At 59.5% G+C, this 57,208-nt stretch carries 52 protein-coding genes and 2 pseudogenes (1 of these 54 cut by a window edge); 20 read left to right on the forward strand and 34 right to left on the reverse strand.

The window, feature by feature from the left end:
* The 5 genes and pseudogenes from J3D46_RS24170 to J3D46_RS24180 form a co-directional block, all read left to right on the forward strand.
* Window positions 1-354, forward strand: a pseudogene (locus J3D46_RS24170) (ornithine cyclodeaminase); the annotation flags it as partial.
* 8 nt (window positions 355-362) lie between these two features.
* Window positions 363-698 carry an arginine deiminase-related protein gene (locus J3D46_RS25185; protein WP_374110859.1) on the forward strand — a complete coding sequence of 112 codons (336 nt, stop codon included), beginning with the start codon at window positions 363-365 and terminating at the stop codon, window positions 696-698.
* Window positions 619-834: an arginine deiminase-related protein gene (locus tag J3D46_RS25190; protein WP_374110860.1), complete on the forward strand. Its 216-nt coding sequence runs from the start codon at window positions 619-621 to the stop codon at window positions 832-834. Before J3D46_RS25185 ends, J3D46_RS25190 begins: the two co-directional genes overlap by 80 nt.
* A 279-nt stretch (window positions 835-1,113) precedes the next feature.
* Window positions 1,114-2,544 (forward strand): amidohydrolase, encoded by a 1,431-nt coding sequence (locus J3D46_RS24175; RefSeq protein ID WP_374110861.1) that lies wholly within the window; start codon window positions 1,114-1,116, stop codon window positions 2,542-2,544.
* On the forward strand, window positions 2,513-2,905 hold the full coding sequence (locus J3D46_RS24180; protein WP_253469761.1) for a hypothetical protein: 393 nt from the start codon (window positions 2,513-2,515) through the stop codon (window positions 2,903-2,905). Before J3D46_RS24175 ends, J3D46_RS24180 begins: the two co-directional genes overlap by 32 nt.
* Window positions 2,906-3,154: 249 nt before the next feature.
* Here the strand turns inward: J3D46_RS24180 and J3D46_RS24185 are convergent, their stop codons facing one another.
* The 5 genes from J3D46_RS24185 to J3D46_RS24205 form a co-directional block, all read right to left on the reverse strand.
* Window positions 3,155-3,337 carry a GNAT family N-acetyltransferase gene (locus J3D46_RS24185; protein ID WP_253469764.1) on the reverse strand — a complete coding sequence of 61 codons (183 nt, stop codon included), beginning with the start codon at window positions 3,335-3,337 and terminating at the stop codon, window positions 3,155-3,157.
* Window positions 3,338-3,721: 384 nt separating this feature from the next.
* Window positions 3,722-3,946: a hypothetical protein gene (locus tag J3D46_RS24190; protein WP_253469767.1), complete on the reverse strand. Its 225-nt coding sequence runs from the start codon at window positions 3,944-3,946 to the stop codon at window positions 3,722-3,724.
* Window positions 3,919-4,062 carry a hypothetical protein gene (locus J3D46_RS24195; RefSeq protein WP_253470012.1) on the reverse strand — a complete coding sequence of 48 codons (144 nt, stop codon included), beginning with the start codon at window positions 4,060-4,062 and terminating at the stop codon, window positions 3,919-3,921. The genes J3D46_RS24190 and J3D46_RS24195 overlap by 28 nt, the downstream gene beginning before the upstream one ends.
* A 76-nt stretch (window positions 4,063-4,138) precedes the next feature.
* Entirely contained in the window at window positions 4,139-4,444 is a 306-nt protein-coding gene (locus J3D46_RS24200) for a hypothetical protein (protein WP_253469770.1), read from the reverse strand.
* Between the two features lie 25 nt (window positions 4,445-4,469).
* A complete protein-coding gene (locus J3D46_RS24205; protein WP_253469773.1) occupies window positions 4,470-4,664 on the reverse strand; it encodes a hypothetical protein in 195 nt (64 codons plus the stop codon).
* 279 nt (window positions 4,665-4,943) lie between these two features.
* Between J3D46_RS24205 and J3D46_RS24210 the strand changes: the two are divergent.
* Window positions 4,944-5,385, forward strand: a pseudogene (locus J3D46_RS24210) (hypothetical protein); the annotation flags it as partial.
* On the opposite strand, the gene J3D46_RS24215 reads toward J3D46_RS24210, so the two are convergent.
* Genes J3D46_RS24215 through J3D46_RS24240 form a run of 7 tightly spaced genes read right to left on the reverse strand, consistent with a single transcriptional unit; the run spans window position 5,367 to window position 12,461 of the window.
* Window positions 5,367-7,484, reverse strand: coding sequence for an ABC transporter ATP-binding protein (locus J3D46_RS24215; RefSeq protein WP_253469776.1), 2,118 nt, complete (start codon window positions 7,482-7,484; stop codon window positions 5,367-5,369). The pseudogene J3D46_RS24210 and the gene J3D46_RS24215 overlap by 19 nt on opposite strands.
* Complete coding sequence (locus J3D46_RS25195) at window positions 7,481-8,407, reverse strand: ABC transporter permease (RefSeq protein ID WP_374110862.1); 927 nt, start codon at window positions 8,405-8,407, stop codon at window positions 7,481-7,483. The genes J3D46_RS24215 and J3D46_RS25195 overlap by 4 nt, the downstream gene beginning before the upstream one ends.
* Window positions 8,404-9,360, reverse strand: a complete 957-nt coding sequence (locus tag J3D46_RS24220; RefSeq protein WP_308292043.1) for an ABC transporter permease — start codon at window positions 9,358-9,360, stop codon at window positions 8,404-8,406. The genes J3D46_RS25195 and J3D46_RS24220 overlap by 4 nt, the downstream gene beginning before the upstream one ends.
* Entirely contained in the window at window positions 9,360-10,970 is a 1,611-nt protein-coding gene (locus J3D46_RS24225; RefSeq protein WP_253469783.1) for an ABC transporter substrate-binding protein, read from the reverse strand. Before J3D46_RS24225 ends, J3D46_RS24220 begins: the two co-directional genes overlap by 1 nt.
* Window positions 10,967-11,875, reverse strand: a complete 909-nt coding sequence (locus J3D46_RS24230; RefSeq protein ID WP_253469786.1) for an SDR family NAD(P)-dependent oxidoreductase — start codon at window positions 11,873-11,875, stop codon at window positions 10,967-10,969. The genes J3D46_RS24225 and J3D46_RS24230 overlap by 4 nt, the downstream gene beginning before the upstream one ends.
* A 50-nt stretch (window positions 11,876-11,925) precedes the next feature.
* The gene (locus J3D46_RS24235; RefSeq protein ID WP_253469789.1) at window positions 11,926-12,087 is read right to left on the reverse strand and encodes a hypothetical protein; all 162 of its coding nucleotides are present in this window, start codon (window positions 12,085-12,087) and stop codon (window positions 11,926-11,928) included.
* Entirely contained in the window at window positions 12,084-12,461 is a 378-nt protein-coding gene (locus J3D46_RS24240) for a hypothetical protein (protein ID WP_253469792.1), read from the reverse strand. The genes J3D46_RS24235 and J3D46_RS24240 overlap by 4 nt, the downstream gene beginning before the upstream one ends.
* A gap of 156 nt (window positions 12,462-12,617) precedes the next feature.
* Here J3D46_RS24240 and J3D46_RS24245 point away from each other — a divergent pair, with 156 nt between their 5' ends.
* Together J3D46_RS24245 and J3D46_RS24250 are read left to right on the forward strand one after the other, a co-directional pair.
* Window positions 12,618-14,075, forward strand: a complete 1,458-nt coding sequence (locus J3D46_RS24245) for a GntR family transcriptional regulator (RefSeq protein WP_253469794.1) — start codon at window positions 12,618-12,620, stop codon at window positions 14,073-14,075.
* Between the two features lie 196 nt (window positions 14,076-14,271).
* Window positions 14,272-15,369 carry an ATP-binding protein gene (locus tag J3D46_RS24250; protein WP_253469797.1) on the forward strand — a complete coding sequence of 366 codons (1,098 nt, stop codon included), beginning with the start codon at window positions 14,272-14,274 and terminating at the stop codon, window positions 15,367-15,369.
* Window positions 15,370-16,969: 1,600 nt separating this feature from the next.
* Here J3D46_RS24250 and J3D46_RS24255 read toward each other — a convergent pair.
* The 12 genes from J3D46_RS24255 to J3D46_RS24310 all read right to left on the reverse strand — a co-directional run bounded on the left by J3D46_RS24255 (window position 16,970) and on the right by J3D46_RS24310 (window position 31,044).
* Entirely contained in the window at window positions 16,970-18,220 is a 1,251-nt protein-coding gene (locus tag J3D46_RS24255; RefSeq protein WP_253469800.1) for an RNA-binding domain-containing protein, read from the reverse strand.
* Between the two features lie 204 nt (window positions 18,221-18,424).
* On the reverse strand, window positions 18,425-19,948 hold the full coding sequence (locus J3D46_RS24260; RefSeq protein ID WP_253469803.1) for a hypothetical protein: 1,524 nt from the start codon (window positions 19,946-19,948) through the stop codon (window positions 18,425-18,427).
* Entirely contained in the window at window positions 19,881-20,270 is a 390-nt protein-coding gene (locus tag J3D46_RS24265; protein ID WP_253469806.1) for a DUF4913 domain-containing protein, read from the reverse strand. The genes J3D46_RS24260 and J3D46_RS24265 overlap by 68 nt, the downstream gene beginning before the upstream one ends.
* Window positions 20,267-21,958, reverse strand: a complete 1,692-nt coding sequence (locus J3D46_RS24270; protein ID WP_253469809.1) for a type IV secretory system conjugative DNA transfer family protein — start codon at window positions 21,956-21,958, stop codon at window positions 20,267-20,269. The genes J3D46_RS24265 and J3D46_RS24270 overlap by 4 nt, the downstream gene beginning before the upstream one ends.
* Window positions 21,955-23,595 carry an ATP-binding protein gene (locus J3D46_RS24275; protein ID WP_253469812.1) on the reverse strand — a complete coding sequence of 547 codons (1,641 nt, stop codon included), beginning with the start codon at window positions 23,593-23,595 and terminating at the stop codon, window positions 21,955-21,957. Before J3D46_RS24275 ends, J3D46_RS24270 begins: the two co-directional genes overlap by 4 nt.
* On the reverse strand, window positions 23,592-25,154 hold the full coding sequence (locus J3D46_RS24280; RefSeq protein ID WP_253469817.1) for a hypothetical protein: 1,563 nt from the start codon (window positions 25,152-25,154) through the stop codon (window positions 23,592-23,594). Before J3D46_RS24280 ends, J3D46_RS24275 begins: the two co-directional genes overlap by 4 nt.
* A 28-nt stretch (window positions 25,155-25,182) precedes the next feature.
* On the reverse strand, window positions 25,183-27,084 hold the full coding sequence (locus J3D46_RS24285; protein ID WP_253469820.1) for a hypothetical protein: 1,902 nt from the start codon (window positions 27,082-27,084) through the stop codon (window positions 25,183-25,185).
* Entirely contained in the window at window positions 27,065-27,847 is a 783-nt protein-coding gene (locus J3D46_RS24290) for a hypothetical protein (protein ID WP_253469823.1), read from the reverse strand. The genes J3D46_RS24285 and J3D46_RS24290 overlap by 20 nt, the downstream gene beginning before the upstream one ends.
* Window positions 27,848-27,850: 3 nt before the next feature.
* A complete protein-coding gene (locus tag J3D46_RS24295; protein ID WP_253469826.1) occupies window positions 27,851-28,195 on the reverse strand; it encodes a hypothetical protein in 345 nt (114 codons plus the stop codon).
* Between the two features lie 13 nt (window positions 28,196-28,208).
* Window positions 28,209-29,396, reverse strand: coding sequence for an AAA family ATPase (locus J3D46_RS24300; RefSeq protein ID WP_253469829.1), 1,188 nt, complete (start codon window positions 29,394-29,396; stop codon window positions 28,209-28,211).
* Window positions 29,397-29,437: 41 nt separating this feature from the next.
* The gene (locus tag J3D46_RS24305; RefSeq protein WP_253469495.1) at window positions 29,438-29,971 is read right to left on the reverse strand and encodes a hypothetical protein; all 534 of its coding nucleotides are present in this window, start codon (window positions 29,969-29,971) and stop codon (window positions 29,438-29,440) included.
* Window positions 29,971-31,044: a M23 family metallopeptidase gene (locus J3D46_RS24310; protein ID WP_253469492.1), complete on the reverse strand. Its 1,074-nt coding sequence runs from the start codon at window positions 31,042-31,044 to the stop codon at window positions 29,971-29,973. Before J3D46_RS24310 ends, J3D46_RS24305 begins: the two co-directional genes overlap by 1 nt.
* A 367-nt stretch (window positions 31,045-31,411) precedes the next feature.
* On the opposite strand from J3D46_RS24310, the gene J3D46_RS24315 reads away from it, so the two are divergent.
* Both J3D46_RS24315 and J3D46_RS24320 read left to right on the forward strand, forming a co-directional pair.
* Window positions 31,412-31,747 carry a helix-turn-helix domain-containing protein gene (locus J3D46_RS24315; protein ID WP_144651045.1) on the forward strand — a complete coding sequence of 112 codons (336 nt, stop codon included), beginning with the start codon at window positions 31,412-31,414 and terminating at the stop codon, window positions 31,745-31,747.
* 186 nt (window positions 31,748-31,933) lie between these two features.
* Entirely contained in the window at window positions 31,934-33,079 is a 1,146-nt protein-coding gene (locus tag J3D46_RS24320; protein WP_253469489.1) for a S9 family peptidase, read from the forward strand.
* On the opposite strand, the gene J3D46_RS24325 is transcribed toward J3D46_RS24320, so the two are convergent.
* From J3D46_RS24325 to J3D46_RS24335, 3 genes are read right to left on the reverse strand one after another with little or no spacing between them, the layout of a single operon-like run.
* Window positions 33,080-33,994, reverse strand: a complete 915-nt coding sequence (locus J3D46_RS24325; protein WP_253469832.1) for a hypothetical protein — start codon at window positions 33,992-33,994, stop codon at window positions 33,080-33,082. It lies immediately after the preceding gene.
* A 6-nt stretch (window positions 33,995-34,000) separates the two neighbouring features.
* A complete protein-coding gene (locus tag J3D46_RS24330; protein WP_253469483.1) occupies window positions 34,001-34,447 on the reverse strand; it encodes a hypothetical protein in 447 nt (148 codons plus the stop codon).
* The gene (locus J3D46_RS24335) at window positions 34,444-34,893 is read right to left on the reverse strand and encodes a hypothetical protein (protein ID WP_253469834.1); all 450 of its coding nucleotides are present in this window, start codon (window positions 34,891-34,893) and stop codon (window positions 34,444-34,446) included. The genes J3D46_RS24330 and J3D46_RS24335 overlap by 4 nt, the downstream gene beginning before the upstream one ends.
* A gap of 625 nt (window positions 34,894-35,518) precedes the next feature.
* Between J3D46_RS24335 and J3D46_RS24340 the strand changes: the two genes are divergently transcribed.
* From J3D46_RS24340 to J3D46_RS24355, 4 genes are all read left to right on the forward strand, one after another.
* Entirely contained in the window at window positions 35,519-35,752 is a 234-nt protein-coding gene (locus tag J3D46_RS24340) for a hypothetical protein (RefSeq protein WP_018779737.1), read from the forward strand.
* 222 nt (window positions 35,753-35,974) lie between these two features.
* Complete coding sequence (locus J3D46_RS24345) at window positions 35,975-37,777, forward strand: MarR family transcriptional regulator (protein ID WP_253469837.1); 1,803 nt, start codon at window positions 35,975-35,977, stop codon at window positions 37,775-37,777.
* Between the two features lie 1,099 nt (window positions 37,778-38,876).
* The gene (locus J3D46_RS24350; protein WP_253470000.1) at window positions 38,877-39,647 is read left to right on the forward strand and encodes a ParA family protein; all 771 of its coding nucleotides are present in this window, start codon (window positions 38,877-38,879) and stop codon (window positions 39,645-39,647) included.
* An 803-nt stretch (window positions 39,648-40,450) separates the two neighbouring features.
* Window positions 40,451-40,687, forward strand: coding sequence for a hypothetical protein (locus J3D46_RS24355; protein WP_253469841.1), 237 nt, complete (start codon window positions 40,451-40,453; stop codon window positions 40,685-40,687).
* A 70-nt stretch (window positions 40,688-40,757) separates the two neighbouring features.
* Here the strand turns inward: J3D46_RS24355 and J3D46_RS24360 are convergent, their stop codons facing one another.
* From J3D46_RS24360 to J3D46_RS24375, 4 genes are all read right to left on the reverse strand, one after another.
* Complete coding sequence (locus tag J3D46_RS24360) at window positions 40,758-41,447, reverse strand: hypothetical protein (protein WP_308292044.1); 690 nt, start codon at window positions 41,445-41,447, stop codon at window positions 40,758-40,760.
* Window positions 41,448-42,095: 648 nt separating this feature from the next.
* Window positions 42,096-43,295 carry an IS110 family transposase gene (locus J3D46_RS24365; protein ID WP_253469844.1) on the reverse strand — a complete coding sequence of 400 codons (1,200 nt, stop codon included), beginning with the start codon at window positions 43,293-43,295 and terminating at the stop codon, window positions 42,096-42,098.
* A gap of 365 nt (window positions 43,296-43,660) precedes the next feature.
* On the reverse strand, window positions 43,661-45,316 hold the full coding sequence (locus tag J3D46_RS24370) for a hypothetical protein (protein ID WP_253469847.1): 1,656 nt from the start codon (window positions 45,314-45,316) through the stop codon (window positions 43,661-43,663).
* Between the two features lie 110 nt (window positions 45,317-45,426).
* On the reverse strand, window positions 45,427-46,188 hold the full coding sequence (locus J3D46_RS24375; protein ID WP_253469850.1) for a YfbU family protein: 762 nt from the start codon (window positions 46,186-46,188) through the stop codon (window positions 45,427-45,429).
* 357 nt (window positions 46,189-46,545) lie between these two features.
* On the opposite strand from J3D46_RS24375, the gene J3D46_RS24380 reads away from it, so the two are divergent.
* Entirely contained in the window at window positions 46,546-47,124 is a 579-nt protein-coding gene (locus J3D46_RS24380; RefSeq protein ID WP_253469853.1) for a recombinase family protein, read from the forward strand.
* A 259-nt stretch (window positions 47,125-47,383) separates the two neighbouring features.
* Here J3D46_RS24380 and J3D46_RS24385 read toward each other — a convergent pair whose 3' ends face one another.
* Complete coding sequence (locus J3D46_RS24385) at window positions 47,384-48,571, reverse strand: hypothetical protein (protein WP_253469855.1); 1,188 nt, start codon at window positions 48,569-48,571, stop codon at window positions 47,384-47,386.
* A 134-nt stretch (window positions 48,572-48,705) separates the two neighbouring features.
* On the opposite strand from J3D46_RS24385, the gene J3D46_RS24390 reads away from it, so the two are divergent.
* A complete protein-coding gene (locus J3D46_RS24390) occupies window positions 48,706-49,875 on the forward strand; it encodes an ATP-binding protein (RefSeq protein WP_253470006.1) in 1,170 nt (389 codons plus the stop codon).
* Window positions 49,876-50,213: 338 nt separating this feature from the next.
* Window positions 50,214-50,894, forward strand: a complete 681-nt coding sequence (locus J3D46_RS24395) for a hypothetical protein (protein WP_253469858.1) — start codon at window positions 50,214-50,216, stop codon at window positions 50,892-50,894.
* Window positions 50,895-51,340: 446 nt separating this feature from the next.
* On the opposite strand, the gene J3D46_RS24400 is transcribed toward J3D46_RS24395, so the two are convergent.
* A complete protein-coding gene (locus tag J3D46_RS24400) occupies window positions 51,341-52,441 on the reverse strand; it encodes an SRPBCC family protein (protein WP_231339893.1) in 1,101 nt (366 codons plus the stop codon).
* A 148-nt stretch (window positions 52,442-52,589) separates the two neighbouring features.
* Here J3D46_RS24400 and J3D46_RS24405 point away from each other — a divergent pair, with 148 nt between their 5' ends.
* From J3D46_RS24405 to J3D46_RS24415, 3 genes are all read left to right on the forward strand, one after another.
* Window positions 52,590-53,225 (forward strand): TetR/AcrR family transcriptional regulator, encoded by a 636-nt coding sequence (locus tag J3D46_RS24405; RefSeq protein ID WP_231339892.1) that lies wholly within the window; start codon window positions 52,590-52,592, stop codon window positions 53,223-53,225.
* Window positions 53,226-53,552: 327 nt separating this feature from the next.
* Window positions 53,553-54,722 (forward strand): ATP-binding protein, encoded by a 1,170-nt coding sequence (locus J3D46_RS24410; RefSeq protein ID WP_014923382.1) that lies wholly within the window; start codon window positions 53,553-53,555, stop codon window positions 54,720-54,722.
* The gene (locus J3D46_RS24415) at window positions 54,715-55,761 is read left to right on the forward strand and encodes a hypothetical protein (RefSeq protein ID WP_231339891.1); all 1,047 of its coding nucleotides are present in this window, start codon (window positions 54,715-54,717) and stop codon (window positions 55,759-55,761) included. The genes J3D46_RS24410 and J3D46_RS24415 overlap by 8 nt, the downstream gene beginning before the upstream one ends.
* Before the next feature lie 61 nt (window positions 55,762-55,822).
* On the opposite strand, the gene J3D46_RS24420 is transcribed toward J3D46_RS24415, so the two are convergent.
* Window positions 55,823-57,208, reverse strand: partial view of a DUF4082 domain-containing protein gene (locus tag J3D46_RS24420; RefSeq protein ID WP_231339890.1) — the final stretch only. The gene runs 3,522 nt beyond the window's last position; the window shows 1,386 of its 4,908 coding nt (coding positions 3,523-4,908); the start codon falls outside the window, past its right edge — the gene reads right to left on this strand; the stop codon is at window positions 55,823-55,825.

The raw sequence follows: 57,208 nt of genomic DNA on the forward strand, positions 1-57,208 counted from the left end.
GACTGCCCTGGAAAGACCGAACTTGACGCTGAGATTCTCAGCAGGGGAGACGTCTTCGTGGAGTATCCTCCGCAGACTCGTATCGAAGGGGAGATTCAGCAGATGCCAGACGACTTCCCCGTCACTGAGTTTTGGCAGGTCTTGACTGGTGCTGCAGCAGGTCGCACCTCAGCAGGTCAGATCACCATCTTTGATTCCGTTGGATTCGCGATCGAAGACTTCTCCGCTCTGCGCTATGTACGCGACTCCGTCGACGGGACCGACTTTTTCGAGGACATCGATTTGGTCGCGAACCCTGATGATCCCAAAGATCTCTTCGGGCTGGTTGGAGTCCTCTCCCCGCTCGGATCTTGACTACGACCATGTCTTTTCAAGCGCCTGGCGCGGTAGTACTCGTCCGTCCGCACCGTTTCGTGCCGAACCATCAGACGGCAGTGGACAACGCCTTCCAGTCCACTGGAACTGAACGCGACGCCGGAGTCCTAGCCGCTACCGCACACCAAGCAGTCACATCCCTAGCCCTGTCGTTGGAGAAGTCTGGCATCACAGTGCACTTATTCGATGATTACGAGCACACCAGACCAGACAGTGTATTCCCGAACAACTGGGTCTCCACCCATGCTGCGGCGCGCACTGGCAAGCCTGACACCTTCCCAGAAAACCACCATCAAAGACAGTTGCAAGATTCTCGCCGTTGAAGTGCCGACAATCGAACTCGCCGGCGGCTCGGTACGATGCATGATCGCTGGAATTCACCTGAGCCTCAGACCCAGGACATCCGTCGCCGACGGGATCTCATCCGCTGCAAGCAGCCCAGCGAAAGCAACGGCCTAACACCCGCCGGGATCAGTCGTCCCGACTTCTTCCACCCCGCAGAGCCAGGCTCAACATGATCCTCCTTCGTAAATTCTGACCACTCATTCGCCTGCCACGGGCAGGTACCCTAAGATGCAAAACTAAGAAACGAGACAATCTGTGAACACGGAAGCACCTTCCAACGGGACTCCCGACGATCGTCTACTCCCTAAGACGAATTCACCCTCACCCCTGCAATCCCCACGCCCATCAGTCTTGGCATCAGTTCGATTGCCCGGGCAACAACACATATTTAATGTGCACCTCAACAGAGGTATCGTCGCTCGCATCAGTGCAGGCGACGTGCCTCGAGGCGAGGACGTTATCGACTGCGACGGCCGTTACCTCATTCCGGGACTCTGGGATGAACACGTCCATATGACTCAGTGGGCCATGCATTCGAACAGGATCAATCTCAGTGCAGCGCGATCCGCCAGCGAAGCAGCCACCATCATTGAGGGCTTCGTGGCCGGTGCGGGGACTGAAGTCACCGTGGTGGGAGTGGGATTCCGGGATGCCCTCTGGGGAGACCAGCCGACACTGGCCATGCTTGATGGAGCCACAGGTGAGCAACCAACAGCTCTGATCAGTCATGACCTGCACTCCGTGTGGCTGAACACTGCCGCAGCTCGGCGTTACTGCGTGGACGTGGACGCTTCTGGACTTCTGCGAGAAGAACCAGCGTTCGTCCTGATCCGGGAGCTGGGGCGTTTACCCGATGCTGTAATCGATGCTTGGATCAATCAGGCTGCCCAAGCTGCCGCTGCCCGGGGCGTAGTCGGAGTAGTTGACCTCGAAATGACATGGAACCGTGATCCGTGGCTTCGACGCATCGGTGCCGGGTTCGACTCACTCCGGGTCGACGCAGGAGTCTATCCCGCAGACCTTGAGCGCGCAGTCCGGGAAGGCATGCGAACCGGCATGGATGTGCCGGGTGGAAATGGCCTTTTGCGTACGGGCCCACTCAAAGTCCTCATCGACGGGTCGCTCAACACTCGCACTGCCTACTGCGTCGATCCCTATCCCTTTGGTGGCCACGGGCTCTTGACCGTCAGCGAAACCGATTTGCTGGCACTGCTCGAGCGTGCCCGTGCGACCTATTTTCTCCCTGCCGTACACGCCATCGGAGATGCAGCGAACAAAATAGCCCTCGACGCTTTCGAACGTGTAGGGATTGGGGGACGAATCGAGCATGCCCAATTCGTGCGTCGGGAGGATTTTGCGCGATTCGGCCGTTTAGGCGTAGTGGCAAGCGTCCAACCCCTTCACGCACTTGACGATCGGGACGCCGCAGAATACAACTGGCCAGGGCGAACTGACCGGGCGTTTCCGCTGCGTTCCCTACTGAACGCTGGTGCTTCTCTGGTCCTGGGGTCCGACGCCCCGGTCGCCCCGCTGGACCCCTGGGCCGCAATGTCGGCAGCGACCACACGGTCCTCCTTGGACGGACGAGCGCCGTGGCATCCACAAGAAGCTATTACAAGGCAACAGGCACTGGACGCATCCACGCGTGGTCGCGGCAAAGTCAGGCTGGGTAGCGCCGCAGACCTCGTTCTAATTGACGAGGACCCGCTGACTGCATCCAACGCCGTCTTCGCTTCGATGCCCGTGGCGGCGACTCTAATAGACGGCCGATTCACCTACGACAGTGTTGGACTTGAAACAGCTTTTGCGTCGAACCACTCTTGAATTGCGCAGCGCCCCCGAAGTCCCCGAGGTGCTCCTTGCTTTGGACCTGCCGGTGTACGCGGCCCGTACCTTCGACCTTTGCCAGGTGGACCCCAACGTCCTCAGGCTCAGAACTGGTACATCCTTGGACGCGGCCAGGCAACGGACCTTGAAACCTTCGTGGCCTCACACCAGGAAAAGCTATTCCGGAGCGAAAGCGCCCAGAAAGCCCTGCCACCTTCGCTCCGATCTCACAAGCATCGAGTTGCTGGCAATCATGCGCGCACTGGCCATGACCTGGCATGCGCTCACTCCCGAGATGGCACGGTCCACACGTCCCAGCCATAGGTGGCTGGACGAAACCATCATCGTGAATGCGTAGAGGCTCGTCAGCTAAGGGAGCTGTCTCATCAAGTGATGTCCCAGTTCCAAGGAGGTGACACACTGAAATCGCTGCAGAGCGGCGAGGTTCGTGTAGCTGGTTCCTAGCAGGCAGGAGGGCGCGAGTACATGTACATGTCTTTGCGTTGGCCGGCAACCTCGAGCCAGCTCCTCATCGTGCCTTAGCGAGAGAACCCGCAGCGCTCAGCTGTTAGCCAGGAGCCGTCGTTCCAAGGTTCGACGTGGAATTCTAGCGATGAATCCCGGGTTGGGCAAGACCCCAGGTGGCGAGGGCACCTAAAGCAGAGGAGGCGGCTCCCTTTCCCCGATGACTTGGCGCCACCCAGTAGCCAATGCTCGCCCGGCCTTTGCTGAGGTTCTTTAGCCACAGTCCGATTTGGCCAACTGCCTCGTCAGAGGAGGAATCCGCCATAGGGAACGAGTACCGGTGCCGTCCATTAAGCGTTGGTGCTGTCTTTCGATGAATCTCAGAGCTGCCTGTCGTGAACCGCTGGCGGGGACTGTCGTGATGGCAGGAATTAGTGGATCGTTCGAGGCTTCCTGGATAACGGGAGCGTCGGCTCTGGTAAATGGGCGGACCTGTAAGGGGACGCGACGAGTACAGGCTGATCCAAGGGATTCATTCTCAGACTCTACGCGGAGGCCCCGGGCGGCGCGGGAGATGCCGAACTACCACCGTCCCACTTCCAAGGAACTGGGATACCGCTCTAGTTTTCTTTGCGTTCTGGTCCAAGGTCCTGGCGGATACGCTCACGACTTTGTGCGGAAGCTTGTACGCATCCCGCTCCCGCAGCGCTCAATGGTGAGTCCCTTCCGCCTCGTGTTTCACTTCTAAGGATGGCCGCTCCGAGGACTTGGCTGCCGTCTTCGCTTCTTCACCGTCCAGGACGACACCTAGCGGGACTTGGTCCCGCACAGCTGAGGAGAGCTCAGGAAAGAGCCTGGAAAGTTCTTTGCCCTGCCGACTCCAGAGCGTCACCCCGTCTGAATCGCTCAGAACGATGGTCCTGTAGCCGTCCATTTAAGTTCGGCCCAGATTCCGCCCGGGAGGCCATTGGGTCCGGGGAATGCCTTGACGAGTTTTGCCAGGGCAACAGCAACTGGTGGTTGCAGTGCCCGCGGGATGGACTCGCTCATGGGCTCCCGTTCTGTTCGTGCCGCTACGTGCGGCCCGGCCATAGGAGTGGCGTCCGGTTACAACTCCACGGGGTGCTCAACAGCGAACCGCACGGGGGGACTCGCCTTTGACCAGGTTCTCCGGTTCGGGATTCATGACAGACATGGTGATCTGATCGATGAAGTATTCAGTATCCGCTTCGGGGACATCATCGCGGGGTTCCATGGGGCCGGGACGGCCAACTTCGAAACCGGTGATCTCGTCGTACTCTTCCACACGCATCTGCAGGGTTTCGTGAACTGCGTTCGCGAAACCCTCGGCCGTCTCCGGATCCAGGAAGCCCTGGATCTCCAACTCAGCGCTCTTGTCCTCGTTCTGGACGTGCACTTTAAAACCAAGCATGCTGCTCCTTCGAGTCTTGCTGTGTCTAGTAGCGCTGCTGATCCGGGCGGCGCATAATCTGAACCGCGCTACCAAGGCAGACCGCGCCGGAACCCATCAGGATTACGGCGGAGGCAATGAGATACCAGACGCCGTCAGTGGTCAGAGCACAGTAGAGGCCGTACACAAGGATGCCAGTCCCCAAAAGCGCCCAGATCAGCGCTGCTTTCTTCTTGTCCATGGCCTCAGCCTAAATGTCGTTTTCAGAAGCTAACTGTATTGAAACCACTGTGGTTGTGGGAGTAGTGCAGTCGGCTATGGACACGATGGTGTTCGAAGTCCTATATGCACACAGCGTCACTTTAATCGGGAGTCGGCTGCGTTATGGCGCTATAGCGCTAAGGCGCGAGGGCCTCGAGTATTCGCTCGAGGCCGTCGGACGATGGTCGCGGCGCCGTGATTTCGGCCGTGGCCGGGCAAACCTCGTGGCCGCCACCGTGCACCAACCTGGCCGCCTGTGGTCCCGCAGGTCGTGCATGCGGACCGCGGAACCTCGATGACGTCCAAGACCGTGGCGGCGATCCTCTCGGATCTGGTGCTCACCCGGTCTCATTCCAGGCCCCGGGTGAGCACCGATAACCCCTACTCGGAGTCGCTTTTCAAGACCATGAAATACGGGCCTGAATTCCCCGGACATTCATCAGCGGATTCGTGGACTGGTACAACATCACCACCAGCACTCCGGCATCGGCTTCCACACCCCGGCCAATGTGCACTACGGCCTCGCCCGGAAACGCTCACGGACCTTGGCCGCGGCCAGGGCCAAACACCCCCACCGCTTCGGCACCACCACCGAACCCAAGATCCTGGCCCTACCTGGGTCGGCATGGATCAACCAACCCAACGTAACTACAGAAAAGAAGCAGCCTAACGGCTGCCTAACTCACTTTGGTACCACTTGACTTGAAAAATTCCGATCTTCTCTCGGTACTCGGTCGAGGTGATGGCATGCAGCTGCTTGTCCGGGTGCGCCGACGGATGTCAGGGCAGGCTCCTCAGCCGCGCATATATCGGTCGCGAGCGAGCAGCGAGTTCGGTACCGACAACCGCTAGGCGGATTCTTCGGACTCGGAATTTCACCACTAGGGAGAAGTCGCCGCTGACCGCGATGTGTGTGATGTCCGAGGTCTGGAACGGCTGCAAGAAGACCACGGGTGTATGGGTGCGCAGCGGCTGCGTGCATCGCGTCGGCAGGAAGAACCTCAACGATTTTTCCCAGGTACATCACAGCAACGCGATCGGCAACGTAGCTGATGACATTGAGGTCGTGCGTGATAAGCAGCATCGCTATGCCTTCTTCAAGGCGGAGGCGTGCCAGCAGGTTCAAAACGCTTGATGCCGCAGAGACATCCAAACCGGCCGTCGGTTCATCAGCCACCACGAGCCGGGGATTGAGGGCTAGCGCACGGGCGATCCCCACGCGACGCGCTTGCCCACCCGACAGCTCGTGCGGGTGCTTACGCGCGTGCTCAGGCCCGAGTTCGACTAGACCCAGAAGCTCCTTCGAAGAACGACGCTTCGATTTGGGGACTTGATGAATCTCATACGGCTCCTGGAGCAACGCCTCGACGGTTGACCGCGGCGACAAACTGGAGTGTGGATCTTGAAACACCATTTGAATCTGACGACGTTGGTCTCTGCTCGGCTTCGGGAGTAAGGATTGACCGTCGAGCTGGATTTCACCGGCCGCATTGTGGACCAAGCCCACGAGGGTCCGGCCCAAGGTGCTCTTCCCCGCGCCGGATTCCCCCACAAGCCCCACAATTTCACCCGACCCGACTTCGAGGTCAACTCGATCGACTGCGCGTACCCCGGCTCTGGAGGCACGCAATAGTCGGCCTGCTGAACCTCCAAATTCGACACGTAGGTCCCTAATGCTCAATAGCGGCGCACGACCTTCATGACCGGGTGTGAGGGCACTCAAGCCAGCAGAACTCTCGCTGACATTGGCCCTCCCGCCATCCTGGGGATCCCACAAAACCTGTCCACCGATGAGGGGCGGCGAGTCGCGTTGATATCCAGAATCCGCCGCCGAGTAACGCCAGCAAGCCGCGACGGAACTCCCCACCTCAAAGAGTGGAGGAGCTACTTCCTTGCAGACATCCTGTGCGTAAGCGCATCGAGCTGCGAAGGCGCAACCGTCCGGCATCGCCGAAAGGCTGGGCACCAATCCGGGGATGGTCGCCAGCTTGTGGCCTCGCTGCCCGCCCGACGGGACGGCTCCGAGTAGCTGATGAGCGTACGGGTGTTTGGGGTCTGCGAAGAACTCCTTCGCGGAGGCCATCTCCGCCACTTTGCCCGCGTATAGCACCATGACGCGATCGGCGATCTCCGAGACCACACCAAGGTCGTGAGAGATGAAGAGCATTCCTGAATGCTGCTCGTGACCCATCTGGCGCAGGAGCTCGAGGATCTGCACTTGCATAGTGACATCGAGAGCCGATGTTGGCTCATCGGCAATGATCACCTGAGGCTTTAGAAGAAGCATCATTACGATCATTATGCGCTGCCGCATGCCACCAGAAAACTCGTGCGGATACTGGTCCAGCCGCTTGGCCGCGTCAGGAATTCCCGCCTTAGTCAGCAGGGTGACGGCCCGCTCTCGAAACTCTCGTCGGCTCAATCCCTCGTCGCTGTGCGCCTCAAATGCTGTCCTCAGTTGTGACCCGATCGTGAACGTTGGGTTCAAACTCGTCACAGGATCTTGAAAGACCATTCCGATCCGATCCCCTCGCACCCTACGCATATGTGCCGCTGAGTAGGACCGAATATCGGCTCCGGCCAGATCGATGTGGCCGGCTGTGATCGACCCATTCTGTGGGAGAAGGCGAAGAAGAGCATTGGCTAGCGTCGACTTTCCCGAGCCCGACTCACCGACGATCCCAAGTACCTCGCCAGGCGCCAGATCAAAGTTGATATCAGAAAGGACCCTCCGTCCTACGCCATGGACCTTGTATTCAACCGTGAGGTCACGAACTTCCAGTATTTTGTCAACCATCATCGGCCTCCCTTGCTCGTGCCAACTAGTCTCGGGTCGAAAAGGTCACGCAGCCGGTCACCGAGCGCTGTAAATCCGAGGGTGGCTAGCGCCAATGTCAAGCCCGCGCCGATGACGCCCCATGGCCAGCTGTCGATTCGCGCGAAACCCTCATTCAGGATTACACCCCACGAGGGATCTGGAGGTCGGACGCCAAGTCCCAAGAACGACAAGCCTGCCTCAGCTCCCACGATCACTGGTATATCTAGGGCAACGATCGTAAAAAGCGGTGCCACAATGTTGGGAAGAACGTGTCGAAAGACGATGCGCGGTCCCGATGCTCCAAGCGTCGTACTAGCGTCGACGAAATCACTGGATTTGACCTGCATAACCATCGCTCGCGTCACTCTCGCGTAAGTCGGAATAAAAGCCACGGTGAGGACTCCGATAAGGTTGATCATTGATGGACCCAATAGGGCGATGAGTGTGAGAGCCAAGATAACCGCCGGAAATGCCTGAACTGTGTCAAGTAATACGACGCATACTCGATCAACCCATCCCCCGAGGTATCCGGCGGCAAGGCCGATGAGCATCCCGATACAGAGAGCGATCAAGGCGGTAGGAACGCTAACCAACAAGGCGATTCTGGCCCCATGGAGTAGTCGCGAGAACACATCTCGACCAAGTTGATCTGTACCGACCCAATGATCGCCCGACGGTCCCTGGAGGCGATTGGATATGTCTTGGGCGGCCGGGTCATATGGAGCAATCCACGGAGCCAGCACCGCCACGAGAACAAGCGCGCCGACAACCGCGAGCCCAAAAAGTCCACCCGGCTGCCGACAGATTTCGACTAGAACCCCAAGCGCGCCTCCTTTGCGTTTCGGTCTCGCGGCGCGTGCCTCAACCGCTGGGGCCGGTACGGGTTCCACTTCAACGTTACTCATGCCGCGGCCTTCTTTCCTGCTCGCATTCGGGGATCGAGAGCTCTGTAAGACAAATCGGCGAGGAGGTTCGCGAGAACGAAAGTCACAGCTATGACCAACACCCCACCTCTTACGATTGGGTAGTTGCGCACCTCAATCGCCTGGACGATGAGTGAGCCCATACCAGGTCGCGCGAAGATCAACTCGACAAAGATGGCCCCGCCCAAAAGGTTGCCCAAACCGACCCCCAGCACGGCGACCGTCGGGATGATGGCGTTTCTCAAGGAGTACTTGTACCCGACGATCGGCTCTGAGACGCCCATAGCGCGAGCCGCGTAAACATAGTTCTTATTGAGCGCCTCTAGCATGCTCGTTCGAACGATCCGGCTGAGGTAGCCGACCCAAAGTAGTCCCAGGGAAGTCGCAGGCAGGATCAAGTGCTGAAGATATCCGATCGGATCAGCAAACTCCCCGGCGCCGGTCGACGGAAACCATTTCAGGTTTACTGCGAAAATCAGTATCAAAAAGAGTCCGGCCACGTATGACGGCATGGTCATGAATGAGATCGAGATGATTCGCGTGAGGTTGTCGACCCACGAGTTGGGGTGCATCGCGGAATACACACCCATCACGAGGCCGCCGGCAACGGCAATCGCAAGGCCGGCCAGCGCCAACACCACCGTATGCGGGAAAGCGCTGGCGATACGGTTCGCCACTGGCTGATTTGTCACCAGATCTCTTCCCAAGTCACCTTGCAGCGCATTCCGCACGAATTCCCACACCTGGACATGCACGGGTTCGTCTAAAAACAAGTTGGAACGAGCGGCGGCCACCGCCTCCGGGCTTGCTCGTGAGCCCAGGAGGAGGCGAACGGGGTCACCCGGCAGCAAGTGGATAAGCAATCCCAAAAAGGCTGTGACCAACAGCGCTACTAGGACGGCCATGAATAGGCGACCAAACATATACCTAATCATCAGGAACCTGATCGCCTGAAGTTCGGGAGGTACGGGATGCTGGTGAGCCAAGAGGGTTCGAGACCCTCGCGAAGGCCGACGTAGACGGTTGGCCAAGCCAGCCAGACACTGTGAGCCGCCGCATCCCAAACCTTCTGTTCCTCGATGTAGATTTCGCCACGCTTGGCCGGGTCAACCACTTCCACCGCCTGCCGGTCCAGCCTGTCGTACTCCTCGTCGCACCAGTACATCCAGTTGTATTGGTCACGTTGGTCGCAGCGCCACCATTGAGTTGCCCACACCGGGTCTGGCGGGACGAAGGAAAACGAGCCGATGAACAACTCCAGTTCTCGTGCCGCTTTGCCAAGCGAAACCAAGTCGCTCCTCACATCGATCTTTACGTTGATCCCCACCTCCGCCAATGAGGCTTGGACGATTTCCGCGATTAGCCTGAACTCCGTGTCCTTTGAAACGGTCAGCGTGAGGTCGAGAGATTCAGCCCCACTCGTTTTGAGCAATCCTTTCGCTCGCTCAACATCGCGTTTGTACTTTGGAGCGTCGCTCCAATAGCCGACGGGCATCCCTGGAGCAACCGTGCCCGTTGCCTGGGCATAGAGCCCGTCATATGCACCGTCGAGGATTGCTGGGACATCCACCGCGTAGCGAATCGCCTCGCGAACATTGCGGTCCTTCAGCTTCGGCTGATCGAGGTTCATACCAAGCCAGATCTGATCCAGCGAATCTGCGCTTGCAACTTTGAGACCCTGGCGCTTGCTGAGAGTTTTGACCTTGTCCACACTGAGCCGCCCTGCGTCGATGCTCCCCGCCTCGAGAGCGGTCGCCTGCGCTGTCTGATCACTAACGTATTCGAGTCGGATCTCTTCCCAATCGGGAGTTGCGTCTCCATGCCAGTTTTCGAATCGTCGAAGGACCACACGTTGCTGTGGCACCCACTCGGCCCACTCGTAAGGGCCCGTGCCGATCGGGTTGGTGGAGAAGTCCTTGCCGCGCTCCTTCATTGCCTTCTCAGAGACAATCCAGCCTGCGAACCACGGGATTGTAGTCGTCAATAGCGGCGCGTAGGGCTGGGTGAGAGTGACCTCTCCCTCGTACTTCCCGGTTACGTTGACGCGGTCCAGAGCCAACCAGTCACCTGCGTACGCGAGCTCCTCGCCTGTCTTTCCGGCGACTCGTTCGAAACTGAAGCGGACATCGTTGGCGGTAAGTTCACCAAAACCGCCGTGAAACTCTACGCCCTGCTTCAACTTGAACTTCAGCCTTAGGCCGTCCTTCGACAGCTCGAACTCCTCGGCAAGACTGTTTTGCAAGGCACTCGCCTTCGATCCTGCTTTCATTCCGGACACGGGGGTGAAACTGGCGAGCCCTTCGTAAAGACAGAACCCCAAAATCACCGAGTTCACACCGACAACAGACCCTGGGTCGACGTTCGGGTCGCGAGGATCAGTAAGTGCGTACCGTAGGGTTTTTGATTCATTCCGAGAGGGTGAAGGTGAAGGGGAGCAAGCGTTGAGCAGAGCCATACCTGGCACCAAGGCAAGCCCGGCCGCGCCAGCTCGAAGCAGCGACCGCCGATCGATCTGAGAAGGCATGCGTATTTGCGAATCGGTCATGATGCGTGCACCCCTGCGCCGAACTCCATCTCCATGCGTAAGAGTCGATCTCGGTACGGAGTTTCGTGAGGTCCGCCCCGCTCGCTAGAAGCTTCGTTGCGCCAACGACGCATGTTGTCCACAGTCTCGTTGCCCTCGACAGTCCGAAGTCCTGTAAGCAGGGACATCTGCCCCAGGTCAGCCATTACCGTTGTTCCAGAGAGAGCGGAAGAGGCAGCGCTGGCCAAGAACCACACCACCTCTGCGATCTCTTCAGGATGCGCTGGACGATTCTGAAAATTGCAGTCGATAGGTTGGTTCTCGATACCCACAAAGTCAGGCGCCCCCATCGGGCTGTCCACCCAAGCCGGAGCTACACCATTTACACGAACACCGAACGGCGCCAAGTCGAGAGCCATCCCTCGTGTCAGCGCCACAACGCCGGCCTTTGCGACGGAGTGCGGAACGAAGTGCGGCTCTGCCTGCCACGCATTGATAGTGGAGATTGTCACGATCGAGCCTCCCCCCTGGTCACTCATAACCTTGGCGGCGGCTGTGGCGATGTTGATCACGCCGAACAGGTGAACACCCAGCTGCCTCTGCCACTCCTCTCCAGTCAAGTCGAGTACATGGATGAGCGGAGCAAAGTAGCCATGACACGCAACTAGAACATCCAAGCGTCCGAACTCCGCGACCGTCACATCGACGACCCTTTCGGCCTCTGCGGCAACACCCATGTCTCCCGGGGCGCACAAGACATTCGCCTCTAGCCCCAAACGGTTCTTCGCTGCCTCGAGCCGTTCGGTATTGCGCCCCACGATGGCGACCCGGTACCCGCGCGACAAGAAAAGCTCCGCCGTCGCCAGTCCGCTACCACTTGACCCGCCTGTGATTAGCGCAACTGGTCGGTCTGATCCGGTATTCATATAGTCTCCTCGGTTACTGGACGTGTGATTTAAATAGTGTTCGTCTGGTTTCAGGTGAAGTCGGCGTCGAGTTCACGCATGAGCTCATCCCAGGCTTCGGGGTTGTTGGTCCGCCCTCCCTGCGAGGCCGGCAATTGGGGGAGGGCCGTCTGGATGTGTGTACCGCTGAGAGCGGACGGGGGGATGATGAATCCGGAGCTGCGGCGCTTCAACGTTGACCTCCCGTGAAAGCGGGGATGTCCACGCGTTGGTGGCGGGCACTGTCGGGCGCTTGGCCGAAGCGGGCACCTATACCGCGGAATCCACCGCCTGGCCCGAGCCCTTCGCGGGCGAGGTCGTGGAGCAACTGGTGGTAGCCGGAGAGGGCCAGGGGAGGCAGCTGGTGCAGGGAAGCAATTGTCGCGCGGGAGCGGTCCACGCGGAACAGGGCGAGGATCGCCATGTCTTCCTGCGCATCGCTCAATGTCCGGTAGGCGCCGATCGGGCAATCCGCCGTCAGCGCCTGTGCATAGAGGCTGAGGCGGTCGGCCGGCGTCGGATTCCCGGCTCGATGCCAGGCGTGGAGGACATCCGTGCTATCCAACATGGCCACTGACTCCTTGGCTGATGATCTAAGTAGTCGGGGACTATTCCCCTTTTCTGATACACTAACTTTAGACCTCCAATGTTAGATGTCAATAGAAATCTAAGATTAGATGTCACAGTTTTTATTGTCGTCTATACGGTTTCAGGAGAGTGAGCCATGGCCAGCTGGAGAGAGCGACTCGCATTCGCGCCGTTGGAGACTGCCGAACGTGGTGAGGAGATCGCCCTTCGGCTCCGTCATTCGATCGAGCTGGGCGTACTCGAAGACGGAGTCCAGCTTCCCAGCGAAAGCGAGCTCGCGGCAAGGATGCGAGTCTCCACCATGACCCTGCGAACCGCCCTCGCCGAGCTTCGTCATCTAGGGCTTCTGGAAACAAGACGCGGCAAGGGCGGCGGAAGCTTCGTGAAGGCGAATACTGGAGACATCGCCAAGGCCCAGCGGGACACCCTTGCCGCGTACTCCCTTGAGGATCTGCGCGACATCCGGGAATACCGGGCCTTCCTGGCAGGTTCAGCCGCGACGGCGGCGGCCGGCCGGTCGCAGCAGGTCTCCATCGGGCGCCTCGCTTCGATGGCGGCAATGATCGAGACGGCGCAAACGCCCGCTGAAATGACTCGGGCGGACAGTAGGTTCCACACACAGCTTGCGGCCACATCGGGATCCGTCCTGTTCACCCGCCAGGAGATCGCGATGCAGGCCGAGGTCGGGGCATTGGTATGGGCCAACGCTTCTGACCGCCGAAGCGCGGCGGCGAAAGAGCATGGGATGATCGTGGATGCCATACGGGCCGGGGACACAAATCGTGCCCGGGACCTCGCCGAAGACCACGTGCGCCAGGACATGAACCGCCTCATCGACCTGCGGATGTCCATGGAACCTCCGCTACCAGGCTCGCCGCCCGGAAAGGAAGGCATCGACAGCGCAGTTTCTGCCGTCGAATCGTTCGCTGTGAGCTTCGAAGGGACTGTGGCCGCGTCCATCCGCACCGTCGAAGAAGCCGCCCAAGCCGCCCTTGACCGCTCAAAGAGCGGCAGGCTGAACGAGTTGGAGAGCGTCTACGACGTAGCGCGCCAGAACCTGAAGGCCATGCCCGCACTATACGGGACGGGATTCGTGGCCGATCCATCCTACTTCGGCAAACCGGGCTCCATCTGGTGCTACCTCCCGTCGGGCCCGGAATCGCCGCAGCGGTTCGAATTCGAATTGGGCCAGGAGTTCCATGACTACTCGACGGCGTCATGGTGGCCCACGGACGACGACGATGACAAGATCCACGCCAGCCATGCCTACATCGACGCCCTCGGAACTAACGAGCACGTCGTAACGTTCAGCAAACGTGTCACGAGGGTGGGCGAGATGGCAGGCATCGCTGCCGTAGACGTCCTCATCAGCCGCCTCCAGGATGAATTCGCCCCGTTCCTCCGGTCCCTGCCGCCCAACACGTGCATCGTGGACCAGAACGAAGTCATTCTCGCCACCAACACGGCCAGCTTCGTCGGTGGAACCCTATCCCGATCCCACCGGGCTGAACGGAGAATCGCGCTCCCACCGCTCCCGTGGAGCCTCTGTTTAGATGTAAGCACCGGAACCAATACCGCTGATGCAGCAAGTTGACGGGGGCCTGGTCCCTTCACGATTGTCCCGGAGGCGATGGCGTGAACATGGCGCGTGCGGTGCGCGCCTCTTGCTTGGCGTTTCCGGCCAAGGTGGTCAGTCGGCCCCGGCATCCCCATGGACGACGATCGAGTCTCGGGCAGGTGGCCAAGGAGGAGTAGACTCACAGGGACTCACAAGACTCACAGGATCTGCGATGATGAACCCTTTCCGCCCAACAGCTGGCGCCACTCCCCCTGAACTCATTGGCCGCGAGGGGATGCTCGATGAGTTTGAGTACGGCCTTCAGCTTGGCTCCGGGGCGCCCGGGTTGCTGACCATCATCACAGGCGCCCGTGGCATCGGCAAGACCGCGCTGCTCAGTGCGGCCCAAGAAGTGGCCGCCGGGCAGGGGTGGGTTGTTGTTCCGGAGACGGCCACACCGGGGTTCGTCGGACGGATTGGCGAGACGATGCGGCTGCACCTGGATGAACTCGGATCCGGCCCGACCGGTCGCAGGATTACAGCGTTGGGCGTGGCAGGTTTCACCGTGACCACCCAGTTGCCGCCCGAGCGCCAGGTTGACTGGAGACGGTTGGGAAACCAGTTGCTGAACGTTCTCGCGGAGAAAAAGACAGGGCTGCTTTTCACCGTTGACGAAATCCACTCGGCAGACCGTACGGAACTGTCCCAGCTTGCTGCCGACGTCCAGCACTTCATCCGCGACGGGCTTCCGATAGGACTGATCTTCGCCGGGCTGCCGGCAGCAGTTTCGGACCTGCTCAACGAGGGTGTGGCAACGTTCCTGCGCCGGGCAGAGCGCATAGACCTGCACGCCGCGGCCATTGCCGAAGTCGAACGTTCCTACGCCAGCACTTTCGACAATGCAGGCATCAGCATCAGCGCTGACTTGGTCCGGTATGCGGCTGAGGCGACCGGCGGGTACCCGTTCCTGATCCAGCTCATCGGCTACCAGCTCTGGCGACAAGCCGAAATTAACAACATGGCACTGGAAAAGACGAACGTTGACCAAGCCATCAATGCCGCGACCCGTCGCCACGAGGCGACCGTCATTGAAGCGGCACTTTCCACCACGTCTGACAAAGACAAAGATTTTCTCCGTGCCATGGCCGAAGACGACGGCCCTGTTGTTGCCGGCGACATAGGAAAACGGCTCAACGCCAAAAGCAACGTCGTGGCCAACTACCGGGCCCGTCTCATCGCGGCAGGACTCATCGAAGCCCCTGCATATGGCAAGGTCGACTTCGCCATCCCCGGCCTGCGCGAATACCTCCGCAAAACAAGCCCTCAATAGCTGCATCCTGCGCGATGAGCACCCGAACGACACAACGCGGAGGACTCACAACCGAAGCTGACTCCTAGCTAACGAAACGTCCGTTATCGGCGTTCAAAAGCAAAGACGTGGTGCGGCTCCGAATGTGCCAAGCACCACCTTCCGACGATGCTTCCATGCCCGCAGCAAACTCTGTCTAGGCTAGTGCGTATGCAGATCAGCGAGGTCCTTTCCATTACTGCCGTGGCCATCGCTGCGGGCTCGTTGGCCATGACCATCTGGAATATACGGCGGACAACTAAACGTGAAGACGGGCGCGACCACGCCGACGTGGTGCTCCGGTACACATCGATAACGAGGGCCCGAACGCCGCCGTCCAAGTATCACTTTTGGCCACCGGCCCCAAGCTATCCCTTCAGGTTCACAGCTTCGGTTTAATTCCGCCCGGAGAAGTTCGTCAATACCGGGTTTCTGCCCCGACGGAGTTCTTTGTCTACCTGACCTGGCGTGATGGACGCGCCCGCACACACCGGAAAAAGTACCGCCTCATACCCGGACATGACGGATACCAGGGAGATGGTTGGCCGGACCTACTGCGTCAGGTCGTTCGCCCCGGCCTTGCAAGAGATCAGGCCCTCAAAAAACTCGAGCGCACAGGGAAGTGGCAAACCCATAGCCCCGACATCTGGTAGACCTCGAGCACACTGAAAAACAGAGAAGCTCCGGTCTGGGCGCGCAGGTAACTGCGGAATGGCGGAGACAAACCCGCATGCCACCCTTACCGAAATTTCAGCATTTATCGGTTGGGCTGGGGGCAACGAACAGGCCAGCAGACATCCGTGGCCTGCCCACCCAAGTGTCATGGTCGTCAATCACGAAAAGCCCCCGTTGGGCCCTGCCACGAAGTATCCCTACCCGGGTTCGCCCTTCAATCAGCTGCCAGCCTTGCCCTGCGGGATCCAGCAGAGCTGTTGAGATCAGGAGAGGGGGCACCAGCCAGGTTCCTCGCTTGGTCCAAGACTCGACAACGTCTTCCCCTCTTTTCGCGGCCCAGTAGTCAGGCCATTTAGCGTAGTCCTCAATCGCCCCACGGTCGGACGGGCCAGTTGGCACGCTCTGGAGCAATTCGTGAGACACAGATTCACAGGTCCATGAGACTTGCTCCAGCCGAAGGGACCCATAGTCCGGTACAAAATGTTCAGTTTCGCCGTGCTCCCATAGCATCTGCCGGACTACATCCCTCGGCCAACCCAAGCGCGAAACGACCGGCTCCTGCAGGAACAGCTCAAGCTGATTCCCTTCCGCCTCCCGGCAACGAGCGTGCGCTGATCTCAAGTCCCTCAAGTAAGTCGACATTGGCCTAACATCCCAACTGAGTCATAGAACGCAGCAGACCCACCAATAGGAAGCATGATCGTACCCCCTTGATCTTTTGCGGCAAGTTCGCCAATCTTGTCGCTGAAAGAGTCCTCGGCACTCTACTCAACCTAATACCCGCCCATGCCTGTCTGTCGGCGGTAGTGCGGACGGCACATACCCAGATCAGTCGCCAAGAGTTTCGACCGTGCAGAGCGATGCCATCCGGGGCCAACTTAGAATCTCGAGGCGGTGTGACAGCCCACTAAATCCGTGCCTTCAGAATCTCGTCCCCGAGAGTCGTGTGCCCGCCCTGATTCATAACGTCCATAGCCAAACTTCTCACGGCTATCAGCGCATCTGCATCGTCCCCAACTCCCGGGAACACCCCTCTAACGGGTTCGAAGTCGTGAACGGCGATCAAGTCCTCCCGGCCCCGTAGACGTCCAAAGTTACGGAGGGTTCGGATATAGATGTTGTTCTTACCCGGCGCCTTCATCGTCAGGGACACCTCGAAATCACTCATGATGCCAAGGCTCTCCGCCGCGGTTCGTGCCAAGCTAACGATGTAGGCAGGAAGGGACTGCGCATCCATGACATGCACGTCCGTGGATAATTCGAAGTCTGGCGCACCGGACGGGCTTCCAATGAAGGCAAGGGCAACACTACCGTCATCATGAAGATCTACTACGCTCCAGGGATTGCCGTTCCTATCTTGGCCCCGGAGGCGCCACTTCCGGTAACCGACTCTAGGCCCCACCCCAGCCTCTGCCATCCCTCCGCCATCCTTGCGGAACGGATTACTGGTCCGAAGTTTGGAGAAAATATCCCCGGCAGTCTCTTCCGGAACTCGGCCGGCGTAAGCCGGTCTGGGGTTGATCGGCCTCGCAGCAGCTGCCAGCCACACCTGAGTGGGGTGAATTCCTGACAACACCTGGTCCAGAAGATCCGATGCCTGCCGCTCATGACTGCGACGGTCATCGAACCGTGCACGGTAGGCACGCTCAATCTCCCGCTCATTCATGTACACGGTTCGGGAACCCGAACGGCGTGGTGCCTTGATGGAATCACCGACCATCACCAGATGCGGTGTCTCAAAGCTTGCAGGAACCTGCATAACGACAACCGGAGAACCTCCGACGTCACTCTGGTCGTTCTTCAGAGCTGTGAACTGCAGCCCATGTACGGGCGGATGAACATGCAAATGCGCCCACCCCAAGAGCATCCTCTGAACAGCGTCGGACCAACCTTCAACCCCGACGATTTTAGCCGCGGCGCTACTAGCCCTGTCCTCCTCGACACCATACACAATGACCCCGCCGCCGACATTGACCATCGCCGCGATATCCTTGGCAAACTCTTCTGCCGCCTTGGCTTTCTGCTTATCAGGAAGAGCCGACTTCCAGTCGATGTCTATCCTCTCTGTCACCTGCTGATCCACAGCTGCCTGAATCATCGAGTACTCCAGGGGTGAGGGCGCAAGCCCCAACGCTCCGTGCAAAGGTGTGAATGCCATGATGCAGTCCTACACTGACCAAACCCGAGGCCCAAACCGGCAACGACTCCACACCGCCCTGGCCGGCGGAAGCCTGGTCGTCTAGTAGGGCATCACGCTCCATGCCCATGGAAGGAAACCAGAGGTGTGCCAGCTCCAGCGAGCTTTATGAGCCGCTGCTGAAGGCTGCGTCGAAGCTGGTTTGGGAGGCGGGGAAGTCGAAGGTTACTGAGAAAAGTGGTTGGCCGGAAGGAACTGCAAACCGTGCAAGCCGCCCTCCTTGGCCCGGGCGGAGGAGCGGACAAGATCTTTCATCCACGCTTTGCTGCCTCTGGGTTTGGGCAGGCGCAGGGGGCGCGCGGCGTCCCAGTCTGCGCCGCGTAGCAAGCGGATGATCTGGCCGGCTACCCCGGACGCTTGGCCCTGACGAAGGCTGCACCAACTGGTTTCCAAGACCCCACCTGCAACAGTCCGGATGGCATGCACAACCGGATGAACATTGCCCTGGGCGTCCGTTGCGAACAGCCAAGCAAGAATGTCCACGCCCTCGCCGATGTGAACGGCCGTGTCATGCCAAACAAGGAATGATTGTTTGGGAGGCAAAGGCCGGAGGTCTTCGTCGCGAACCGCTGTGGACAACTGGCCGACCGGGAGAAAGTACGGTTTGGCCGAGCACAGCATGTCGCCGAGTATGACGAGCTGCATCAAAATGCCTTGCGCAGAACGATCCCCGCGGTTCGCCCGGGAATAGGTAGCACCTTCAGTAAGAGGAAGGTTGTGCTGAAGCAGCAGCTGAGCCCGGAGGGCCGGGAAGTGACGTTTTTCCAAATCTGCAATTGGGGACGGCAAATCGCCGGTGACCCCAACGACATCCAGGTCATGATTGATCTTCGTGATCAGCCGTTCACAAACGGTCAACCGCACGTCGTTCGGCTGGGCTTGGGAACTCAAGTTGTTCCGGCCCAAAACAACCGGAGCCTGACTCTGCAGCAGTTGGGAGATATCTGTCTCCATCCGATCGTCGTCGATACCTAAGATGGACTCCACCGACGATGACACCCGGCCTACGCGGTGCACGTCGGAATCTTCGTACCCTGTTTCGGGACCCAGCACGGTTTCGTCTGAGACAACCGTGTCCCCAACGATTTCTGTGATTTGCAGGTTGAAGCCGGGGGTCTGCTCAGCGCCCCGGCGTAATCCTTCGATCATGATGTCGTGGTTCTGCTGCTCGGCTCGTTGCAGCGCTTCCAAGGCCAGACTAGTGATTGGTTCCGTAAGGTCTAGCCAGGTTCCCATCTTCCCGTCCGGATCCTCGCCGCCTTGGCCTACTGCATCCAAGGCCTCTGCAGCCCTGGCCTCCAACTCCGCAGGTGTATGTGCAGCTGCGGCAGCATCGATGCGGCCGAGGAGCACTGCGCCGATGATCTTCTCAGCCTCCGGATCCCGCGGAGCCAGCATGACGGCGCGCGCCGCGAGTGCAAGCTCAAGCCGGGTACCGATGTCCTGCCGAATCACGTCCTCTATAGTCGTGCCGTTTTCCAAGGATTTTGGGGCCTCCACCATCGTTTCGTGCATCTTTCTTGCCACAGAGATGAAGTGATTGGCTGTCTCGAATTTTTCGCTCATATTTTTGTCTCCCGACTCATCTGGTGCATTCACGTTTTTGTCGATACCAACGGTTTTAGGGTCTCCAGTCGGCTGGTGGGGCCACTGTTGCCAGCCGTGGTGTGTAGTCGGCGGCCCGGTCAAGGAACGCGTGCCGTCGCTGGCAGTCTTTGAAAGGCCCCTGGCCCGAGAACATCACTCGGGTGTGAGGGTCCCAATGCTGGACCCACCAAGCTGACAGGGTGTTTTCCTGGACAGCCTGCTTGTAGGCCTCATGGAGGGCCATGAGCCTTGCCACTGCTTCGGGATGCTGCCACCACTCCCGGCACCAATGCCGGTCGGAGGCTTCGTTAGGCACCGATTCAATGTCGTGGACCAGCATCTCGACCCACATCACAAACTGCTCGACTAGTTCTGTTTCGTCCGGTTCTTGCTGCTGGGGCGCATCCTCGTCGCGGGCGGTCATACCTCCACCCTCCTGACAATTTCTCCGGCTGCCGTCTTATCCGCGCGGATCTGCTCGGCGTCCTTCCGTTCCCACCACGGAGTGAGCTTCACTTTCGCGGGTTTGACGTTGCTGTAATGCATGAATGCTTCGCCCACAGGGAGCTGCTGGATGTCGTGGGCACGGATCACCGGGCGCTCTTCCTCGCTGGTGGTCCGTGATGACCCGCCTTTGCCCTGAGACGTCGAAACGCGCTGACGCTTGGTGACGCCGGCGGCTTTGGCGATCTTCTCCAATTCGTCCAGTTCCTCCAGGCCGGGCAGGAACATACGGATGGAAGAGGTGCCTCGGATGGCTGTTGCAGCCTCGTTACCCCAGCGTTGCCGGTTCTGCGCGAAGGATTGGCTGAACCCGATGACGCGGATTCCGCGGCCGCCGGAATCCGACAGGGCGCCGGCCATGTCCGGCAATGCTGCAACGTTGGGTGCTTCGTCCAGGACCATGGTGAAGACGGGCCAGAGACGGCCGCCGGGCTTGCTTTGGGAGATCCGCTGGGCTTTGCGGAACATGAAGTCGGCGAACATGGCCACCAGCGGGGCGATGGGTGAGCGTTCCCCGTCTGTCAGCAGGTAGACGGTGTTCGGCTTGGCCAGGAAGCGGTTCATGTCGAACCCTTCACCCTCTGCAGGGCTGAGCATCTGCATGGCCGTTGGTGAAGACAGTGGCTCCAGCAGGCCGGCAAGGGTTTCCTGGATGGAGTCCACCGTTTCGCCCGCGCGGGAAGTGGTCAAAGCCCGAAGACGGGCCGAGAATGCCTCTGGTGCGCCGTGGTCAATGAGGATTTCCAGCGGTTCTTTGTCCGCGAAGTTGTTGGACCACCGCACGACGTCTTCAATGCCGCGGCCACCCAGAGCTGCCGCGTGGAGGAACCTTCCCAACACTGCCGCTGCCTTGGAATTGAAGAAGTCGCCGTTCTTGACGTTCCCCATCGGCTGGGCGCCTGCCCAGGCTTTGGCACGGGCCAGCGCTTCGTCAGGGTCTTCACACCCGGCAATCACGTTCCAACGAACCTTGTTCGGCCAACCGGAAATGTCCTGAAGGTCAAAGACTTCCACCTGCCCGCGGCGTTGCCGTGCGACGGCCGTCAACATCAGCACATCATTCTTCGTCGATGTCGTGACCACCGGCCCCGGAGCGTCCAAGATGATGCCCACTGCCAGGAAGAGCGACTTACCGGAGCGCTGCGGCGCGAAAACCCACATGGAATCCTCATGCTGCACATACAGAGTTTGGCCGTCCAGCTTGCACAGGGCAACGATCATTTCATCGTCGGTTGCGTCCTCTGGAAGTTCCAGAGCCTGCCGGGCCTTGGCCAGCGCTGCCTTCCTGCCCATCCGTGGTTCCAGATCCTTGTACCTTGGCAAACCGTCGTCCTTCGGCTTTCTGCCCCCGAGCACGATGGTGATAAACGCAATTCCGAGGAAAGCAAGAATTGCGAGCACGATCAGTATCCATGTCGCGGCTCCTGGCCAGGCGAAGGTGCCTTCCTTGAACCGCGCCACCAACTCCGTGAAGTTCGTCCAGGGCATTCCCGTCGGTGTCAGGAACTCACCAAGAAAAGCGGAGACCCATGCGAGGCCCGCCAGCACGACAACGAAGCCGGCGAGGCCGAGCTTCATCAACGTGTCTGTTGAGGTTTGTTTGCTCATGCGGGGATGACCTCCATGGCGTCGTCGGTGATGGATTCTTCGGTGAACGCGATGGTGGAGGTGGATTTCATGGCCCCGTCCGTGTCGGTCAGCTCGACTTCCAACGGGCTGCGGACGTGGATGGCTTCGAAGGGATCGTATTGGTCGATTTTGAACAGGCAGGTGCCCTTGACCAGTTTGGTGATCACTTCGGCTGTCCCGACCGGGAGGGTGAACATCTCTTCGCAGGCCAGCGCGTCGGCGCTCTTTTGCTGCTTGTACAACAGGACCGTGCCGCACTCCTTAAGCATGGAGATCGCCGGACTGTCCTGCGGGATGTCGGAGATGTGGTGGAACGCGAACTGGCACGACAGGGACAGCGCTCGGGAGAGCTTGGTGTTGCGTCGGGTGACCGTGGCCACCGACCCTTGGACGGTGTGCCAAGCCTCTTCAATCAGCAGCACCGTGGGGACTGCTTCTTCCTGCCGGTAGAGGGTGTTCGCCAGCCAGGTGTTAATGATCGTCATGACGATCGGCAGCGCAGGGCCGTCTTCCGGGAGTAGCGACACGTCGAACACTGTCAGGCCGGCGTTGAGCTGGATATCCGCGCTGGTCTCCCCGTCGATCAGACCGGCCAGGTCATCCTCGATCATGCGTTCAAGCTCGAAGGCCGGATCCTGCCCCCATTCGCGCAGCTCTTCCACCGTCAGGTTCGTGGCCTTCGCGGCATCTTCATTGGGCGCGTAGAGGGCTTTGAGGACGTGCCCGATGTGCGCGACTTCCCCGGCCTTCTTCGCCTCCGTCAAAGCCTGCCGGTGCGCCATGCGGACGGCTTTGCCTTCCTTGGGAGTCATCGGCCGACGGAGGGCTTCTTCCATGACGGCACGGACCAGCATCGACTGACCGGCCGGGGTGCGGAACGCTTCGGCGCTGTCGTGGGTTTCCTCATTCAACCGGGCAGCAATACGGGGATCGAGGATGTTGATCCGGGATCCGCCACCACCGATGCTGAACCGGACCGGAGCAACGCCGAGCTTCCGCGCAAGCGGTGTGTACTCGCCGCCGCCGACGTCCTTCTGGTACTTCTTATCGATCACCACGACGCGGCGGCCGAGGATCAGCTGACGCAGCACGCCCCAGGTTTTCATGGCCGAGGACTTCCCCTGCCCGAGGTCACCGATGTAGCAGACGTTCGGGGATTCGAGGGTGTCACCGTACGCGGTGAACGGGTCATGGACGATCATCCAGCCGGAACCGGCGTCCACGCCGAACACCAAGCCGCGGTGCGACGTCGGCGGGGACGCAATCGCCATATGCGAGAACTCCATCTGACGCGTCGAAGACGCCACACCCGGGGCTGCCGGGTCATAGAACCCCAGCTTCGACGCGAAAGCCCACTTACGTTCGTGGTGCCACCGCGTTGTGGCGTTCGCTTTGGCCTCGACCAGCTCACGCTCCTTGGCTTCCTTCTTCTCAGCCTTCTTCACCGCACGCTTGCTCAACGGCTTATTGCGGCGCAACCCTTCGGCCGCCGTATCGGCTGCAGCTGCTTCCAGCTCAAGCTTCCCGGCGCGGGCCTGTGCCCTGACGGTCCGCTTGGATTTGCTGGCCACAGCCCACGGCAGGCGCAAACGCTTGACATCGTTCGTGGTGCTCATCGGATTCCCCTCGTGAACGGCATGGTGGTGATCAGGGCAAGGTCGTTGCGGTGGTCCAGCCAGTCAATGAACTCGATACCGGCATCGGAAGCTGCTGCCTCAACGATGTCGGTGGTGGACAGGATCTCGTTCGCGTCTTCCACCGCGAAAGAGATATACAGCCCGTAAGCCGCGCCGTGATGGCCGGAGCCGGGCTTCAGATCCAGGAGGCGTTGGTGGGAGGCCCCCATCAGCACTTCTTCGGTGCCATCGGTGACGACACCGGATTTGGCGACTTTGTTGCCTGTTGCCCTGTCCATGGCGGCATCTGAGCGAGCCTTGGACCGGGCGCTGCGGGCGTCTTCAAGTTCCATGACCATGGACACCGAGTGCACCACGGCGGGCTGGATGCCGCTGATGATCGCTTCCAACGCCTCGACCGGGATGGGTGCGGGACTGAATGCAGGGGCCGGCACGTAGCCGGTGCGGATGTGCCAGTGGTCATTCACTACCACCGAGATGGGCGACGCTGCGCCGTCAAGGTGCTGCCAGCAGTCCATCAGGTTGGCACCGTCGTAGTCGTCAATGTCGAAGTCCGGGTCCTGCAGGTGACGCAGCAGCGCGGCCATGGCCTGGGGGCCAAGGGGCCGGGAGTTGGTGATCGAACCCATCATGGACGCTTGGGCCATGGCTGAGCGGATTTCCTGGTAGATCGCCTGACCGATGGCTTCGTCCCCTGATCCGTACGCTTCCGCGCGGCGGTACAGTGCCGGGGATCCGGGGATCCGGAACGTCTCGTAGGTACGGTGCTGTTCGGAGCGTGAGCGGGTCGTCTCGCACAGCTCGCCGTAGGACTCCAAGAGGATCCGTGGAACATTCTGTGCGACGCGTTTTTTGACCCACAGCAGGTGGTCGGCCGAGTCCATCGGCACGGCGCGGGCGAGGGTCTGGACATGGGTGACCAGGGACTGTCGGCGGGCCAACCGGGCGAGGTACTGGCCACGGGCGACGTGTCCTGATTCTTTCCGGTATTCCTCCCGGATTCCCGAGGACGAACCCATGACCTCCATCGTGGCCGTGTAGTAGGACTTCTTGACCTTGCCCTGATGCCGGAAGATGACCAGCGGCCCTTCCGGGGTGTCGATGGCGAAGTGGCGGACGGTGCCCACCATGAGCGGTGCATTGTCCTTGTGCCGGACAGGGACTTCGATCATGCCGTTCTCGTCGGCGCGGTCACTGTCCTTTTTCCCGGCCTTGATCATCCGTGTCTGCGGGCGGTCCTTCACCGGGACGTAGACCAGGGACTTGTTCTTGACGCGGACCTTCTTGTGCCGGATCTCCACGAAAATGGCGCCGAGGGAGCGGTGGCCGGAGAGCTTGTTGGGCGTGGTCAGGATGACTCCTGCCAGAACCAACACCGCGGCGAGGATCAGGGCGACGATCTGGCTGCCACCGGCCAGAATGATTATCAGTGCGGCACCGATGGAGACGGACAGGCCGATCCATTCCGGTGCCGTCCGGTTTCCCCCGAACAGGCCACGGCTCTGGACCTCGCCGCCGACAACAACCATTCTTCCCATGACTACCTACTCCTTGCCTGTACTTCTCTTACCGGCCACTGATGTGGTCGGTATCCGGCGCCATCGAACGGGCAGAACGCTGCCCGCGCATGGAGGCCTGACGTGCCGCTTCCCGGCCTGCCAGCAGGAACGCCGTCGCGCCGCCGGCTGCGACCTTCGCGGATCCCCGGCCCACTGCCCCGGCACCGGTCTTCAGCGCTTGTGCTGCCTTTGCCCTGCCGGTTCCGGCGCGGTCTGCCTTCTGCAGCTCCCCGATCGTGCGGGTTTCCGGCTGCCCCTGGGCCTGACTGCCTTGACGGTCTTGGCCCGCGGAAGAAGTACTCTGCTCGTTGGGAACCCTGGAGGCTGCACTGCGGCGTCCGGAGATGCCGGAGCCGTTCGATCCAAGTCCGGAACCGCCCTGGCCCTCTGATTGCGGTGTCATCGAAGATGGGCCCTTCATGGCCGCCGCGCCGCTATAAGGACCTCCGCCACGGTTTGCTCCGGACTGGACTTGGGCGGTCCGTTTCTGCCTGATTGCCGAGGAGATCGCCGCGCCTGCTCCGGCGACCATTGCTGGCCCGGCGATGGACTGGCGGCCCTCACCAAGGCTGGTCGAGGACGCTGGCATGATCGGGACGAACTTGTAGAGCATCGGCAGGGCGAAGGCCAAGACGCACATCGCGGCAGCGGCCAGGAACACCGATGTGGCGTTCACCATGCCGTCGTCCACACCCTCACCACTAAAGGCTGGTCGGGTGGAAATATAACTGAACACCGCACCCATGATCAGCAGCAGCAACGGTTTCGAGAAGGAAATGCCGAGCCACAATGAGGCGATCTTGCCTACTCGTTGGCGGTATTTCGGGTGGATCAATAAGCCGATCATGATCGCGATACCCAACCCCAGCAGATACAGGGCCAAAGGTTGTAGCGCGAGCAACCCGAGCATGGCCCAGGCTGAGATGAACAATAGACCGAACAGCAAGACAGCCGCCAGGGGTCCGAATGCGCCGCTGGACTCATAGGAGGCGAATCGGGAGATAGCGACACCGAAATCCGTGACCCTGCTTGAGGTCCAGAACGTGATCCCTTCAGTGATGCCGCTCATCCATCCGTTGATCACGTAGCCGATCGGAGGACCGAACAGCACCAGGATCATGGATAGAGGTCCGTACCAGAACAGCGAGTCCCGGACGGATTCCATGTCGATCTCTTCGTTCGAGACGTCTTTCCAGAGCTTGAAATACATCAAACCCATGACGATGATGCCGATTCCGGAAAACAATGCCCACGTTGCGCGGAAACCGTCGTCAACCACAAATTCGGAGACCTTCAACAGGTTGTTCAGCACCTCGTTGGTGGACTTCACGCCCTCGGCCTTAACCGTGTTAGCGAAGTCCTCGAAGCCATTTTTCGCGTTCGCGATGAACGCCACGGTATCGACCGTGCCCAGGACGACCTGACCGCCCGGCATCGCCGAGATGGCCGTCCGCATCACCACGCCGGCAATCGGGGCGAACTTACTGAATACAGCCCCTTGGGCGCACCAGGCGGTACCCGAATCCGGCGCACCGACATTTGGAAGCGCGGCGCAGAACGGGACGGTGTTTTTCCCGTCGTAATCCAGCACTTTTTCGGGTGTGGTCAGGAAGGTGCCGAAGGCTTTGGCAGAGACGTTCTCACAGTCGTTTCCGCCCATGAGTCCGAAGAACCACGGATCGGCACAGACTGACTTGCCCAGTTCCTGGTTTAGCCGGTCCTTGATTTTGACGCGTTGGTCCTCAGGCAGACCAGCGAGGCGCTTGAGTTGGTCGGCGTTCAGTTTCTCGGACTTGCTCACTTCGTCGGCTGCCTGTGCGGGACCGGCGACGATTACCCCAAAGCTGAGGAACAACGCCAGAAAGACTGCGACCAGGCGGACGGTACTGCTAACGCTTAGCGTTTGCATACTCAACCCACCCTTCACGGGTCTTGTCCTTGAAGAAGGAGTTGACCAGATCGTCCCGGAGAACCGGTGTGGCTTCATCATCCATATTGGTTCCCACGCTCATCGGGCCGGCGTCCTTGACCCTGCCGCCGAAATCCTGGCCATTTGCGACAATCGCAGCATCGGCAACCTTCCAATCGCCATCCCAAACCAGTGCAAAGGTGACCGTTTGGAAGAATGCACTTGGAGCTGCCTTAACGTTGGCGCTGGTGGCCCCAAAGAACACCTGAACCACAGCAGCCTCCTTAGGTTCGCAACTGGCAACCCGGTACAGACCACCAGCGGCAACATCGGAGCGGTAAACCCAGCCACCGTCAAAAGACAGACTGGATAGTTCCTTTGAAGTGGTCAGAAGATCCCCTTTTGAGGTGATCTTCTCCGTCCAGGCCCCAGCCTTACCAACCTCAGCCAAGGTCTTTTTCTGCTGAGCCCAGGTGGAGACGTTTACGTCCTCGATGAGGTGAATGTAATTGGCGGCGGCTTGGGCGGCTGAGTCGCAGCTGCCGTTGTAGCCGGTGATGGTTTTACCATCGCTGGCGGTTTTGGTCCCGCCTTCGCCGATCTTGATTCCGGAGACGGGGAACCCGAACTTTCCGGAGGCCTGAAGTGCCCCGGGGTCATCCTGCTTGGCTGCCGGTGCTGGTGGGTTCAGAAGGACGACGGCAACAGCGATAACTAGGATCACCGCCCCCAATGCTGTGAGGAGTTTCCAGTGCTTCCGCATAGGTTAGGCCCCTGCTGCCGTGGCGAGTGCCAGGATGCCGCCGATGATGACGCTGGCTCCAGCTGCGGCACCGAAGGCGATGCCGGTCTTCTTGGCCCCTGATGCGCCTTCTTCGATGTCGTCGGAGTGGCCGCGGTTGCGGGCGACGCCCCACTTCATGAGGTTCCAGAGGAAGGCGCCGGCGAGGAGAACCAGTACGAGAGCCCAGAGGGCACCGAGGATCATTTGGACAGCTCCGGTGAACTTCACACCGAGGACGTCGATGCTAGGTGTCACGCCGTCCAAGGGGTTGTCTATGGTGGGTACGGCGCTGCGGATGATGATTTCGTTGCGGATCGTGGTGAACATGATTATTGGTTCCTTATCGGTTGATGGTTTTGATGGAGGTGGCGCGATCGATGGCCAAGAGGCCTTCAGCGATTTCCGCTGATGCGCGCTCGAAGGCGCGGCGGGCCGGGTCGCCGACGAGCTGCCAGTCGATGATCGAGCCGGTATCCAACGCCCCGTCATACGGGATGTCGATCAGGACCCGTACCGCGGAGGCAAGGTTCTCGCGAAGCTCCGCCTGCTCGGCTGCGGAGACTTTCGCCCCGCCGCCCTGGGTGACCAGCACGACGGCGTTCCTCACCAGGTCCTTGTAGTGAGGGTTGCCGGTGCGCTCGGACATGGATTCGAGCTGTTCGATCATCCGCAGGGCCGAGACGACAGCGTTGCGCTTGAGCGTCGTGGGGATCACGAGCTGGTCGGTGACCTCGATCGAGGCGAGCCAGTTCGCTGAACGGGTGTTGTTCCCGGTGTCCACGATGATGGTGTCGTAGAAACGGCTGACCACCGTGTGGATGCGGTTGAACTCGTCGGCACCAATGGATTTCATCCGGTCCGCGTCCTCGTCCGCGACCAGGACGGAGAACTGGTTGTTGCCCTGATGGCGGGTGTAGTAGGACAGCTCGCCCTTGCGGGCGGTGACGGTCTCGAAGGACTCCAGGACGTTCAACAGATCCCAGACCGTCCGGGTGGAGTCGTTCGCGTTGGTCCGGACGCCTGCGGTGCCCATCATCTCGTTGTTGTCCCACACCAGCGTCTGCTGGCCGGAGTGGATCCCGAACGTGGAACCAAGCCCGACGCTGCACATCGTTTTGCCCACCCCGCCCAGGGGCTGGGCGACCATGATCTGCATCGGGCGGGAGTACACCCGCTGGATCGCGGACAGGTCCGCCCGGCGTGCCAGCTCGGCCGCGCCTACCTTGGGACTGATCAGACCGAAGCTGACCGCCCGCAGGAATGCCTGCCAGCCGGTGGCCGGCGGCAGCTGATCGTTCACATTCTCCTTGCGGAGGACAGCGGCACTGCGGCGCCCGCTGACCAGCGGAGCCTCCCGGTGCAGGTCCTCCACCACAGGGGTTTCAGCCTTTGCTACTGCGGCCGGTTCGGCATCCGGGACTGCGTGGATGATCGTGGCCGGGTCCGTGGTGGTCGCTTCGGGTTCGGTGTCGGTCAGGCTGATGGGTGCGCGGCTCTTCCGTTCGCTTCCCTGCCAGTTTGTGCTCATCGGATGGTTCCTCTCGCTCGTTTCAGGTTCGGTGGGTTGATTCATGAGGTCGGGTCGTGCGGGGAGATGGCTGTTACCAGCCAGGGCTGCTGCTGTCCGGAACGGTGCAGGAGCATCGTCCAGCGGCCCGCATCGGTGGAGAACGTTGCCGTGACCGTCAGCGGATTGTCGGCGTCCCTGCTGATCGCAGGTCCATCCGTGACTTTGCGGATGGGCACCCGGGCCGGGTCGATGTACTTCGCATCCTCGGCGTACTCCGGTGCGAGATGAGGGGCCAGCTCAGCGAACCAGGTTGTCTCCGGAACATCGGGACGGGCGAACAGGCCCATGACCTTGGCTGCAGTGTCCTTGACCGACTTCTCCGCGCCGGCGTCCCACGTCACCTCCGGGACCCCATAGTGCTCATCGGCGCCGTGGTCGTGGCCGTCGTCGGCATGATGGCTCTCCTGGCCTGCCTGTCCTGCGTTCACCGTGGGGGTCGAATCGGCTGCCGGTTCGGTGCCGGCGTTTCCGGCGCAGGCACTAAGCGAGAGCGCGGCGGCCAGTGCGGCGGTGAGTGCGAGGTGCTTGCGCATCAGAGAATGCCTTTCTCTTTCATGATCGGAGTCGGGTCGATGGTGGGATTGATCGGAACCATGGGGTTGGGCAAGGCGCCGGCGAAGAACTCCATGTGGAGGTGGCGGCCGGTGACGTTGCCCGTCGCGCCCTCGGTGCCCAGCGGTGTTCCGGCGGCCACGGTGTCACCTTCTTTGACCTTCACCGACCCGGCTTCCATGTGGTACATGCCGATCGTGAGCTTCCCATCCACTGTTTGACCGGTCACCCCGGTGCCGAACAAGCCATCGAGGTTGCGGACCTTGACGATCTTCATGTCCGTCAGGGCCACTATCGTTCCCGGCCCTCCGGGGTGAACGAAGTCAATGCCGTAGTGGAAGTTGGCCAGCACGCCCCCGGCGGTGCCGGGCGGTGCCGCACGGGGACCGTAGCCACTGCTGTTGATCGCCCCTTCCATGGGCTTGACCCACTTACCGGCCAAATCCCCGACAACCTGGTTGCCTTCAGCCGGGCACACGCCGGACGGGTCCACCGTTGCGCCGGATTCCCCACCCAAGGCTTTGAAGACTTCAGTCGCCTGTGCCCGGAACTTCGTGTAGTGGTTCGGGTCCGCGTTCCGCTGTGCCCTGTGAATGGCGATGGTAGGTTCGAGGGTTTCCCATCCCTCCACTCGCTGGAGGGCTTTGAAGAAGTTCGTCGCCGAAATGGTGGGGTCCATCCGGTCCGCATAAGAACCCCACGCGCCATTGGCACGCTGCTGGAACAACCCACGGGAATCCGGGCCTGCCCCGTCCCCGTAGTCAACGACGCGGAGTGTGGATTCACCGATTGCGGTTTGGATCCCGATCAGCTGCGCCGCGACCGGGAGCTTGAGGGACTTGGCCGCGTTCATGATCGCCTGGGCGTTCTTCATCTGCTCAGCATCAAAGCCAGCCACTCCCCCCGCAGGGGCAGGACCAGCGGCCACGCCCGCAGGTGCAGCACACGATGATGCCGCCTGCGCCGGATCACTGTCATCCAGGACGACAGTGACAAGGCCAACGGTTAGCAGCGCAACGATCGATGCGCCGGTAATGACTTTGCGGGCGGTCATCGCTTCACCACCGAACGTACCTGCGGCAGTTAGGCAGTGACGCGTTCAACGGCCGCTGTGTACCGAACGGCAGCATGTTCTTCAAAACCTGTCCCTCCCCCATGGGCATCGCTTCTTGTCTACTGCCAGCTACTGACAATCAAGTCCACGCTGGCGTGCCATTCTTCTCTCGCTCCAACCAAAATGCTTGTCACATCGTCAGCATGAGACGCATCTCGTCCTTCGGCAGGATCCCCCTTCCGAAGGACGTTGCGCCTCCTTCTTTCGAATAAGGCCTACAATTTGACTGTAGCTCAAAGTTGATCATTTAGCGATACACTTGAATCTGCGGCTCAGAGCTATCCGAATAATCGGGCAAGATAGACGCATGCCGCGCCTCATCCAGCCCAATCATCCGCAGGAGGTTGAGGCAGCCATCGAAGTTCTCGGAAATCGAGCCCACGCGGCCATACTGCGTTACCTGCATCAGAACGGCCCCTGCACCACCGGCGAAATCCTCAAGGGGATTGTCCTGGACGACAACAGGAAGCTGACCCGACCCAGTCTTCAACACCACCTGGAAGCCCTCGAAGCTTCCGGTGCCGTCACGGCGGACTTTCCCGCAGGTCAACGGCATGGCAAGCGCGTGAAATACGAGGCCAATATTGATGCCGTGGAGTTCGAGATGCTTCCTGCCTATGTCAACTACCTCCGCGGTAGATGAACGCCGCAGTCATAACAAGCTTTGTCAAATAGCAATACCTTCTTGCTTCACTAAGCACGTTACATGCCTGTAGTGAACATGTGCAACGCCTGTAGTGAGCATGACCTACGCCGTCGCCAGGCAGTAAGGACGTTACGATGTCTGGGTCCCATTTCCCCTTGATCCGCCTTGGAGGACGAAGACCCAATGCTGACGAAACGGAGCATCCTGAGCTGCTTGGCGTTCCTTGTGCCGGCTGCAGGGCTATCCGGGTTCGCCGTCGTCATGGCTCGGAAAATCGTCAAGCGAGGCCCAAAGGACTACCGCCGGGCAGAGATGGTGGACGGCGGACGTCGCGTCCGCCTTGACTTGGACGACTACACCAAAGCCCCAGGTGACTTCGGCGTGTTCGACCCCATGACGGCCAAATACACGCGAGTCGGTGAGGTCACCCTGATCGACGAGGAACAAAAATTCGTCGAAAGGCTGCTCGACCAGTCAAGCTCTACGTCTGGCGGTCTGGGCCCAATCGTCGATTGGACCCCGGACGTGTTTTTCGAACCCGCTGCTGTCCGCGGACTCTATCAAGAGGTGGATGTCCCCACAGAGTACGGTGCGGCGCCGGCATGGCTATTTGAAGGCGCAGATACGGACGTGTGGGTGATCCATATCCATGGCAGCTGGACGGACCGCTCGATCATGTTTCGAGATGTCCACGCGTTCAGCTCCTTAGGATTCACATCTCTGGTTCCCACATTTCGCAGCGACGCCGAGGTCAGCCCGCCACAGGCAGACTCGAGTCACCTGGGGCAAACAGAATGGCGTGACGTGGAAAGCGCCGTGGCCTATGCCGTTGCCCACGGAGCCAATCGCATCATCCTCTCCGGCTGGTCAATGGGTGGGACCATGGCCCTACTCACAGCAGAGCGCAGCGCCCACCGGGACAGGATCGTCGGGCTCGTCCTGGTAGGTCCCGTCACCAGCTGGCGGAGAGCCATTACAGCAGGAGCAGTGCGGGCCCGGGTGCCGGCGGTTGGTGCAGACCTTGTTATGCGCCTGTTGGGTACCCCCGTGTTCGCGAGAATGCTGGGGCTGGAAGAACCAATTGATTTCGATGCGCTCGACTGGGTCGACGTAGCCAGCAGGGTGGATGTCCCTACCCTGGTCTTGCACTCGACCGCTGATCAAGAGGTCCCTTGGGAGATCTCGGCCGCGTTCCAACGCGCGAATCCGGCCACCGTCACCTTGATAGCACTACCCAAGGCCCACCACACCCAGGAGTGGAACGCCTCGCCGTCTACCTTCACCAACGAACTGACGAGGTGGGTCAGCAAGACGATCATGACCGAATAGCTAGGTCCGCTCGTCCAGCTTGGCTTCTATTTGGCTGATCCTGCCTTGAACAGAGTCCGGGAAGTCCATCAAGTTCACCCGCTCGTAGTTGTGCAGAACAATGAGGCTTTTGTAGACGCCGTTTTCGAGCGTTTCATTGAAGAGATCCCAGGCCGGACTGACTCGTGACCGATCGGCACGGACCTGCATCCTCAAAGCGGTCAGCCACAGAGCATCGATCATCCAGAGACGCAATCTGGGTAGCTGCTTCGACAGGAAGAGAATCAGCCATCCCGCGGCGGTCACTGAAAGGCCTACGTAGAAAAGGCGGTCAAACCAGGCACCGATATCTCGGGCTAGGGCGTCCCAGGGCGAGAAGTAGAACAGCACCACGTATGTGATGTGGCACGAAACGGCGACCGCAACCACCAGCAGGCCCGCTGAGAATGTGGCGTACAGTCCCTTGGCTTTGTGCCGAAGCATGTGGATGATTCTGAGGACGGTGAACAACAGCGCGAGCATGTATATGCCGCTGTACACGGCGGTAGCGAGCTGGTCCATGCGGGTATCGATGAAGTCCGCGGCCGTTGGAGCTTTGTCCTGAATCAGGGTGAAGCTGGCAACCATGATGGGAATGCTCAGCAATGGCGAGTAGTAGGTCCATCTGATTATGGGTACGTTCGCCAGACGCCGCACGCTGTCGTTGAAGAAGAAGATTGCCAGGAGCGCGAAGACGGCCTGGAGCAGGTTCGTCACATTGATGCCACCGAGGTAGCGGTCAATATCCTCCAACGGTGTAACCGTTCCCAGAACATAGAGTGCCGCGAGCCCGAAGATCGATGCCACCCACGAGGCGCGGGATTCCGGGACCTTGACCACCGAGGGGATCCGAAGGAGGCATAGGGCGCTCAGCAGCGCAAAGAGCAACAGTTTCATGGTTTATCAGAGGAAAGGATCAAGACCGGAGGAGCTGCGTGAACGTGTCTTTTTCGACATCTCGAACGCGAAGTCCTCCACCCACCGCTCGACAGGGTGGTTCGGAACCGACCGGCAGGTGATGCTAATCGCGTCCGCGGTTTCCCTCAGCATTTCTCCAGAGAGATCCGGCAGGGCAAGGGCTACCTGAAGGCTCTCCAGGTAGATGTGTCCGAGCTCGTGGTAGATGCAGTGGAGCTTGTACTGCTGGGACTTCTGCGGGGGGAAATACACGTTGATGCGATCTTCGAATTCGGCCTTGAATGCCGTCAGGGAACCCCAGGACTCGTTGTACTCGATCAGATTGATCGGTTTCTCGCAGATCACGGTCAGGCGTTCGACGACTTCCTTCATCGACGTCGTGCCGTCACCGCACAACTCCCGAACCTTGTCCTGTACAGGTGGGAGGGTCATTCATCCTCACCGTTCATCGACGAGTCGATAATCCTCGTGATCATCCGCAGTGTTTCCGGCGACGTCGCGCCCAGGTTCCTCGCGGCGAAGTTCTTCACCTTGAGCTTGCGCATCTGCACAAGGAACTCCATCCGTGCTTCCACCTCGGGAGGAGTCTCACTGTTGAGATCAACGAGATAGCTGGCCGGCACATCAAAAACGAATTCTGCGATGCCCTTCAGAAGTTCCTGATCGGTCACCAGGCTGCCAGTGCCATTGATCAAATATGACCACCGTGTCCGCGACAGATGGATCCCGTTGGCGGAAAGTGCTTCTTCCACGTGATTGTACGTAAGCGCCGCGTTGTTGTCGGACTCCCAGATATCCACCAGGATGCCCATGCGATCCGCCAGGCGCTCCTTCTTCTGTTGTTGCGTAAGGAACACGCTACGACCCCCATTTGCCATCTCTAAGCTCCTTCAGCCAAGGTCAGCTGCTTGCGATGCGACCGCTATAGAGCAGGCGGACAGCCGACACAAAACTTTACCTGATGTCATTCATAGCGTATAGGCCATGGGTAACAACTGAGTTGTGCATGTGCGAAGCATGTCTGTAGGCTGTCGCGTACTTGAGTTTCTTGGGGGAATTCAAGTCGATGCCGCCGGAACCCGCACGGGAACCTACAGGTTCACTGAAAACCGGGTTTCGGCCGACGCTTGTCGTTGGAACGAAAGGATGGTGTGGCTTGAATTCAAGGGACGACCGCCACGGGCACCCCACCGCAGTTTTCAGAGAGCCCTACCCGCCAGGTTTTCTTTACCAGCCCCGACTGGCTGGCCGCCGAGCCTATGTGCGTGAATAGACGGACCGGACGTTCACCTGCAGTAAGGCTGAAGCCAGCCATCAGCATCATAAGCAATGGGCGGCGACACGCAGGGCCGTTTTCTGTAAACAAATCCCCCGATCGGACTCGGCGCGGTGCTAGGTTCGATTCAGTCGATAGCTGTAAACAGAAATTCCATCGACTGCACGTGGCACCAACGATGAACCAGCTACAACCCCTGGTTGTACGAGATTCAAAGGACCTGACAAATGAGCGCAGTAATCAATCGTGGAGGCGGTCGGCCCAGCAAGGGCCTCCGCAAATACATTGGCTTCCGCACGCCGGCCAAGACCGCGGAGGACGTTCACATGATCGCCGCCGCAAAAGGCATGACTGTCACCGACTATGTTGCCTCTGCAGTCGACCGGTCCTTGCGCGAAGATTTGGCTTTGCTGGGTCAGTTCACTCAGCAGGATGAACTCCCGATCCGTATGGCCTCGTAGATACAAGGAAGGCCCGCCATTAGCGGGCCTTCGAAGCTGAAGATTCACGATCCGGATAGCTTGCCGGCAGACAGATCGTAAATCGTATGGAAGTCCTTAACAGGCCTTCATTTGTGCAACAAAACCGATCTGGCAGGATCGGCCCTTCGTCATTCCCTGAACAGGAACAAAATCATCGTACAACAGCACGCTCTCGTGCTGCCAGCAGCCGACGCTACTGGCGTGTCTCAGGAGCTATCCCAGACCTCCAACGCCGCCCAGGCGTGGGCTGCGCTGGCGCCTCTTCTCGCAGGTCAACCGCGCGTCCGCCTATCCCGGGACGGGGGAAAGACCTATCCCCAGAAGCACGAACGCGCTCTGACTGAGACCCTCCCCACTTTTCCAGCGGCCGTCAGGATCTTCGGCAAAGACGGCAGCTGCTCAGCAATCTTCCTTGACTTTGACTCGTCGATTGCAGGCATCGACTGGGTCGAAGCCGATGTGAAATCTCTTCAAACGTGGCTGCACAGCTGTGGGGCTCGGTGGATTGAAGATCACTCGCCCAATGGCGGACGGCACGTATACATACCACTGGAAAGACGGATTGCCTTTTCTGAAGCACGAGATGTTGTCGAGGCGTTAGGCATCCGATACCGCACATTGGACAAGACGCCGCACCAGAACATGCTTCACGGTTGCATGCGGACCCCTGGGTCACCGCACAAGCGTGGCGGCTATCAGGAACTCGCCATGAGCCTCAGCATGGCCTACGACGTTGCAAGACGCCCAAACAAGGAACAAGTATGGGCAACAATTCGCGCAGACCTAAAGGACGAAATCGCTGGCGTAAGAGGGCTGAGACTGGAGCAGCCACTGTCGGCCGACAACGAAGCTTATGAAGTACCGCAAATGGCCCGTCGGATGTCCAGGCCTATGCAGCAGATGGCGCAATCAGGTCTGTACGACGCGAACCGGTACGTCTCGGATTCAGAAGCACGTCAGGCAGTCCTGACGGCGGCGGCCGCAGCCGGCATGAAACTCATCGATGTGGAACGGCGAGTCCTCCAAGGCGTTTGGCCCGGGCTCGCATCTTTCTACGCCCGCTACCGGTCCGGCCACAGGCTTCCCTCCCTGAAGCGGGACTGGAATAACGCGATCGCGTACCTGCGAAAAAGCCAGGTCGTTGTAGTAGGAAACCACTATGCACGTAAATCCCCCACAAGCCAGCCAAATACACAGCCCCCAGGGGTCTGGCCGAGCTCCGATACGAACAGCGAGCACCGCTACCTCCGAACCTGGAGGAATGCACTTCGGTTGAGAGAACCCTTTTACGCCAGCTCCCGGACGGGCCTGGCCCGTCGGATGGTTCTAAGGGCCCTCGGAGCATCTGCGCACATGACGGGTTCTCGTTTTGTTGAATTTGGTGACCGATCAATTGCCGTGGCGACAGGCCTTGACCACACAACAGTTGGTTCACATCTGAGGGCCCTACGTTCAGAGAAGGATCCACTGCTCACCTTGGTTGAGCGCGGACGGGGAACCAAAGGGGACCTGTACATGCTGTCGATACCTGAGGGTCTGAGGGCGGCTGCCCAGGACCTGTCCTGGCGAAAGGGCAAGGTTCAGGCTCTCAGACCGGTGTTCAGAGAGTTGGGCTTGCCCGCAGCGTTTGTTTACGAAGCCTTAGAGCAGACTCCAGGGCTGACGACCACAGACTTGGTGAATCAGACGAAGCTCTCCAGAACCGCTGTGCGGGAAAGTCTTGAGACCTTGGCTGCTTGGAACCTGGTGTCCAGGAATGATGAGCGAGCTTGGACGGTCGTCGCTTCAACTTCCCTCCAAGAACTTGCGGAGTACTTCGGAGTGATGGAGTCTGTGGCCGGTCAAATACAGAGGTACCGAATCGAGCGGACTCTTTGGCGGGAGTGGCTGTCGAGAAGTGTAAGCACGGTAGCGGAGCTCCTATCCCCCACCGATGACTATCCTTGGGAAGCTTACGAAGGACCACCCGATGAGTGGACGTTAGCTGATATGGCGTTCACCTGAGCAAGGTGAATCGAACACGGAGTTCGGCGACTACATTCCTGACCAGGCTCGAATGTTTGCCCCGTTATAGGACGACTATGCTGGCCCCCAGAAGGTCAGCCCGGGTTGGAGAATCGTGGCTTAGCTCCCGTTCTGATTTGTTCCATCGTTGATGAGCAGCTTGGCGTGACATGCCTGTTTCTGTACCTATATCGGCCCAGGTCAGGCCAGAATCACGTGCAGCCTTGACCGTTTCGTTTAGCCGAGCAGCTGCCCGCTCGTAGCTACGTGCAGCCATTTGCAAACCCCAAGCCCTTACATGTTTCTGCCACTCGCTCAGGATAGATTCTTCTACCGACAAGGGCGCCGAGCTTGGTGACCCAATGGCAGCTTTTACTCGGTAGCGGGTCAAGTCGGTTTTACCCGCTCCTTGCACCCTGTGCCACTGTCTTCCTGTCCAACCACAGTCGCACGTCCCTTGCCAGCCCGTAGCTTCGCTTTCCGACACGAGCTCAAAGCTAGTCCGATCCGGGTCCCGTTTGTTACGACCAGTGATTCCCTGGACACTGATCATTTCGTTGTCTTGATGTTTGAATCCCAGCCGACCATCCTTCAGAAGGACCCCGAGTAGTCCCCGATGGAACCCATCTCCCATATCCCACGCCATGCGCAGTCCCCTTTTTGTCAGGTTTTGTTGACAGTTTCTCATTTTACGACTCTTTGGGCTTCTGCTTCTCTCTGAATTATTTCTGTCCTGATGGTTTGATATATGTGGCCACCGCTGATCAGTGGGCCCGGGCCTTGCTTCGCTGCAAGCGCCCCGACTACTCCCCGAGAATAAATAATTATGTCATGACAGAAAGATTGATAGATGGCCGTGTTGGGATTAAGAAGGTCTTTTTGCTGACCCCGCCGCCAGCTATGTATCTTGAAACCTGCCTGCTGTTGTCTTATTAGCTAATAAATAATTATGTCATGACAGAAAGATTGATTGATAGCTAGACGTACGTATTGATTGACCGACGTATTGATTGACTGATAGATTGATGTCTGGATTGAATGACAGGCGTATTGATGGATGGATCTTCCATCAAAGTCTGGCGAGCTTTGGAGGACCAGGATGAGAGTTACGGCTATAGGTAACCGCAAGGGCGGTGTGGGCAAAACGTCAGTGACACTCGGCTTGGCCACAGGCTTGCGTCTAATTGGAAAGCGCGTGTTGGTAATCGACCTCGACCCTCAATCCAATGTAACGGAAGCCCTTGAAGGGGCTGGAGAGTTTGACGTCTTTGATGTGCTGTACGGGGGAGAGGCTGGGACCCTCGGCCAAGCCATCACCCAAAGCTCGTGGCCGGGTATTGATCTGATCCCAAGTTCTGAGTCCCTGGCACGACTTGAGTCGGAAGCTCTGCTAACGCCCGAGATGCGGCTCAAGACTGCAGCGTACGGTGCGGACGAGCTTCAACAATACGACCACGTCCTCATAGACCTTCCGCCAGCTCTCGGGCGACTGACGTTGAACGGACTCATTTGGGCCGACCGTGTACTCGCCGTTACTGAACCAGCGGCCTTCTCCGTGAAGGGCGTGACGGAGTTCCTCGACACGGTGAAGAAGGTCAGGTCGCTTCCGCACTTGAATCCCCAGCTGGAATTCTTGGGCATCATCATCAATAAGACGAGTTCACCCCTCACGTCCGAACACTCATTCCAAATCGGAGAGCTAGAGAGCACCTACGGCACCGACGTAAGAGAGCCTCACCTTCCTCTCCGAACGGCGATGCAGGACTCGGTCAGCACACGCTCGCCGCTGACGAAGCTCGCCGGCCGGGGTGCCGCAATCATGACCGAAAAATTTGTTGCGCATGCGCGCTACTTGGATGGGGTGAATTAATTATGGCCTTGGAGCGCAAATCGTCGATTCGCAAAGCACCAGTCGCCGACGTTGTGGATGTTCTGACTTCTGCGGAGAAGCGAACCGAAACTGTGGAACAGGGAGAGACTTCTCAGGCCGCCGTTGGGCAAGCAAACATCCAGACAGAGGCGGCCCAAGCTGACCTTGAACCGAGGCGTCCTGGCCCTGGGCGGCCGAGAGGTAAGCGCCGGATGGAACCCTTCTCATCGAAGATAGAGATTAGTCTTCGTGACGAGTTGGACGCTTATTCGACGAAATACGGAATCACTATTACTGATCTGTTGGACGAGGCCTTGCGGGAGAGGCTTCGTCGCTAATAAATCTATCTGGACATAATTATTCTCACTCCGACTGAGTTGAACTCTTTGGCTGGCAATCCGAGCGCAACCGAGCAAAGGTTCCTGTGACAGGGGCGGAACCGTTCAAGAACGCCGCAGCGCTCAAAGCCGCCCGAGACAACACGGACCGCATCGACCACCTCATGGCCGACGCAGCAAACCAAAAGAAACGCCCGAGACAACACGGACCGCATCGACCACCTCATGGCCGACGCAGCAAACCAAAAGAAACGCCAGAGCCCGAACCCGCACCGGACATCGACCCCCGTCTGGAGAAGATGCAACGCCTCATGAAGGCATCATTCCCGCAACACCCGGGCTCCGCAGCCCCAGGGGTCGGCGTAACCAGAGCTGAGTCGCCGACAGTGAACAGCCAGCAACAGCGGACTGGGTACGAACGGTGACACCCTCGACGTCAACCTCTAGGGGCCATAAAGTGGGGCTATGGTGAGTGGACTGAATGTCTCCCTGTTGGCTGATGCCATGGACTTGGTTACCCGTACTGATGCGACTACCGCGGCTACCCAACTCCTCCTCAGGCCGGACTCGACTCTCGAAGCGCTGTCTGCGGCCAGAGGCGAAGCTCGCATGATGCTTGAAGATTCGGAGGAGGAATGGCTGAGCGACACTCTCCGGCAGGCCGATGAAGCGCTTTCGATTGCAGAGCGCTTACGCTCTTAGCGGGATAAGAGAGGGTTCCGCAGGGAGTTATAGGGCGACTCCTTACCGATTTGCTGCATGAATTAATTGTCTAAGAAGCGGGTTTCGGAACAGCGTCCGTACTCTCACTAGCGGGACCAACTGGGGGTCTTGCGTTGAACGGCCATATGGTTGCCACAACATGGACGCGTAAGTCGGCGACCCCGTGCCCTTTGAGGTCATCTTCGAACCCTGTGGGGTTTTTCAGGCTGCCGTCCAGGTCATAGACGACGCAGACCAGATCCTTGACGCCTGGTCTTTTCGAATATCGGACGATGTCGAGAAGCAACTCGTCGCTCACAGCCCTGTTCGCGTGGTTTTTGTAGGCAATCTTTGCCTCAACGACAACCTGTTCCTGCTTGATGAAGAAGTCCACTCGTGGGCTGACTCCCGCGTAGGAGGGCTGAACCTCTTCGGCTCGAACATCCTTGTAGAGCATCGAAAGAGCCATCTGTATGAAATCTTGAACGTCATACTCATCCCAGACTTCAACCTTCACCTTCCCTTTTCGACGGTGGCCGGTCAGCGGAGAAGCCGCTGCGGGTAGGTCGCGTAACACCTTGAGGAGGGTGTCTATGCTGGGACCCCAGGCCGTGGCCGCTGGGGGTGAACTGGTTACAGGGCCGGCCGGAAGATTAGTTGTGGTTAGAAGAGCTGCTGGTTGTTGATCAAGTCCTGGGTTTTCGTCACCGTCCTGCTCTTGCCACAGCAGGGAGCCGTCATCGCTCAGGGAGCCACCCACCCCTTGAAGGGCAGCTTAAAGCTTCTGGACCGTTTTCGGCTCATAGAATGGTGCTCGTTGCTGGAAGTAGGATTCTCCGACCAAAAGGTCCACCAGTTCGGTGACGACTGCTTTCTTATGGGCAGGTGAGCTGCCCTGTACCGCATTGGCGACTGTCTCCCTTTTGTTCGTCCCCTTTATGTCTCCGTACTCTATGCCAGCTATGCCGATGGCTTGCCGTATGTCACTCGCATCTGGGCCACTACCGTCCGCCCAGAAGGCGGACAAGGTCGAAGCTACGGACAACCAGTGGGTTTTGGGGGTTACAACCATGATTCAAACTCTCGCACAGGTGTAGTGGCTCTGAAGGATGGATGTTCAAAAACGACCGCTTCTGACCCACGCCGGAAGGCTGGCGTAGTAATACGGTGGGACTTGGTCAAAACCCGTTGCCGCTACTAAGAGTGGTCAGAAGGTGGGGGAGAGCGTTTTTGACCGACGGGCTGGGGGGTTCAGCGCCGACCGACAGAACCGAGGCCGCCGAACAGCGTTTGGGGGCGGCCCCGGACAAGCTTTGATGCAGGAGTTGCTGACGTCAGATGTTCAAAGCGGAATGTCAGATCAAAGTCCTCGGAGTCTTGGATCAGGGGGGTGTCCCTATGCTTTTCGTCAAGCGGCCTGGGCGGGTTGTTCTTCGTAGAAGGTGCCGTGTCGGAGCATGGAGTAGATGACGTCGCAGCGCCGCCGGGCCAGGCAGATGACGGCGGCGTTGTGTTTCTTTCCTTGGGCCCGTTTCTTTTGGTAGTACGCCTTCGACGCCGGATGGTGGCAGCTGGCGATCCAGGCTGACCTGAAGAGCGCGTTTTTGAGCTGTTTATTGCCGGAGCGTGCAGGGAATTCCCCTCGGATCGAGGTTCCCGAACGCCGCGTCACCGGGGCGATGCCGGCGTAGGCGGCCAGGTGCCCAGCGGAAGTGAACGTACCGGCGTCGCCGATGGTCAGGAGTATCGTCGCTGCGGTCTTGATGCCGACTCCCGGCATGGACATCAAGACCCGGGAAAGAGGGAAGTCATCGAGGAGCTTTTCGACTTCTTCTGCCACGATGGCACGTTGGTGTTTGAGTTCCTTGATCTGGGCGGCGACGCGGGGGATGACCAATTCGACGGCCTCGGTGCCGACCACGGTTACGGTCTGCTCGCCCAACGCCGCGAAGACAGCGTCAACCAGGATCACCGGGTCTTTCCGGCTGTGGTTCCTGGCCCAGCGCAGCACGTTGCCCCGGCCTGCTGCGCGCAGCCCGGTGGGTCCGGCGTATTTGATGAACAGTTCCAGCACCAAGGACCGGGTCAGCACAGTTCCAGGGAAGACACGTTCCAGGGCTGGGAAAATCTGCAGCAGCAGGGAACGCAGGCGGTTGATCGCACGGGTGCACTCGTGCGTCAGATCAGCGTCGAATCCGGAGAGCACCTTCAGCGCCGCGAGCACCTCACTGTCCCGGTCAACAGCGCGAAGAGTGTGCGGCATCGACCGAGCTGTCTCGGCGATGATGAACGCGTCCCTTGCATCTGTTTTGGACTTGCCCGGGTACAGATCCGCCGCCTTGCGCATTGCCAGGCCCGGCAAGTAGGCCACCGTGCAGCCGCAATCCCGGGCCACGGCTATCGGCAGCGCTCCGATGGTGTTGGGCTGATCGACGATCACCAGCACCCTGCCGTGCTGCTGCAGGTTGGTGAACAGCTCGCGCAGCCGCTCCTCGTCCTGCGGCAGCGGCTTGTCAAAGACCCGTTCACCCGCGGTGTTCAACGCCGCGGCGTGATGTTCGGACTTGCCGACATCGAGCCCGCAGTAGACCCCGAATCCTTCGTCCATCCGGCGCTCCTTTGCACCACTACCTGGCCGCAGTCACGACACCCGATGCTGGCACCCACGTTACAAAGAGACCTAGCACCCGCGAAAGGAGCCGGCCGTGTCCCTATCAGCAGTCAACGCGTGCCTCCGAACCCGGCGACAACACCCCCCGGATCATCAAATGACAGGGCAAGAAAGTCATACCGGGCCCAGCGACCAAATCCCCGGCCCTCGGGGACCCAATAAATGTAACGGGCACGGCTATTGGCGGTTTTTCGTAGCGCAAAGTTGCGCCTCACTTAAAGCACGCACGCGATGGCAGTAGCTTAAACAGTTCAATGCCGCCGAAGAAATCCTGACCGTCCCACTTATTCGCACTGACGGATTTACTTCAGCAATCGAAATACCTCGCGAGCCCCCTGCTGTCCAAGCATCTCGATTTCGTTCCGAGCTCTAGACGCGAGTGCCAGAGGCTCGACCGGAGTGCGGACATATTGCGCATGTACAACCCGATCCAGTCCTGCTGCTACGATCTTCGGCGCCGACCTGACTGTAGAAGGTAAAGAAACCGAGTCGAATTTTGCGGCATGCATAACGAAGTTGCGTTGGTAATAGAGTCTCCGGAAAACATCCTTGAAGTAGCCCTCGACACGCCTGATTGTTGCCTTCGGGTCACTCTGAACTTGGCTAACTCTCTCGGCCGCGGCGACGTCCTCGGGCTCAGTGAACAACGATGATCCGTGAGTAAGGATTGCGTCCAGCATGATTCGTGCTCGATCAGAACCCTGAGCTTTGTTTGCCTCCTGGTTGATCGACGAAGCCGCCGGTTCGGCCATTGGACGGTCAAGAAGATACTCCAATTCAGCCCTGGGAAAGGAGCATGCAACTATCGCTGCAAGCCCGTCAGCCGAGTCGATTCCCTGTGCCCCTGAGTGTCCAAGGAGGCCCTCCACGGCTGCCCACGTAGTTGCAACCGACGCCACTGGGGAAAGACTGCGGTACGACGACAGAAGGCTCAGGGACGCTTCCAGTTGAGGATTTAGGTCCTGCGCATAGAGGCTGTGGCGCTCCATCGCTGGCACTCTGAGCGAAGCAGTGCCATTCAGCAAGTTCCTGATCTTTCCCTCGGTGCGGTCCAACACGTGCCGGCTGAAGCGGAAAGATCGTGGACTGCCAATAACTGAGCGCGACTCGATTCGCTGCATCCACTCAAACAACTTCGCCGAAGCAGCATGTGGATCCCTTGCACTGAAGGACTGCTGTACAACCACTGCGATGTCCTGATTCAGCAGCCTTCGGAAAATCTCGGTTGTGTGGGCAAGTTTTGGGGTTGTGTCTGCTATCGTCTCGAGCTCAGTCCGAACCTGCTCAAGATCTGCAAGTATCGACTCAAGCCTTTGGGCATTGCTTCGAGTGGCACCGCGCTCAAGAACGACTGCAAACGAAAATTCGGACTCATCGTCTCGACACATGTCATGACCGCGCTTGAGTAGATCAACCAAGATGGTGGCTGGATCGATGTCTATTAGGGACTTGAGCCACCCATGTATATGGCGTTGATCGAACCCATGATCGAGTAGGTGTGCTACAAGTAACCGCGCTGTTCGCTCGACCGATTCGGGAGTTAGAGCACCGCTCTCCGTGTGCTGCCGCCAACGTGCGAGATAGTCACGCTTCGAGCGTGCCGCCAGCTCTCGGATTTCCCGCTCCAGGGGAATCTGGGAAATGGCTTGGTTACCTGTAGGGAACTTCTTAGGACTCAGCTGACCCAGTTTTGTCGCGAGCATTGCTCTGAGGACGTCAGAGCCCATTCCGACATCGCCCCGTACCTGTTCCTGGGTTCTTTCGATCAAGTACCGTTGGGCTTTCTCGTTGGCGATAGCACCGTCCCAAGTGGCGTTGGTGCACTCGAGCACCTCGTCGACGGCGTGGAGAGTTCCCAACAGCCACAGGGATCGGTGCCACGGGGAGCGGACATCGATCAACTCCAGCATCCGCTTCACAACCCTCAACTGAAGGGCATTTTGATCGACGGGTGTCATGGCATACACTCCTATGTAGGTACTGACCTAAAGATCTGACAGACGGGAGCCGCCCTTTGGGGCCGCTCCCGTCTTTACTTAAAGAACATTAGCCGGGTAGGCGATGTGGGTTAGCTGTTGGCAGGACGCACAGCTGCGTCAGCAATCCTACGAATTTCAGCTGCTGTCAGCTCAAAGGAATCACGAGTACCTCTTCGGATCATGTCGTGCCAGATGGGGTTGAACTCCTCGAGCATGCGCTCGTACATCCCCACCATCGGGTGATGTGAGTTGCCCCTGCCATGGTCTTTATCGAAGTACTTCGCCAGGCTCTCCCATTTGCCTTGTTCTATAAGGTGCCGAGCGAAGGTGAGAAGTCGACTTTCTCGACGATGATTTAGATCGAATCCTCGGAACCGCACTGTCTTCTCAACCCCAGCGCCAAGCTCATTACGAGCCGGCAAGCTGAGGCGCTCGTAGGACCACTCAAGTGATCGGAACATATCGAGTACGTCCATAACCAATCCCGTGTCACGGCGCGACATTTCCGTCTCTATAGCTACAAAAACGTCGTCGTATTGTTCAGCGAAGCCGTTCTCCAGAATGGCAGCTCGTGCCAGCTCTTCAGCTGCCCCCCCGTTATCCGCTTCACCGTCGAGCCGGGCGAGGATTCGGTGCAGTAAAGCTAGTTGATGCCGTTCTACCGTGGTCAGGGAAGATGGGATTGGGGCCTGGCCTGCTCGAGCCTCTTCGCTTCCGGTGCTGCTCTGGACCAGAAGATTAGCGAGGGTGCGCCGCGCCAAGTCGCTAAGATTTGTGCCCTGAGCTCGAGCAATTGCGGTCAGTTCGGTATGAACTTTGTCATCCAAACGCAGGGTCATTGTCTTGTCCACGGAACAAGCGTATGACATACGCGTGTTACATACAAGTAGCACAAGGAGATCTCAGCGGTGTCTTCGGAGATTGGCAGCTGGATGCCGCACAACATGGCTTCCTTTTGTTGCGAGTACGGCAGCAAGGCGCGTCGTTGTCGCACTTCGAAGCGCGACTAAGAAAGCGGATTGAGTCTCAGGCGCGAATCCATCCCACGGTACCTCTCACAAATGGATCCTTTGATAAGAACGGCGGACTTGGCTGTGGACGACGATTCCAATTCGCGGATTTCCGACACCTCATCTATCCAAACAAAGTGTCTCACTAAGGTATTCTCAGAATCATCAACATTGGTCCTTTGATAAGACGGAGAAGTGATGGCACGCCTCGGATACGCCCGCGTCAGTCTGGCTGACCAGAACACCGATCTGCAGATCCGTGAACTGGAAGAGGCTGGGTGCGAACGAATCTATAAAGACCAGGGGATCAGCGGGACCAGGGTAAGCCGTCCAGAGTTGGACCGGATGCTGGACCGTCTCGGTCCAGGGGATGAGGTCGTGGTGTGGAAGCTGGACCGTTTGGGCCGCAACACTAGACACTTGCTCGAGCTCTTAGATGACTTCAAGGCGCGAGGCATCAGGTTCTGTTCCCTAAGGGACGGCATCGCCACCGACCCCGCCAGCGAGGTCGGGGGAGCGATGGCCCAGGCGATGGTCACCATCATTTCCGCGTTTGCCCAGCTGGAACGAGACCAGCTTTCCGAACGCACCAAAGCCGGCATGGCGGCAGCAGCTGCAAACGGAAGGAAAGCAGGGCGCCGGGAGATCACCACAGACCACGAGAAGGTCAAGAGAGCACATGAACTGAAAGCCCGAGGCCTCAAGCCATCTGACATCGGAAAGATCATCGGAGCCAGCCGCGCGACCGTCTATCGGTACTTAGGCATGGACTCCTGAGGCCACAGAGTCCCGGAAGTTGTCTTTGAGACTGCCGCCCACGGCACATCTTTTGGGATAACATCCGGGACGGAAATGTTACGAAGTGGCCAGCTGTCAGCGGCGCGGCAAATCTCCAACCACATGGCGATCAAATCCACGGGGGAGTGTTTCGGTTCTAACTGATTCCATCAGCTGCTGGGCAGCGTCCCACTCTTGGGTGCTCCACCTCTAGAGGCTAGGCGCCAACCCATCCCGTAAAGGCGCCGATGGCAAGTGACTACGCTGGGTCCGGGAGGCGGTCGAACAAGCCGTGGCGCTCTAAAGCATCCGCGAGGGACTGATCGTCCTCTTCGTCTGACCAACGAACGGCTTTGACGCCGAAGATGGTAGGAGCATCCGGAGCAATGATGAGGATCTCGCTAAGCCTTGCAAGCTGTTCCGACACGTGAGCATTCCAGACAGGCTGAATGAAGATGCCTAGCTCGGTGTGACCATGACCAGCCACCAGAGTGAGAGTGCTACTTGTAGAAAGGCCATCGACGATGTCTCCTGCATAGACTCGAGGAAAATCAACCTTGCAATCATCGGGCTTGACCCGTTCGATAGCCGCTTGCACGTCGTCCAAGTAAACCGCAGCTACATGCTTTCTAGCGATTTTTGAACCGACGATCTTTCCTCGTTCCCTCCCCTCTGCTTTGTTGGCAGGCTGGTTGGCAACGTCAGGTTCTCCGGGTACGTGACCGTTCTGCTGAATGTACAGCGCCGTCCTGTGGAGGTTGGCCTGTTGAACGATGGGCAGCTCAACCCTATAGAGCGGTTCCATGAACAGCTTCATCCGGTTGTCCAAACGGGACAGCCCAAAAGGCACGACTTTGCCGGGATCAAAGACCTTGGCCGCAAACTTGATCAATTTGGCCAACTCGCCGAGGTAGTCGTCTCCTAGTTCTGCAAAGGGCTGCTGTTGGGAGAAGTAGTTACGGGCATCACGAATGTCGGAGTACTGCTCTGAACCGAACTTCATAATGAGACCGATCATGAGCGGAGCCAGCCTCTCCTGCTCTGCTGATCGCTCCAAATGGTCTGGGTGACGCGCAAGCTTGCCCGCCGTCTCGTATTGATTCTGAAGGCTCTTCAGCAGCTCTCTGGCCTTGGCTGCGTTCAGCTCAGGGCTGGTTCCCCTTCGCGCGCTGTCCTCGTATGTCTTGGCCAGGCTCACGTCGGATGCCATCTTCCGTAGCTGGCTTGCGAAGGCTCGGGCTTCTGAGTCGGCCGCTACCCTGGCGACCTTACGAGCCTCCGCGGTCGGCGTTATGAACCTTCCGACCAGATATGCAAGGGCGAGGCCGCCTACGAGCGTGCCAACCATCGCCCACGCCCAAGGTGGCACTGCCTCGATCATCTGGGCGGCAGGTATCGCCGGTGGGGATGGAGACGGGGTGACGAGCGCGAACGGTCCTATGGTCATGAACAATCCTTCATGGTGCGAAGCGCGGCATTGGTGCACACCGTCGCGGGAACGGCTAATCCGACACTAGAAATAGATATCCAGGATTATACGCACGTATCCAATAAACTGGATAGTGGTCTATAGTGCTTGATATGGAAAGTGCGTTGAACCCCTACTCGCCTGGCTCCGGCCGACGGCCCTTTGAGCTCGTCGGACGCCAGAGCGAGGTAGATGCATTCGATCTGTTGTTGGCAAAGACACGTCAACGCCGACCGGACCGTGGGATTGTTCTCCATGGGCTACGCGGCGTGGGCAAAACCGTTCTGTTGAATGAGTTCCGGCGGCAGGCTGAACACGCGGAGTTCATGGTCGTGTTCCTTGAAGGTCGAGATGCGGAGGGAGGGCCGGATGCTGTACGGGCGAAGCTCGCTCGCAATCTCCTTCAGGCGGGGCGGAAACTTAACCGCCGTGGCGCCGGCGCACGGCTCCTGACGGCCCTAGGCAGCATCGCCTCGTTCTCGGCAAAGCTTGGTGTGACAGGGATCGATATCGGCGTGAACCTCAATCACGGACGCGCTGACTCTGGATCGATTGAAGTGGACCTCGAAGAACTCATCGAAGATCTCTGCCTCGCCTTGGCGGAGAAACGTTCGGGCTTGATCTTCATCATTGACGAAATGCAGGATCTAGACGACGGACTCATTGCGGCACTCCTCAGCGCCCAGCACCTGGCTGGACAACGAGAATGGCCGTTCTACATCGCTGGAGCCGGGCTGCCCAATCTTCCTTCAGTCCTGAGTGAAGCACGCTCCTACGCTGAGCGGATCTTCAATTACCGCAGCATTGGAGCCCTCTCGAGAGAGGCCGCTGAAGCGGCGCTGGTTGGCCCGGCGGCACGCTACGGGGCGACGTTCATCCCGGCAGCCAAGGATCTCCTCCTCGAAGCGTCAGGGGCATACCCTTACTTTCTACAGGAATACGGATACGCCGTTTGGGAAAGCGCTCCAGAAAAAACAATCACCCTCGCCGACGCCAAGATTGCGGTAGAAATCGGCCGGGCCCAACTGGATCAAGGATTCTTCCCTTCTCGCTGGGAACGGGCCTCCAAAGCTGAGAAAGACTTCCTTAGGCTGATGGCGATGGATGGCGACGAAGGTTCCAGTACCAGCCAACTTGCCGAACGGGCGCAGAAGAAACAAAGCTCCATGACGATGACACGCGCATCGCTGATCCACAAGGGAATTATCTTTGCCCCAGCGCTCGGGGTCGTGGCCTTCACTGTGCCAGGCATGGCTGATTACATACAACGTCTGCACGAATAGCTAAGAGCGAAGACAACGCACAGCCAACTTGCCGAACGGGCGCAGAAGAAACAAAGCTCCATGACGATGACACGCGCATCGCTGATCCACAAGGGAATTATCTTTGCCCCAGCGCTCGGGGTCGTGGCCTTCACTGTGCCAGGCATGGCTGATTACATACAACGTCTGCACGAATAGCTAAGAGCGAAGACAACGCACGCAAAGTCACGTAGATAGCATGGGGCATGCCTTTATCACCATCGCCTTTGCCGAGTCCGTCTGCCCAAGAAAGGGGAGACGCAGCTGACTGGCTCACACAGACGCTGACTTTTCTCAACGCAGAGGGAAACAGCTCCTGGATGCACACTCTGCTGGACGGTCTTGTGAGTGCCATTATCGGCGCACTCGTGGCCCTAGCGGTTGTGTTTTGGACAGTTAGAGCGCAGAACGCAGGAATAGCCGAGCAGCTGCGGACTCAAAGCAGAGAGAACATTCGTTCACGTGAGCATGCAGCTGCTGCCGAGCTGTTGCGCACGCTCAGAGCGATTCAAGACACAGCAGGTAGAAGCCGAGTCTCTAAAGATGCTGAAGGCAAAAAAGATACCAACGTTCCGGCGATCCGCAGTGAGCTACAGCCGCTTTACGCTGAACTGCGCATCGGTTTGGAACGGCTGCGACTTGATTTAAAAGACGAGGATGATGATGTCATTGATTCTTTCGGCACTTGGACGCGAGACCTTGAACATCGGATCTGGTTCTACATGGAGCTTCAAGACAGCTACGTTGACAACCCGCCTGAGAAGCGGCCGCCAGGTACGCAGTTCGTGGATCTGCGCGAGCAAATGGTTTCGATACTAAGCACTGTTGAGTTGATGACGCGACAGATAGTGGCGTACGTCCGCGCCGACGACGAGGCTAGACAGGGAACTACGGCGCTTTTGAACGAAGCACGCGCCTTCGCCGCCGATGTGCAGTCTGGCAAAAAATCTCAAGTCGATTACTACAATAAGTACCTTCGCCGTTCCGATGATCCTGCGTAGGACGGGTAGTTTGAAGCCCAAAAGGCCCGCTCGGTGTTTCGGTGACGTAGGAGGCTGGTGGGGGTCGAACCGAATGGTTTTACACCACCTCGAAGGCCAAAAAGCTGAAGGCGGCCCGCCGGGGGCGGAGCTGAAACATGTCCACCCCAGAACGTGCCGAGCGTGACCGAGTTGCAGGACAAAGGAAGCACTAACTGACATCTGCTGATCTCCTTTGGCTCTAATGCCGTCCTAGTCAAAGGGCGCAAAGATGTGATCCAAGCCTCCCTGCACTAACTGATCCAGCGTCCCATCCTCGCGTGTCCCACTTCTAAGGAAATGGGACACGTCTGAAGCGGACGCCATACTTGCTGCCGGATCCCGAGACGAGTTGGTTGCACGTCGGACGAGGAATGGCTTCTAAGGTGCCGGGTTGCTGAGCGATTGCGAGTCGGGACTGCCGTGGCTTAGGGCTGGTCCATTAGGACTTTGAGGGCGGCTAGGGCCTTCTCGTCGTCTCGTTTGAAGATCAGCGTCAGAAGGGGCACTGCGAACCGGGCGAGGCCGCCCACGTGGAAATCTACATTGCTGGTGAGTCGACAGGTGCCGGCGCCTGTGGGCTCTACCAGATAGGAAGCGACACCGGTCATCTTGCCCGATGGGATCTCGAAGGCGACGAAGCGGCCAGGCTCGTAGGCGATGAAGCGGTTGCGGGCGACGACTTTCATTCCCGCGAATCGCCGCGTGAACTCATGTTCAGTGCCAACGCGGAGAGGACCCGGCGTGATGCGCTTAATATCGTCGATGCCGTTCTGCCATCGGGTCGCGTTCGTGTGGTCTGCAACGAAGTCGAAGACCTTTGAGGCCGGAGCCTGCAACTCGGTGCGCATCTCCAGCTGGAGCCGATTCATGACGTCCTTTCCAAGGCGCGGACGCACGCCATGGCGTGCAAGTCCGGTTGATTGCAACGGGACGAGCGAATCCGCGGCTGGTGCCACAGCCCTGTGTGGGATCGACGAGGCGAGGGCTAGAACAGTCACGAACGACGCGGCCAGGACGGCAACCCACGCGCCGCGGGGCTCCGTAAGAGCGAGTGCAGGGCCGGCGATTCCGGGCCCGGCCAGAGCGAGGGCGGCAAGGAGGGCTGCGCTGGTGATGCCACAGGCCAGCCTGCTCCAAAGCGGACCCCGGCGCGATACAGCGTAGCCTCCACCGACTGCCATCAGAGCCACTGCGATCGCTCCTCCGCCAAGGCCCTGAGTTAGAAGGGCAGGAACCGCGCCGGGGAGGAGCATTGGAGCTATGGCAAACGCCAATGGTGCCAGAGCCAGCCAGCGCCAATGCTGTCGTCCGCCGGTCCGTCGGAGGGCTTCCGCCCAGCCTAGAAGTCCACCGGCAACGGCACCGGGAAAAATGAGTGCGCCGAATGTTCCCCACCAATCGAAAGTGGATGCCGGACCGGCGAGCTCCACCATGTATCCGCGGAAACCGGCGGCCCAGGCAATCCCGCAGGTCGTGCCCAGTGCGGTGAGAGTCACCGCTTGTCTGCCAAGGAAATGGCTGTTCATGATGGCCTCGTTAGCTACGGTGCCAGAGAGGGCGAGAAAGGATGTTGGGTCGACTGCCGGTGAGGACGGTCTGGGGGTTCTGGGTTTCCACGACACGGCTCTAATCTTGAAGCAAACTAGAGTGCTGCTCTAGTGAGATACTCTAAATATGGACCCGGACACACTGCACGTCAAGAGCACTCGCAGGCAGAAATCGGAAGCCACTCGGCGCAAGATCATAACGGCGGCGCACCAGGAATTTATCGCCCGAGGATTCCACGGGGCCACCATGGCCGGCATTGCCGCCCGTGCCGGAGTAGCTTCGCAAACCGTGTACTTCGTGTTCCACACCAAACCCGAGCTCATCAGTGCCGTAATTGACTCCGCCGTCCTGGGCGAAGGTGATCCCCGCCCACCGCAGGCCCAACCGTGGTGGACATCGATGATGCAGGAACCCGACGCTGCTGAGGCATTGCGGATCTTCATTCGTGGAGCAGGCCCCTTATTTGCGCGCGCGTCGGCTATCTCGGAAGTTCTTCGCGCAGCCGCCCTGACCGATAACGAGGTGCGCCGAACGCACCAACACCATGAAAACCTTCGCAGGGACGGGTTCGGACAGGTCTTGGAGATACTGGCGGAAAAGGGGCCGCTCCGTGCTGATCGGCCCATCGATCAGCTCACCGAGGCGTTCATGACTGTCTACGGTGACAGCACGTACCACCAGCTCGCTGTTGAGCGCGGCTGGAGCCACGACCAGATCATGGCATGGCTCTGCGACGTCCTTCCAGACATGTTGCTCACTTAAAAGAGTCCCCACCTACCCGCCGCCCTCCCAGCGAACTACAAGCTTAGTGTGGACATAATGCGATCGGAGCTTCGGTCAACCGCTATTTGACCGGGGCTTCGCCAATTCGGGGACCAAGCAACTAATGCCAGGGTCTGCTGCTGTCGCTACCCGGCGGAGCCGTCCCATGACTGGCCAAACAGGAGCGCACGACGGTGCGACAAGCGGGCTACCTGCCCATATCATCATGGCCAGGCGCTCTGCGCTGGCGATCCGTGCCCCCAAGCTCTGAATCCACGACTATAAGTGCATATCCAAAATGCTGGATACTGCCTTATAGTTCTTGATATGGAAAGTGCTTTGAATCCGTATTCGCCCGGTTCGGGGCGACGGCCCTTTGAGCTGGTTGGGCGCCAGAGTGAGATCGATGCCTTCGATCTGCTGCTGGCCAAGACCCGGCAGCGACGGCCCGACCGGGGGATCGTCCTGCATGGGCTTCGCGGGGTGGGAAAAACGGTGCTGCTGAACGAGTTTCGTCGGCAGGCCGAACACGCAGAATTCATGGTGGTTTTCCTGGAGGGCAGGGACGCTGAGGGAGGGCCGGAAGCCGTTCGGGCCAAGCTCGCCCGGAGCTTGCTGCAGGCAGGGCGGAAGCTGAACCGCCGCGGTGCGGGGGAACGGCTCGTGGCGGCGCTTGGCAGCATCGCCTCCTTCTCCGCGAAACTCGGCGTGACCGGCATCGATATCGGGGTCAACCTCAACCACGGCCGCGCCGATTCCGGGTCGATCGAAGTGGACCTGGAAGAACTGATTGAGGATCTCTGCCTGGCGCTGGCGGAGAAGCGTTCGGGCCTGATCTTCATCATCGATGAGATGCAGGACCTGGACGAGGGACTCATCGCCGCTCTCCTCAGCGCCCAGCACCTGGCCGGCCAACGCGAATGGCCTTTCTACATCGCGGGCGCAGGGCTGCCCAATCTGCCCTCGGTACTCAGCGAAGCGCGCTCCTACGCCGAAAGGATCTTCAACTACCGCAGCATCGGAGCTCTGTCGAGGGAAGCCGCCGAGGCAGCCCTGGTCGTCCCGGCCCGAAGGTTTGGGGCATCGTTCGTACCCGAAGCCCAAGACCTCCTCCTGAGCGCCTCGGGCGCGTACCCGTACTTCCTGCAGGAGTACGGCTACGCGGCCTGGGAAACAGCACCGGAAAAGACCGTGACCTTCGACGACGCCAAAATTGCGGTGGAAATCGGCCGCGCGCAACTGGATCAAGGGTTCTTCCCGTCACGCTGGAAACGGGCCTCGAAGGCTGAGAAGGATTTCCTCCGCCTGATGGCGATCGACGGTGATGAAGGATCCAGCACCGCTGAACTTGCCGAACGGGCGCACAAGAAGCAAAGCTCCATGACCATGACCCGCGCATCCTTGATCGACAAGGGGATCATCTACGCACCAGCACTCGGTGTCGTAGCGTTCACCGTGCCGGGCATGGCTGACTACGTCAAACGCCTCCATGAATAAGACGAGCGCAGGAACCGGGACCATTGCAGGTGGGAGGTTGCGGTGGGGAATTCTCCTGGCTGTTACCGCGCTGGTCCTTGCCGGGGCCGGGATCTACGCGGTGGGAGCGTACCAGCGCTTCGAGGAGAGCCGCAGGGCGGCCTCATCGGTAGAGGTCACGGCAGGCCAGCCCCTCCCGGGGGTCCCTTTCGTTCTTTTCAGGAACACAGCCGATGGGCAGGGGTATGGCAATGCGGCCACGGTGCCTCTTTCTGCCCCTGGCGGCACGCGTGCCGTCAGTGACCAGGCCTGCGACCGGGTCTATGCCGCTGCCGCCACGGTGGTCTGTCTCAGATCCAACCGTGGTTTGGTGACTACTCACGAAACATCTGTCCTGAACCGGGAATGGCAGCAGGAGCGTTCGTGGCCTGTGCCCGGCATTCCGAGCCGGGCGCGTGTCAGTGCGGACGGGTCCCTGATCGCCACCACGGTGTTTGTCTCCGGCCACTCCTACACTCAAGCGGGGTTCTCCACAGCAACCGAGATCACGTTGCCCGGCGGCGGTACAGGAAACCTCGAAGACTTCGCACTCATCGTGAACGGCGAACGGCTGCTGGCCAGTGACAGGAACATCTGGGGTGTGACGTTCGCACCCGGCCGGAGTGATGTCTTTTACGCCACGGCCGCGTCGTCAGGGCGGATCTGGCTGGTCCAGGGGAGTATCGAGGCCAGGACGCTGACGGCCATCCACGACAACGTTGAGTGCCCGTCGGTGTCGCCGGACGGCACCAGGATCGCGTATAAGAAGAACGTCGGCGGGCCCTTGGCCGCGCATTGGAACGTGGCGCTGCTTGACCTTGCAACCGGCACCGAAACGGTGCTTTCGGAGAAACGCAGCGTCGATGACCAGATTGAGTGGCTGGATGATCAGACCCTGCTGTATGGTCTCGCGGACGACACCACAGAAGGCGACAGCAACATCTGGAAACTGCCAACCGATCCCGCCTCCCAACCGAGCCTGTTCATCGAGCACGCGTGGTCGCCGAGTGTGGTCCGCTGACGTCCGGCCCGGAAACCGGGGGAGCGGACGGACGTCAGCAGTCTGAATGTCCTTCCACGCCTCAGCAGGTTCCCAGCAGGCCGCACAGCAGGCCGCCGGACTGAGTGGGGCTCGGCGAGGGGCTGGGTGACGGGCTGGCGGTCGGACTTGGGGAGGGAGTCGCTGTCGCCGTTGCGGATGGGGCCGGCATTGCGGTCGGGGTAGGCGTGGGCGTTTGGCCGGGCGTCGCCTGTGCCTGTGCCGGTGCCGCTGCCGAGTAGAGGACGTCGACGAAGTAGTTCGTGGAGTTCCACGAGTTCGTGGGTGCAGCACCGCCGGAACCGTACAGGTAGCGGCCGTTGTTGGGCCCGGCGGCGGTGAACACGCCGCTGGCCCAGGTTTGGGAGAAGAACGCAGGCGTGTAGGCGTAGCGGCCGTTGGGCGCCAGATAGGACACGACGTACGTTTCCCCCGGAACTACGGCTACCGGGGAGGACAGCATCGCGGTTTGCCAGCCGTTCGCTGTTTCATTCGCGAAGGTCACTTGGGCCAGCCGCGTTCCCGCGGCGTTCCACAGGGAGCCAACATGGGTTCCGGTGTTTCCGGTTCCCTTGTAGAACCGGATGCCGGTGACATTGCCGGCTTCGGAGACCGTGAACGCCGTCCCCAGTTCAACCGATGACGCATCATCGGAGGCCGCTGTCTGGGGTTGGAGTTCCCCGAAGATGGAGACTTGGACAGCATCAGGGTCGGCAGTGGTGAATTGCCAGGTCGTGGTCGGCAGCGTCTGGCCCTGACGGGATTCGACGTTGCTGACGGTGACGGAGATGGCGGTGGTGCCCGGCAGGACGGCCGCCGGGGTGAACGTCAGGGTGCGGCCGTCGGCGGACAGGGCAGCACTGCCGTCAACAGGTGCCCCGTTCGCTCCCAGCGTGAACGAGGCACCCGGCTTGATGGCGGAGGAGAGCGTCAGCGCTGGTTTGACATCAACAGGGACTCCCGTGGCGTCCGGCGCAGGGGACCGGTCGGTTATCGTCAGCGGCGGCACGGCGGCCATGAAGACCAGGTCCACCAGGTAACTCGCCATCGAGGCCGTGCCGGGGAAGTCTGCGCTGTAGCTGAACGCGCCGGAATCCGGGGCCGTGCGCAGCGGCCCGCTGGCGAATCCGTCCCCGAAACCAGCCGGAGTGTAGGAGTAGGTTCCGGCGGGAGCTTTGTACGCCACGACGTATTCGGTGTTGGCTGTGATGTCGACCGGTTGGCTGAACGTTGCTGTCTGCCAGCCAACACTGGTTTCGTTGGTGAAGGTGACGGTGGCCAGAAGCTGCCCGCCGGCTGTGTACAGGGAGCCGGTGTGCGTGCCGGTGTTCCCGGCGGCCTTGTAGAACCGTACGCCGGTGACCTGGCCGGCGGTGTCGCTGGCGAACCGGACCCCCAGGGTCAGGGGCATGCCGTCGTTGACCTCCGC

Origin of the sequence: Paenarthrobacter sp. A20 (genome assembly GCF_024168825.1) — a bacterium.
Lineage (GTDB): Bacteria > Actinomycetota > Actinomycetes > Actinomycetales > Micrococcaceae > Arthrobacter.

Excerpts from the sequence above, each read along its gene's own strand:
- J3D46_RS24415 (WP_231339891.1), top strand. The coding sequence starts at position 54,715 with ATGAATAAGACGAGCGCAGGAACCGGGACCATTGCAGGTGGGAGGTTG.
- J3D46_RS24300 (WP_253469829.1), bottom strand. The coding sequence starts at position 29,396 with ATGAGCACAAACTGGCAGGGAAGCGAACGGAAGAGCCGCGCACCCATC.
- J3D46_RS24315 (WP_144651045.1), top strand. The coding sequence starts at position 31,412 with ATGCCGCGCCTCATCCAGCCCAATCATCCGCAGGAGGTTGAGGCAGCC.
- J3D46_RS24355 (WP_253469841.1), top strand. The coding sequence starts at position 40,451 with ATGGTGAGTGGACTGAATGTCTCCCTGTTGGCTGATGCCATGGACTTG.
- J3D46_RS24395 (WP_253469858.1), top strand. The coding sequence starts at position 50,214 with ATGCACACTCTGCTGGACGGTCTTGTGAGTGCCATTATCGGCGCACTC.
- J3D46_RS24400 (WP_231339893.1), bottom strand. The coding sequence starts at position 52,441 with ATGAACAGCCATTTCCTTGGCAGACAAGCGGTGACTCTCACCGCACTG.
- J3D46_RS24280 (WP_253469817.1), bottom strand. The coding sequence starts at position 25,154 with ATGGGAAGAATGGTTGTTGTCGGCGGCGAGGTCCAGAGCCGTGGCCTG.
- J3D46_RS24335 (WP_253469834.1), bottom strand. The coding sequence starts at position 34,893 with ATGGCAAATGGGGGTCGTAGCGTGTTCCTTACGCAACAACAGAAGAAG.
- J3D46_RS24220 (WP_308292043.1), bottom strand. The coding sequence starts at position 9,360 with ATGATTAGGTATATGTTTGGTCGCCTATTCATGGCCGTCCTAGTAGCG.
- J3D46_RS24225 (WP_253469783.1), bottom strand. The coding sequence starts at position 10,970 with ATGACCGATTCGCAAATACGCATGCCTTCTCAGATCGATCGGCGGTCG.
- J3D46_RS24190 (WP_253469767.1), bottom strand. The coding sequence starts at position 3,946 with ATGGACGGCTACAGGACCATCGTTCTGAGCGATTCAGACGGGGTGACG.
- J3D46_RS24230 (WP_253469786.1), bottom strand. The coding sequence starts at position 11,875 with ATGAATACCGGATCAGACCGACCAGTTGCGCTAATCACAGGCGGGTCA.
- J3D46_RS25185 (WP_374110859.1), top strand. The coding sequence starts at position 363 with ATGTCTTTTCAAGCGCCTGGCGCGGTAGTACTCGTCCGTCCGCACCGT.
- J3D46_RS24200 (WP_253469770.1), bottom strand. The coding sequence starts at position 4,444 with ATGCTTGGTTTTAAAGTGCACGTCCAGAACGAGGACAAGAGCGCTGAG.
- J3D46_RS24270 (WP_253469809.1), bottom strand. The coding sequence starts at position 21,958 with ATGAGCAAACAAACCTCAACAGACACGTTGATGAAGCTCGGCCTCGCC.
- J3D46_RS24380 (WP_253469853.1), top strand. The coding sequence starts at position 46,546 with ATGGCACGCCTCGGATACGCCCGCGTCAGTCTGGCTGACCAGAACACC.
- J3D46_RS24240 (WP_253469792.1), bottom strand. The coding sequence starts at position 12,461 with ATGTTGGATAGCACGGATGTCCTCCACGCCTGGCATCGAGCCGGGAAT.
- J3D46_RS24305 (WP_253469495.1), bottom strand. The coding sequence starts at position 29,971 with ATGCGCAAGCACCTCGCACTCACCGCCGCACTGGCCGCCGCGCTCTCG.
- J3D46_RS24385 (WP_253469855.1), bottom strand. The coding sequence starts at position 48,571 with ATGACCATAGGACCGTTCGCGCTCGTCACCCCGTCTCCATCCCCACCG.
- J3D46_RS24310 (WP_253469492.1), bottom strand. The coding sequence starts at position 31,044 with ATGACCGCCCGCAAAGTCATTACCGGCGCATCGATCGTTGCGCTGCTA.
- J3D46_RS24250 (WP_253469797.1), top strand. The coding sequence starts at position 14,272 with ATGATGAACCCTTTCCGCCCAACAGCTGGCGCCACTCCCCCTGAACTC.
- J3D46_RS24390 (WP_253470006.1), top strand. The coding sequence starts at position 48,706 with ATGGAAAGTGCGTTGAACCCCTACTCGCCTGGCTCCGGCCGACGGCCC.
- J3D46_RS24340 (WP_018779737.1), top strand. The coding sequence starts at position 35,519 with ATGAGCGCAGTAATCAATCGTGGAGGCGGTCGGCCCAGCAAGGGCCTC.
- J3D46_RS24195 (WP_253470012.1), bottom strand. The coding sequence starts at position 4,062 with ATGAGCGAGTCCATCCCGCGGGCACTGCAACCACCAGTTGCTGTTGCC.
- J3D46_RS25195 (WP_374110862.1), bottom strand. The coding sequence starts at position 8,407 with ATGAGTAACGTTGAAGTGGAACCCGTACCGGCCCCAGCGGTTGAGGCA.
- J3D46_RS24325 (WP_253469832.1), bottom strand. The coding sequence starts at position 33,994 with ATGAAACTGTTGCTCTTTGCGCTGCTGAGCGCCCTATGCCTCCTTCGG.
- J3D46_RS24245 (WP_253469794.1), top strand. The coding sequence starts at position 12,618 with ATGGCCAGCTGGAGAGAGCGACTCGCATTCGCGCCGTTGGAGACTGCC.
- J3D46_RS24410 (WP_014923382.1), top strand. The coding sequence starts at position 53,553 with ATGGAAAGTGCTTTGAATCCGTATTCGCCCGGTTCGGGGCGACGGCCC.
- J3D46_RS24295 (WP_253469826.1), bottom strand. The coding sequence starts at position 28,195 with ATGTTCACCACGATCCGCAACGAAATCATCATCCGCAGCGCCGTACCC.
- J3D46_RS24290 (WP_253469823.1), bottom strand. The coding sequence starts at position 27,847 with ATGCGGAAGCACTGGAAACTCCTCACAGCATTGGGGGCGGTGATCCTA.
- J3D46_RS25190 (WP_374110860.1), top strand. The coding sequence starts at position 619 with ATGCTGCGGCGCGCACTGGCAAGCCTGACACCTTCCCAGAAAACCACC.
- J3D46_RS24405 (WP_231339892.1), top strand. The coding sequence starts at position 52,590 with ATGGACCCGGACACACTGCACGTCAAGAGCACTCGCAGGCAGAAATCG.
- J3D46_RS24370 (WP_253469847.1), bottom strand. The coding sequence starts at position 45,316 with ATGACACCCGTCGATCAAAATGCCCTTCAGTTGAGGGTTGTGAAGCGG.
- J3D46_RS24265 (WP_253469806.1), bottom strand. The coding sequence starts at position 20,270 with ATGACCGCCCGCGACGAGGATGCGCCCCAGCAGCAAGAACCGGACGAA.
- J3D46_RS24215 (WP_253469776.1), bottom strand. The coding sequence starts at position 7,484 with ATGATGGTTGACAAAATACTGGAAGTTCGTGACCTCACGGTTGAATAC.
- J3D46_RS24275 (WP_253469812.1), bottom strand. The coding sequence starts at position 23,595 with ATGAGCACCACGAACGATGTCAAGCGTTTGCGCCTGCCGTGGGCTGTG.
- J3D46_RS24365 (WP_253469844.1), bottom strand. The coding sequence starts at position 43,295 with ATGGACGAAGGATTCGGGGTCTACTGCGGGCTCGATGTCGGCAAGTCC.
- J3D46_RS24350 (WP_253470000.1), top strand. The coding sequence starts at position 38,877 with ATGAGAGTTACGGCTATAGGTAACCGCAAGGGCGGTGTGGGCAAAACG.
- J3D46_RS24330 (WP_253469483.1), bottom strand. The coding sequence starts at position 34,447 with ATGACCCTCCCACCTGTACAGGACAAGGTTCGGGAGTTGTGCGGTGAC.
- J3D46_RS24205 (WP_253469773.1), bottom strand. The coding sequence starts at position 4,664 with ATGGACAAGAAGAAAGCAGCGCTGATCTGGGCGCTTTTGGGGACTGGC.
- J3D46_RS24185 (WP_253469764.1), bottom strand. The coding sequence starts at position 3,337 with ATGGCGGATTCCTCCTCTGACGAGGCAGTTGGCCAAATCGGACTGTGG.
- J3D46_RS24320 (WP_253469489.1), top strand. The coding sequence starts at position 31,934 with ATGCTGACGAAACGGAGCATCCTGAGCTGCTTGGCGTTCCTTGTGCCG.
- J3D46_RS24285 (WP_253469820.1), bottom strand. The coding sequence starts at position 27,084 with ATGCAAACGCTAAGCGTTAGCAGTACCGTCCGCCTGGTCGCAGTCTTT.
- J3D46_RS24255 (WP_253469800.1), bottom strand. The coding sequence starts at position 18,220 with ATGGCATTCACACCTTTGCACGGAGCGTTGGGGCTTGCGCCCTCACCC.